Genomic DNA, 45,907 nt, shown 5'->3' with positions numbered 1-45,907 from the left:
GATGAAGGGGGATGAGGTCTTTACCTGCGCCCTGCTCTACGATCTTGGCCCACTGGTGATGCACGTAGGCCTGCCGGAAAACACAGTTCACCACATTCACGATCTGGAGTTGCACAAGGGGCGGGCCAGGCGGAAGAGCTGGTGGTTGGCTTCGAATGATGCCCCATGCTGGGGCGGCCATGGCACGCTACTGGAGTCTCCAGACCATCAGCAATGCGGTGGAGTATCACTACAACCCCATGCTGGCCAAGGAGTTCTCCGCCGAGGCCGGGTTGATCCATCTGGCGATCGTGCTGGCTGCGCAATCCGATGTGGGGGAAGAGGCGCCCCCGAGTGGCCCCACAAAGTGGCAGACGCGCTGGGGCTGAGCTGGGCCGATTGTGCCGCCCAGTTCACTGCGCTGCGCGAGCAGGGTAATGGCTATGCCGGGTTGCTGGCTGCCTGAGCCCGTTTATCCCATCTCATCAGGGGCCAGATGGCCCCTTTTTCATGGCCGATGGCTCCACAGGCTTGCCAGCCCGGGAGTGACGGGGCACTCTTTGCCCTTCACTTTCCGTTTGAGAGCCCTTGCCATGATTGCCTCCCGCCTGATCCTGCGCGAAATGATCGCCACCGACGCCCCCTTCATCCTTGAGCTGCTTAATGACGGCGACTTTTATCGTTACATCGGTGATCGGGGCATTCGCACCCTGGAGCAGGCGCAGGAGTATATCCAGCAGGGGCCGGCGGTCAGCTATGCCCGCTATGGTCACGGACTCTATCTGGTGGAGCGCAAAGAGGACGGTGTCAGCCTCGGTATCTGCGGTTTGATCAAGCGCGATACCCTGGAGCAGGTCGATATCGGTTACGCCTTCCTGCCGCAATATCGCGGTCAGGGCTACGCCATTGAAGCGGCGCAGGCCGCCCTTGCCGATGGCAAAAGCCGGTTGGGGAGCGGGCAGGTAGTTGCCATCGTCACTCCGGGCAACGAGCGATCCATCGGCCTGCTGGCCAAGTTGGGGCTGGTGCGCAGTCGGCTGGTCAAGCTGAGCGAAGATGCCGATGAGTGCCTGCTACTGGAGCAGTGATCAAGGTCAGAGAGCTGAAAAGCGAATGGCGAGGTGGCTGTCAGGCTGAGTGACAAGCAAGAGGCCGGGTCTGGCTAAAGGCGTGAGAGAGAAGCAAAGAGGCCGCCGTGAGTTGCGGCCTGTCTGCATCGGGCGCTGCCGGAGGGCAGGCAGGATCAGTTGAGGTCTTCGATGGAGAACTCGCCAGCGATACCATCACAGGAGATGGCGAAACCGCCGCTGAAGCGGGTGCTGAACTGGATCAGAAACGCATCATTGTCGTGCTCTTGCACAGGCAGGTTGATGGGCTTGCTGCGACGCAGGGGCTTGTGTGTTTGTACTGCTTTCATCATGGTATTTCTCTATATAAATTAGGTGTTTGCTCCTTGTATTGGCAAATGTCAGGTCAATGGGCGCGGTCGATTGGGTGAACGACAAGCGCGCAGGAATACCCAGCCCGGTTAAGGGGCGTCTGCACTTTCAAGGAATATGCTGATGCATAAATCAAATTGGGTGGGCAGATCGGGTCTGCACCGTGAGAGCCGGGCAACGCAGGCAGACAGCCTGACGGTTCTCAAGGCGAGTAAATCAGAAGAAGGTTATGCGGGTACTGGCAGGATTCATCGTGAGGTGAAGCATTGCAGGGTAAACATAAACAGGGCTGATTAACTAGCCGACGCGCATTCTCTCCTCGAAATGAATAAAAAGCAAACAATAATTTGCCGATGTTGAAGTCAGTACACTTTTCCTCTGTGTAATCAAGGTGCTATCAGCAGCAAATATTCGCAACTATCCGCCATAAAAAGAGGGCTCCCGACGGGAGCCCTCTCTCATTCTGCAATCAGCACAGTGGGCCGACTCAGTAGTCGCCACAGGCCTTCTTGGCAGCCGTGATCATCGGGGTGATGGTCATGCCTTGCACCACGATGGAGAACATCACCACCGAGTAGGTCATCACCAGGATGACCTGACGCAGATCGACGCCATGTTCCGGGATCATCATGACGCCGGAGGGGAGTGCCAGTGCCATCGCCATCGCCAGACCACCGCGCAGGCCACCCCAGGTGAGGATCCGTACCGAGAAGGTGTTGTAATTGCGGAATCGGCGGAAAGCCACATAGGGCAGCGACACGCTGATAAAGCGGGCACCCAGGCAGAGCGGCACCGCAATGACCAGCAGGATCCAGTCACGCCAGGCGAGATCCAGCAGTACCAGCGCCAGACCGATCAGCAGGAACAGCAGGGCGTTGAGGAACTGGTCCATCAACTCCCAGAAGTGATCCAGGTGATGGCTGCTCTGCTCGGAGAAGCCGGAGTGACGGGTCCAGTTGCCGATCATGATGCCGGTGACCACCGTCGTCATCCGCTATGACGCCCAAATCCCTGCTGCGCCATCCGCTGGCGGTGAGCAAGCTTGAAGAGCTGGCGGAAGGTACCTTCCAGAACGCCATCGGCGAGATCGATGCGCTGGATCCGAAAGCGGTCAAGCGGGTGGTCTTTCGCTCCGGCAAGGTCTACTACGACCTACTCGATGCCCGTCGCAAGGCCGAGCAGCAAGATGTGGCATTGGCTGGCCGAATTGAGCAGCTCTACCCCTTCCCGGAAGAGGAAGTGCGCGCCATTCTGGCCGATTACAGCCACGTCACCGACTTTGTCTGGTGTCAGGAAGAGCCGCAGAACCAGGGCGCCTGTACTGCACCCGTCACCACTACGATGGCGTGCTGCCAGCCGGAGCTACCCTGCGTTATGCCGGTCGCCCCGCGTCAGCCTCACCGGCCGTCGGTTACATGTCTGTCCACGCCAAGCAGCAAAAAGCCTTGGTGGAAGATGCCCTTACCCTGTAAAGCCTCTGGCATAGAAGTAAAAAGGAACTGATTGGATGACTATCGAAATCAAGGTACCGGACCTGCCGGAATCAGTGGCCGATGCCACTATCGCCACCTGGCACAAAAAACCGGGCGATCTGGTCGCCCGTGACGAAGTGCTGGTCGACATCGAGACCGACAAGGTGGTGCTGGAAGTGCCGGCACCGCAAGCCGGAGTGCTGGGGGATATTCTGCAAGGGGAAGGGGCGACTGTGTTGTCCCGTCAACTGATTGCCATCCTCATCGCCGCTCCGGTGGCGGGTGAAGAGACCAAAGAGAAACCCGCTGAAGCGGTTGCCGATGATGGTGCCGATGGCTTGAGCCCCTCGGTGCGCCGCCTGATTGGTGAGCACGATATCGACGTGACCAAGCTGACCGGTACCGGCAAGGGTGGTCGCATCACCAAGGATGATGTGGAAGCCTTCATCAAGGCCAAGAGCCAGCCTGCGGCAGCCGCACCGGTCGCAACTGCAGCCCCGGCAGCCAAGGTTGCCCCGCTGGGTGGTCGCACCGACAAGCGGGTACCGATGACCCGTCTGCGCAAGCGCATTGCCGAGCGTCTGCTGGAAGCGAAAAACACCACCGCCATGCTGACCACCTTCAACGAGGTCAACATGAAGCCCATCATGGATCTGCGCAAGCAGTACGGCGAGATCTTCGAGAAGAAGCACGGCATCAAGCTCGGCTTTATGTCCTTCTACGTGAAGGCGGTGGTGGAGTCCCTCAAGCGCTATCCGGAAGTGAACGCGGCGCTCGATGGTGATGACGTGGTTTACCACAATTACTTCGACGTCAGCATCGCCGTCTCCACCCCCCGTGGTCTGGTGACGCCGGTGCTGCGCGACTGCGACAACATGAGCCTGGCGGACATTGAGAAGGCCATCAAGGATTTCGGCGGGCAAGGGCCGTGACGGAAGCGACCCGCCAGGTCACCGACTGGCGGCAACTTCACCATCACCAACGGTGGCGTGTTCGGCTCCCTGACGTCCACCCCGATCATCAACCCGCCCCAGAGCGCCATTCTGGGCATGCACAAGATCGAGGATTGCCCGATGGCCGTTGCGAACAGCGGCAAGGTCGAGATCCTGCCGATGATGCATCCGGCGCTCTCCACGATCGCCAACTGTCTCATCGACGGACGCGAATCGGTAGGCTTCCTGGTCTCCGTCAAGGAGCTGCTGGATATGGCCTGCCGGTCTCCGAAGGTTATGCCTGTGCTACCCCACAAGAAGCGGCCGAAGCGGCCGACAAGATTGGCGGCAATACCTGGGTCGTCAAATGCCAGGTACACGCCGGTGGCCGCGGTAAAGCGGGCGGCGTGAAAGTGGCCAAGAGCAAGGATGAGATCCGTGCTTTTGCCCAAAACTGGCTTGGCAAAAATTTGGTGACCTACCAGACCGATGCCAACGGCCAGCCGGTCACCAAGATCCTGGTGGAATCTTGCACCGACATCGCCAAAGAGCTCTACCTGGGCGCCGTGGTTGACCGTGGCTCTCGCCGCGTGGTCTTCATGGCCTCGACCGAAGGTGGCGTGGATATCGAGAAGATTGCCCACGAAACCCCCCATCTGATCCACAAGGCGGCTATCGATCCGCTGGTGGGTCCGCAGGCTTATCAGGCCCGCGAACTGGCCTTCAAACTGGGTCTGGTCGGCGATCAGATCAAACAGTTCACCAAGATCTTCATGGGTCTGGGCCAAATGTTCCTGGATTGCGATTTCGCGCTGCTGGAGATCAACCCGCTGGTGATCACCGCGCAGGGCAACCTGCACTGCCTGGATGGCAAGATCAACATCGACGCCAACGCACTGTATCGTCAGCCCAAGCTGCGCGAGATGCACGACCCGTCACAAGATGACCCCCGCGAAGCGCACGCCGCACAGTGGGAGCTGAACTATGTGGCCCTCGATGGCAACATCGGCTGCATGGTCAACGGCGCGGGTCTGGCCATGGGCACCATGGACATCGTCAACCTGCACGGCGGCAAGCCGGCCAACTTCCTTGACGTCGGCGGCGGCGCCACCAAGGAGCGCGTAACCGAGGCGTTCAAGATCATCCTCTCCGACAGCAACGTCAAAGCGGTGCTGGTCAACATCTTTGGCGGCATCGTGCGCTGCGACATGATCGCGGAAGGCATTATCGGTGCGGTCAAGGAAGTGGGGGTCAAGGTGCCCGTCGTGGTCCGTCTGGAAGGCAACAACGCCGAGCTGGGTGGTATCAAGCTGGCCGAGAGCGGCCTCAACATCATTGCGGCCAAGAGTCTGACCGATGCCGCGCAGCAAGTCGTCAAAGCAGCGGAGGCCAACTGATGAGCGTACTGATCAACAAGGACACCCGAGTCATCTGCCAGGGCTTTACCGGCGGTCAGGGTACTTTCCACTCCGAGCAGGCGCTCTCCTACGGCACCCAGCTGGTGGGCGGCGTCTCCCCGGGTAAGGGCGGCACCACCCATCTGGGCCTGCCGGTGTTCAACACCGTACGTGACGCGGTCGAAGCGACCGGCGCCACCGCCTCCGTCATCTATGTGCCGGCTCCGTTCTGCAAGGACGCGATCCTGGAAGCGATCGACGCGGGCATCAAGCTCATCGTCACCATCACCGAAGGCATCCCGACGCTGGATATGCTGGACGTCAAAGTGAAGCTGCAAGAGACCGGCGTGCGGATGATCGGCCCCAACTGCCCGGGCGTGATCACCCCGGGTGAGTGCAAGATCGGCATCATGCCGGGCCACATCCACAAGCCGGGCAAGGTGGGCATCGTCTCCCGCTCCGGCACCCTGACCTACGAAGCGGTCAAGCAGACCACTGACGAGGGCTTTGGCCAGTCCACCTGTGTCGGTATCGGTGGCGACCCCATCCCGGGCTCCAACTTTATCGACATTCTGGAGATGTTCCAGAACGACCCGCAGACCGAAGCGATCGTGATGATCGGCGAGATCGGCGGCAACGCCGAGGAAGACGCAGCGGCCTATATCAAGGCCCACGTCACCAAGCCGGTGGTCTCCTATATCGCGGGTGTTACCGCCCCTCCCGGCAAGCGGATGGGCCACGCTGGCGCCATCATCTCCGGTGGCAAGGGTACTGCCGCCGAGAAGTTTGCCGCGCTGGAAGATGCTGGCGTGAAAACCGTCCGCTCCCTGGCCGATATCGGCAAGGCCCTGCGCGAAGTAACCGGCTGGTAATTCCTGTTAGCCCGTTATCTCTAATAAAAGTGCCGCCCGATGGGCGGCATTTTTTATGGGTTTTAAAGTGGTTTGATTTAATCAATCATCGCGATTCAGGCGCTAAACGAATTTTATTACAGGAGACCAGAAACAGTGTGGATACTAAAATAGTCTGCGATTTGAACTTGTCAGATTGATTTGTTCCTTTACCCATTGCATCGAGTGACCTGTTTGTGGGGAATGCTAAAAGTCATGCAAGGATGTCAGTGAGATAACGTAGTGTCAGGAGGACATAATGATTTCACGTATTTTGGGAATTGGCTGCCTTACCAGTATCTGCTTGCCAACAGCATGGGCGGCGGATTGCCCGAACAGGCAACCGGGGCAGCATCTAAAGTTTCTTGGGCGTTCGGCTGACAATTCGGTATCACTATGGCTTTCAAGTCCAGGTTCCGGGGGGAATTTTCGCCTCTCTGCTCCCGGGGTATCTGAAATCGATAGTTGGAATGCAAACCGCGCGTCGTTGCACCTGAGTGTCTCACCTGTAGTACTTGATGACCTTAACGGGACTCACAAACTGGATCTCCTCAATGCGGATGGTTCTTTCAACTGCTTCCTCGATTCGAGAAACCAGACCAATCCGGTATTTCCAAATATTCCCCCGATCGATGGGGGAGAGAGTAACGGTGGCACTGGTGGCGGAACCGGAGGTGGTGGCGGCAGCAATGGAGGAAGTGGTGGCGGAACCGGCGGTGGGGGGGGCGGCAATGGTGGAACTGGTGGCGGATCCGGCGGTGGGGATGGCAGCAATGGTGGTAGTGGTGGTGGCACCGGCGGTGGGAGTGACCCGATCCGCAATATTGTGACCAGTATCAGTGCAGATGCCTTGATGGGCTATTTGAGCGGCTCCCTCAGTATTTCAGATCGTGTCGTTGTCGGGCTTGACCAATTTGAAGATATTGCCAGTCAAAAGGGGTTGTGGCAGGTATGGACTGATGTACGCCATACCGGAGTCTCCGATGATCGTAACGAGATAGACACATCCGGACATGCCAACAGCTTTTTGATCGGTATACACAGATCCCTTGGTAAAGACGGGCTGGGCGGTATTGCATTTGCCAATAGCAAAACCTCTCTTGGCACGTTTGGCAGTTCGGTACGAAATGAGGGGGACAGCTTCTTTGTTGGGCCATATGGCGGCTATAGGCTAGATACGCACTGGCTGCTGGATGGCTGGGCTGCATGGGGACGAACTGATAACGATACCGAACTCGATGTACTTAAAGGGAGTTTCAAGACAACGACCGGGTTGATCTCAGCCAACCTGACCGGCGGCTACGATGTTGGTGAATATCTGCTGCGGCCCAAGCTTGCCCTCTTTTACAGTCACAATAAATCCGATGCGTTTGATTACACAGGCTCATTGCCTTATGCAAACCAGATTTATAACGTGACATTGCGGGTTAATGAAAACTCTTTTGAATATGCCACCAGTGAAGCATCAGGGGATATCAGTCGTATTTTCACCACAACCGATGGGGTTCAAATTATACCGGCCCTGCGTCTTGGGGTTCGTTATGATATTGAGCGTCCCAATGATGGTCAGATCCTGAATGAAAATCTGACAATGGAAAGTACGACCCCGTGGAGTGGATCTGCACGGATTGCACTGGCGGTAGCCCCTCAGCGTCATCAGCGTTTTGAAGTTATCACCGGTTATTACAGTATCGGGCGTCAGGACCTTGACCTCTGGGATATTAGATTTAACGCCGCAGTGAATTTTTAATTAGTGTTGTAACTATATATGTGCTGACCTTCTGGTCAGCACATTGTTATGGATGATTGCCGATGAAGATGTGGATAGCTCATCCACGATGAGGTCGCCTGAGAGGCCAAGCGTTAGAGCCTGGTGCAATATCAAGGTCAAGTGAAATAACTTATTTATCCGCCTTGCCCGCCGCATCGGCAAGTTTGGCCAGTTGTTTGTCATACCAGGCTACCGGGCGGTTCTCATCTTCCGCCCGCTCTTTGCGCCGGATGGCGTTGCGCACCGCCATGGCGCCCAGCCAGCGAAAGGGTTCGGGCGGAAAATAGCCGCGCGGGCCGCTGACCAGCGCACAGTCGCGCCACGGCTTGTCCTCTTCCCGCACTTCATCGCGCACCAAAGCCGCCAGGATCTGGCCACCCATCCAGCTTTGCGCCACTCCGTTGCCGGAGTAGCCGAGGCCATAGACGATATTGGGCTGCCCTCGCCAGTGGCCGAAGAAGGGGAGGCCATCTACCGAGCGGTCGGAGGCGCCGCACCAGCTGGCGGCGATGGGCACCTCTTTGAGCGCCGGAAAGAAGCGGCGCAGGGTGCGGGTGAGGGGGGCAAGATAACGGCTGGGGGCATCAAACTCGGCCAGATGGCGGTTGGCAAAGGCGAAGGTGTTGCCCCCCTTGCCCAGCATCAGCCGCCCTTGCGGGGTGGAGCGGTAGTAATGCACAAAGGTGCGGCCATCCACCACGGAGCGGCCGTGCGCAAGCTGCTGGGCGGCCAGTGCATCCGGCGCGGGGTCGGTGATCACCATATCGGAAGAGACCAGCACTATGCTGCGGCGAAACTCGCGAAAGTGCTGCACCATGGCGCTGTTGAGGGCCAGTACCACCTTGCGGGCACGCACCTCACCCTGCGGCGTTTGCACCCGTGCCGGCTGGCCCGCCTCAAGGCGCTGCATGGGGGAGTGCTCATAGACCTCGACCCCCAGCTCCCGCGCCACCCGCAGCAGGCCGCGCACCAACAGTGCCGGTTGCACCGAACCGGCGTGGGCGCTGTAGAGCCCCTCCAGATGAACGTGGGAGCCGCTCTGGCTCGCCAGTTCACCCTCCGCAATCGCCTGCCACTGGTTAAGGTCGGCTCGCTTGAGTTCCTGCAATACCGGCTCCATCAGGCCGCGCTGGGCCTCGCTGGTGGCTGTGTAGCAGGTGCCCTCGACCCTCAGCTGTGCCTCAATATTGTGCTGTTCGCAGAAGCGGGCGATCTCGTGCACCGCCTGCTCGGATCTTTGCACCAGCCAGGCAGCCTGATCTTCCCCAAAGAGACGCTTTAAGGTCAGGTACTTGGCCGACCAGGTGAGCAGGCAGCCGCCGTTGCGCCCGGAGGCGCCGCTGCCGCAGCGATCTTTTTCCAGCACTATGACGTGCAGGTGCGGTTCGGCCTGTTTAAGGGCGATGGCGCTCCACAGCCCGGTAAAGCCGCCACCGACGATGCAGACATCGGCCTCGTGGTTGCCGACCAGGGGGATGGGGGGCGCGGACTGTTCGGCGGCGAGCGCTTCGGCCAGCCAGAAGGGGAGAGTGGACATGATGACTCCTCGATAAGGTTATTGGTGGCGCCAGCGCTGGGTGCGATCCAGCAGGGCGCGGCTCAAAAAGAGCTGGAGCAGCTTGGCGGTGGCGGCGGCCAGCAGGATCAGGGTGGCCATGGCGGCGGCCGCGGCTGTATCGCCGGAATCCTCCATATTGAGTACGGCGATGGAGGCGAGCACGCTGTCGCTCGAATAGAGGAAGATCACCGCCGAGGTGGTGGTCATGGCGTTGACGAACAGATAGATAAAGATCTCCAAGATCGCTGGCAGGGAGGCGGGCAGGGTGACCCGCCAGAACGCCTTCCAGAGCGGAATGCGCAATGAGATGGCCACCAGCTCCAGCTCCTTGGGCAGTTGCTTGAGGCTGGTCAGCGCCGTCATATGGCCCACCGTGTAGTAGTGGATGACGCAGGAGAGCACCATCAGCGGCAGGGTGCCGTATAGGCCGCCAAAGAGCGGATTGCCGTTGAAAAAGAAGATGTAACCGAGCCCCAGCACCATGCCGGGCACCGCCAGCGACAGCATGGCGAGCAGATGCAGCAATTGGCGCAGCGGCGCGAAGTGGCGCCCCTTCTCCTGCGCCCAGGCCAGCACCATCACCAGCACGGTGCCGATCAGCGCGGTATAGAGGCCCAGTTGCAAGGTGTTGGTAAAGGGCTGCCAGCCATAGACGCTGTTGCTGTCAAAGGCATAGTGATCCAGCGTCAGAGCGAGGTTGTAGGGCCAGAACTGCACCAGGGATCCGTAAACCGCCATCCCCACCAGCGCCAGAAACAGCAGGGCCCAGAGCGTGCACCAACCGAGCGCCAGCAGATCCCGCAGCCGATGGGGTTTGGGCTGATAGGGCACCGCCTTGGTGCTGCTCTGCTCCTGCATCTTGCTGCGCACCCTGTGCTCCAGCGCAAAGCTCAACAGTGCCGGCAGCAGCAGGGTGACGCTGGCAACGGCGCCCAGCGAGAAGTTCTGCATTCCGATCACCTGCCGGTAGATATCGGTAGCGAGCACGCTGTACTGGCCGCCAATCACCTTGGCTACCCCAAAGTCGCAGATGGTAAGGGTGAAGACCGCGATGGCGGCGCTGAGCAGGCCATAACGGGCGGTAGGCAGGGTGACGGTGACAAAGGTGCGCCAGCCGCTGCTGCCCAGCACCCGGGAGGCTTCATAGAGGCGGGCATCGCTCTGGCCGAGCGCCGTGATAAGGATCATCAGGGCGTGGGGGAAGCACCAGAAGCCAAGGCCAATGACGATGCCGATGGGGCCGTAGATGCTCTCGCCGCCGAGCAGCCCCTTGGCGATCCCCTGATTGCCAAACCAGTAGACCAGACTGATGGCGGGCAACAGGGAGGGCATCAGGAGCGGGATCAAACCGATGAGGCGAAACAGGCTCTTGCCCGGCATACAGGTGCGGGTGAGGGCATAGGCGTAGCCAAAGGCGATGGTCACCACCAGCGCGGTGATCAGCACCCCGAGCCAGAGGGTGTTGCCGATGGTGCGCCCCAGATGAGGGGAGTCGAAGTAGGCGCTGAAGTTGGCAAGGCCCACCCAGAGGCCGTTCTCATCCTGCAGACTCTTTTGCAGCATGGTGAGCAGTGGCAGCAACAGACCGCCGGTGAGCAGGGCGATGCCGAGCACCAGCAGGATCAGTTGCAGCAGCTGATCCCGGCTCCAGCCGCGACAGAGCCGCTGCCAGCGAGAGTCTTGCCGGGCTGTCACTGGTGGCAGCAGGGAGGAGGTCGCAAGGGGGGCTGTCATGGGCGCTCTCCTTCAAACAGCTGCATCGCCCCGGCGGGCCAGTGCAGCGAGCAGCGCATGCCGCTGCGCCAGCCACCCTGTTCGTGGCGGGGCAGCTCATGGGTCGGGCGTTCCACCAGAATTTGCTGTGGGCCCAGATAGGTGTCGGCGGTACAGATAAGGCGCTGAGCGGCGCCGAGAAACTCCACCTGATCGATGGTTGCTTCAACGCCATGTTGCCCAAGATACGGCTCGCTCGGCGCACTCAGGGTGATTGCCTCGGGGCGGATCGCCACCTGCAATTTGCTGCCGGCCGCGGCCTGGTTGGCAAGTGTCAGCGGTTGTTCGTTGAGGCGCACCTGATTGGGGCTCAGCACCAGGGTCTCGAGGAAGTTCATGGTACCGACAAAGCTTGCCACGAAACGGCTGGCAGGCTGGTGGTAGATCTCCTGCGGAGTGCCCACCTGTACGATGCGGCCGCCCTCCATCACCACGATGCGATCGGCCATGGTCAGCGCCTCTTCCTGATCGTGGGTCACCATGATGGTGGTGATGCCAAGGCGCTGCTGCAGGGCGCGGATCTCGCTGCGAAGGTGGGTGCGTACCAGCGCATCCAGCGCGCTGAGCGGTTCGTCCAGCAGCAGCAGGCCGGGGGAGAGGGCGAGCGCCCGGGCCAGCGCCACCCGCTGCTGCTGGCCGCCAGAGATCTGGCTCGGGTATTTGTGGGACTGGGCAGTGAGATCCACCAGCCCCAGCCAGTGATCGACTCGCTCCTTGATGAGATCCCGCGCCAGCCCCTGATTCTCAAGGCCGAAGGCGATGTTCTGGGCCACCGTCAGGTTGGGGAAGAGAGCATAGGACTGAAACACGATGCCAAAATCGCGCTCCTGGGGCGGCAGGCGGGAGATATTGCGCCCTCCTTGCCAGATCTCGCCGTTGTCCGCTAGATCCAGCCCGGCGATGGCTCTGAGCAGGGTGGTTTTGCCGCAGCCGGAGGGGCCGAGAAAGCAGATAAACTCCCCCGGCTCAATGGTCAGAGAGATCCCCTTGAGGGCCTGAAAAGCACCGAACTGCTTGTTGAGATGTTGAATGTCCAGATAGGGCTGGGCCATGGTTCGACTCGCTACTGATTTGGTATATACCAGTTTGCATGTGAAGTGTGACGGTCAGGTGATCGGGGGATGACAGCTTGATGACAGTCAAATGAGATCGGGTCACCAGCAAGTGGTTGGGCCCTGTGTGGATGGACTAAGCATCGCTAATTGAAGGCAATACAAACTCGGGAAGTTAAAACCAAAAAGCGAAGGCCAACAGCTGTTGGCCTTCGACTGGCAGTTTATTGGCAGCGGTGTGTCTGGCGTGAACAAACCGCCGCCCTTCACGCTTACTGTTTGGCTTCGGTCTTGCCGTCGAAGCTGGCGCTCCACTGGGCCAGGATGGTGTTGCGCTCGCGGGCAGCCCAGCCAAAGTCGTTGTCGATCATCTGGCCTTTGATATTGGCGGGATAGCCGGCTCTGGGTTTGGCCACATCCGGAATGGCGACCACTGCGAACGACTTGTTGTAGAGGGTATTGGCCTGTTCGGTGGCGGCAAAGTCGAGCAGCTGTTTGGCGGCTTCCAGCTTGGGAGTGCCCTTGATGATGGCGGCGGCTTCCATATCCCAGCCCGACCCCTCTTTCGGGAACACCACCTCGATGGGGGCACCCTTGGCCTTGAGGCTGGTAGCCGGGAAGTCGAAGGAGATACCGATCACCGTTTCACCGCTGGCGGCCAGCTTGCAGGGGGCGGAGCCCGAGTGGGTGTAACGGTCGATGTTCTGGTGCAGGCCGTTCATGAATTGCCAGCCCTGCTGCTCGCCCATGGTCTGCAGCCAGCCAGCAACGCTCAGGTAACCGGTGCCGGAGGAGCTGGGGTTGGGCATGATCACCTTGCCCTTGTAGATGGGCTTGGTGAGGTCGGCCCAGCTGGTGGGGGCCGGGATCCCCTGTTTTTCCGCCTCTACCTTGTTGAAGCAGATAGCGCTGAAGAAGGCGTCCAGACCGATCCAGTGAGGCTCGGCCTTGCTGTCGCGAAAGCGGCTGTCGAGCTTGTCCAGTCCTTTCGGTGCATAGGCATTGAGCATCTGCTGCTGATCGAGCTGCATCAGGCTGGTGGCGGCCAGACCCCATACCACATCCGCTTTGGGCTGGGCTTTTTCTGCCAGCAAGCGGGCGGTGACCACGCCGGTGGAGTCACGCACCCACTTGATGTTGATGTCCGGATGCTGGCGCTCGAACGCGGTTCTCAGCTCGTTGAGCTGCTCCGGTTCGAAGGCGGTGTAGACGGTGAGATCGGTCGCGGCCAGTGCCGGGGCGGTCATGGCAGCCAGCACGGCGGCGGCCAGCAGATGGGTTCCCTGTTTCATCCTCTTCTCCAGTTAAATTGGTTTGGTATAAACCAGATTGGTCGAGAGAGAGGCTAGGGGATCTTTATGACGTGACCGTGACAGCCCCGTGACGTTTTGCCGTTCCTGATTTATCCGTGACTAATCCTGGGTATCCACTTCGATCTCCAGGCTGTCGTGGCGCCAGTACTCCAGATCGAAGTCGAGCACCCGGCCGTGCTGATCGAAGTTGAGCCGCTCGAGGCGCAGGGCGGGCAGGCCGGCGGTGGCTCCCAGCGCCTTGGCCACCTCGTCCGGCAGGGCGGTGGGGAAGAAACGCACCTGCATGCGGGCGTAGTGAAGATCGTAATGGGCCTGATAGATCTCGGTCAGGCTGCCGTTGAGATCCAGCTCCAGCAGGCCCGGGACCCGCTCTGGCAGGCAGTGGTTCTCGCAGTAGCAGATGGCGCGCCCGTTGGCATAGCGCAGTCGCTTGAGCAAAAAGAGGCTGTCGAACGGCTTGAGCTGCAGTTGCGCCATCAACGCGGGCGGCACCGCCTGGCGGCTTTTCTCCAGCAGCTCGGTGTGCGGTTCACCCCCTTGCTCCCGCACTATCTGGTGAAAGTTGGAGGTGCGTCTGGGGTTCAAGCGAAAGCGCGGCGGGGTGACGAACCAGCCGCGGCGATCCTCCCGATAGATAAGGCCGTTCGCCTCCAGCTGCACCAGCGCCTCGCGGATGGTGACCCTTGTGGTGCCATAGAGTTCACCCAGCAGCCGCTCGGAGGGGAGCTTGTCGTTGGGGGCCAGACCCCCCGCCAGGATCTGGTTAGCGAGGGCATCCTTGATCTGCAGATATTGGGGTTTGCTCATGAAAATCCCTGGTTTTGCAATAAGTTGTGCAATGAGTTGGGCAATAGGCTGGGCACAGGGCAGGTCATCTGCTCGGTCGTTACACGGCAACATCAACATGCGTTGGTAGATACCAGAATCGCCCCTGTTGTTCAGGCTTCCTAGATTATCGCGATCCCGGCGCTGAAAATGAATTTTTTGTTGCACGTAGCGCCACCCCTTTGACCTTGGCGGGGCAGTTACCCACAATGCGCTCATTCTGGTATATACCAAAAAGGAGCGAAGTCATGACCCATATTCCTGCGGCCCCTGCCGCCGTCGATTACCTGCTGCTGACCCCGGGCCCCCTCTCGACCACCGCCACTGTGCGTGCCGCCATGCTGCAAGACAGCTGTACCTGGGATGCGGACTATAACCAGGGGGTGGTGGAGCCCATCCGCCGCGAGCTGGTGCGCCTCGCCACTGGCCCGGAATATCAAAGTGACTACAGCGTCGTCTTGCTGCAGGGGAGTGGCAGCTATGTGGTGGAGAGCGTGCTGGGCTCGGCGATAGGCGTCGATGAGTGTCTGCTGATCATCAACAACGGCGCTTACGGTGCCCGCATGGGGGAGATGGCACGCTGCCTTGGCCTGCGCCACCTCGAGTTGGACTGTGGCGAGACCACCCGCCCCGAACCCGCCACCATCGAGGCGATGCTGAGGCGCCACCCCGAGATCACCCACTTGGCCATGGTGCACTGCGAGACCACCACCGGCATGCTCAACCCGCTCGACGAGGTGGCCGAGCTCTGCCAGCGCCGCGGTATTCGCCTGATCGTCGATGCCATGAGCAGCTTTGGCGGTATCCCCATCGATATGGGACGCCTTGGCATCGAGTTTCTTATCAGCTCGGCCAACAAGTGCATTCAGGGGGTGCCGGGTTTTGGCTTTGTCATCGCCCGCCGCGCCGCACTGACGGCCTGCGCCGGTCGTGCTCGCTCGGTCTCCCTCGACCTGCACGCCCAGTGGCAGACCATGGAGTTGCAGGGGGGCAAGTGGCGCTTTACCTCGCCCACCCATACCGTGCTTGCCTTTGCCCAGGCCCTGCGCGAGCTGGAAGAGGAGGGGGGCATTGCCGCCCGCCATCAGCGCTACAGCGAGAATCAGCGCACCTTGGTGGATGGCATGGCTGCCCTCGGCTTTGCGCCGCTGCTGCCCGAGCAGTGGCAGTCTCCCATCATCACCGCCTTCTACTCTCCGACCCACCCTGACTACCGCTTCGCTGACTTCTACCAGCGGCTCAAGGCGCAGGGCTTTGTCATCTACCCGGGCAAGGTCTCCCAAGCCGATTGCTTCCGTATCGGCAATATCGGCGATGTGACCCCAGGGCGGGTACGCGATCTGCTCGCCGCCATGGCCAGCGCCTGCTACTGGCAAGGGGACGCGCGATGACCAGCATGCTGGCTCAGGGTCGTGATCTGCGTGGCCGCGATTTGCATGACCATAAGCTGCACGGTAGCGGCCGCGCCGATAGCGAAGGGGATATCAACCTCGGCGAGGGGCGGGCGCGCTGGTGGGCTGACCAGAGCGAAGATGTACAGGCCGGATTGGCGGAGGATAGCCGCTATTTCCTCCATCAGGCGCTCTCCACCCCCTGTCTGGATCTGCTTGAGTGCGCGCAGGGGAGCTGGTTGACCAGTGTATCGGGCAAGCGTTACCTCGATTTTCACGGCAACAGCGTTCATCAGCTGGGTCACGGTCACCCCAGGGTGGTGGCCGCGGTGCAGCAGCAACTCGCCGATCTGCCGTTCGCGCCCCGCCGCTATACCCATCAGGTTGCCATTGACTGTGCCCGCACCCTGGCTGAACTGGCCCCGGGCGATCTCAACCGAGTGCTGTTTGCCCCCGGCGGCAGCGAGGTGGTGGGGATTGCCCTGAAGCTCGCCCGTTTCATCACCGGCAACAGCAAGGTGGTGTCCCTCTGGGATGCCTTTCATGGCGCCTCCCTCGATGCCATCTCGGTCGGCGGCGAGGCCTGTTTTCGCGCCGGCATGGGCCCCTTGATAGCCGGCGTGGAGCGCATCCCGCCGCCCACCCGATATCGCGGCGTCTGGTATCGCGGGGAGGGGGATGATGTGCACTACGCCGATTATCTGGAGTACGTCATCGAGAAGGAGGGAGGAATAGGCGCCTTTATCGCCGAACCTATCCGCAACACCGATGTGCAGGTGCCCTCGAAGGCCTACTGGCAGCGGGTGCGGGAGATCTGCGATCGCCACAAGGTGTTGTTGATCGTCGACGAGATCCCCAATGCCCTGGGGCGCACCGGCCACTGGTTCAGCTTTGAAGAGTTCGGCATCGAGCCCGACATCATCTGTCTGGGCAAGGGGCTGGGGGGCGGGGTGGTGCCGTTTGCAGCGCTCATCACCCGCGACCGGTTCAATCAGGCCGCAGCTATTTCACTCGGTCACTACACCCACGAGAAGAGCCCTATCGGCTGCGCGGCGGCGCTCGCGACCATCGCGACCATCCGCGAAGAGGGGTTGCTGGCAAAAGCGCAGGAGGATGGCCGTTTTATGGCGGCCGAGCTCGGCAAGTTGGCCGAACGTCACCCGCTGATCGGGCAGGTGCGCGGTATCGGTATGCTTTGGGCGCTCGATCTGGTGGTCGATCATCAGAGTCGCGCCCGCAATAGCCAAGCCGCCGAGCGGCTGCTCTACCGCTGTCTGGAGCTGGGGCTCAGCTTCAAGGTCTCCCAAGGGAACGTTATCCAGCTCTCGCCACCGCTCAATATCACCCGCGCCGATCTGGTGCGCGCCATCACCATTCTCGATCGCGCATTGGGCGAGATCGCACTTTCACCGAAACAGGAACACCACCATGACTGACTTGCAGATTGCCATTCACCCGACCACCGACGTGGAGGCGCTGATCCTCGACTGGGCCGGTACCGTCGTCGATTTCGGCTCCTTCGCCCCCACCTCCATCTTTGTCGAGGCCTTCGCCCGCGCCTATGACTTTGCTGTGACCCTGGACGAAGCACGCCAGCCCATGGGCCTTGGCAAGTGGGATCATATCGCCGCGCTGGGCCGTCTGCCCTCGGTGGATGCGCGCTGGCAGGCTCGCTTTGGCCACCCCATGAGCCACGCCGAGGTGGACCACCTTTATCACACCTTTATGCCGCTGCAGATTGCCGCCGTGACCCGCTTTGCCGCTCCCATCCCCGGCGTGTTGCCGGTGCTGGATGCTCTGCGGGTGCAGGGGATGAAAATCGGCTCCTGCTCCGGTTACCCCCGTCCGGTGATGGAGGCGCTGGTGCCAGCCGCGGCCGATCACGGCTATCGCCCGGATCACTGGGTCGCCACCGATGACCTCAAGGCTGGTGGTCGCCCCGGTCCCTGGATGGCGCTGGCCAACGTAATTGAGCTGGGAGTGAGCGCGGTGCATCGCTGCATCAAGGTGGATGACGCCGTACCGGGTATCAGCGAAGGGCTTAGCGCGGGCATGTGGACGGTGGGATTGTCGGTTTCCGGCAACGAATTTGGTGCCACTTGGGAAGAGTTTGCCGCCATGAGCGAGGCGGAGATCGCCGCCCGGCGCGCACCGGCCGAGGCCAAACTGCGGGCGGCGGGGGCTCACTATGTCATCGACACTCTGGCGGATATAGCCCCGGTTATCGCCGATATCAACCGCCGTCTGGCCGCTGGCGAGCGGCCGTAGGCCATCTGCTTGGGCTAACAAAAGCGCTTGGCTGGCTTTAGATGCAACACGCCCCCATCCGGGGGCGTGTTGCATTTACAGGGGGAAGTTGTGCGCAGTCAGCAGATATCAACCCGCATCAGGGGAGAGGGGGCGTTGTCGACAAAGTGGTGCCAGATATGGTCGTAGAGCGCCTTCTGGCCGGGGAAACTCACCAGCGCCTTGGCCTCGGCCAGGGAACACCAGCGATATTCGGTGTGCTCGTCGTTGAGGGTCACCGCCTGATTGGGCGGGCAATAGACCACAAAGACCGGCACCACCTCCACCGTATTCAAGCTCGCCTCGTAAAACTGCTCCAGATACTGGCCGTTGTAGAGCTCGGTGACCTTGATCCCCGTCTCTTCGCCAAACTCCCGAATAATGGTCTGCCAGCCGGTTTCACCCGCCTCCACCGTGCCCGCCACATGGCACCAGAAGCCTCCCTTGACCCGTTTCATCACCAGCAATCTGGTTTCGCCATCGACAGTGGTAAGGGCAACGCCGGATACGGCCTTGCAGCGAATGGGGATCATGATCTTCTCTCCGGATTTGGGCTCTGTGATAGCCACGAACAGTATGAAGGCGTGTTAATTGAAATACGCTTCGGCGGGTAGACCCATGACCTCTATTTCATTCAGTCCATTTTTGGCCAGATAGTTGGTCACCAGATTGAACCCCACCCAGTAACCGGCATATTTGGGAAATGGCCGGTTATCACGGCAGTAAAAAAAGTCTAAATAGTTGAACTGCTTGCTGGATAGATGGGGCGTCATCTCTGCCAGGAGCGATTGCCAGTCATGGTGATGAGACTCCTTGAACAGCGAGGGGAGGGTGCCACCATTGAACCTCTGCTCAAAGTAGCAGGCCAGTCCTTCAAAAATCAGGTTTTCGGCCAGTGTTTCTGCTTCCACCTTGTTCTTCTTTTGCACGATATGGTGGACTTCGTGGGCCAGCACGGCAGGCAATTCTGTGATGATCACCTCTTTGATATCAGGCCGTTCCAGATCAAGCTGGAGTTCTATTCGATACATGTTGATGGCCCAGCCACCGATACCCGAATCGGGAGCATCCCCCTCGGCAAAAGGGCTGAAGGTGACATCCAGTTGGGAGAGATCGAACAAGGCATTCAATTTGTGCGCCGTCTCGGCAAAAACGTGCCTAATGGTGTCATCGAGCCCATCGAATTTACCCGAGTCGTTTAACAGGGTGAGTTGCATCCAGACATCCTTGTCTATTGAAAGAGAGTGCTGAGCCACTTGCGTGGTCGCGGCGCCATATCACCACGATTACCCTCCTTTAATCAAGGGGTTACCCGCCCATTATGCTTGCCGTCTGGATCGCCTCAATCAGCGCGGCCCGATTGATGCGAGGGCGCTCGCCATCGAGCAGTTGCTGCCACAGGGCAATGGCCTGGCTGTAGCGGCCATGCAGGAAGTGATCGGAGGCGAGCAGCATCAGGGCGCTCACTTCCCCCGCGTCCTGCTTGAGGGCGCTCTCCAGCAGGCGGGTTGCCTCGGGAGTCAGCTGCTGGCCCGCCTGATAGTAGAGCACAGTGGCTTGGGCGGCTTGAGTCGCCGCGCTGGCGCCCCCCTCCAGCAGAGCGAGACGTTGGTAGGCGAGCAGGGCGTTGTCATATTCACCCCGATAGAGATAGAGCTGGCCGAGCGCCGCCCAGCTGTCGAGGTCGGCGGGGCTGCGCTGAAGCTTCTGATGCAGACTCCCCAGCTCCTTGTCCTGCAGAGCCCGCGGGCTCAACCCCGCCAGCGGATCGGGACGGGATGCATAATCCTGCCATGCCTGATAGCGGCCGCTGCTGAAATACACAGCGGCAACGGCCGCGATGGCCAGGAGGCCAAGCAGCAACAAGGCCCGCCCGTGCTGGTTATTGCGGCCGCGATTGTCACGCTGGCTGGCCAGTTGCGCTCGCAGGGCCAGCTCAGCCGCCGGGATGGCGTTGGCCAGGCGGGCGGCGCTCAGCTCCCCGTATAGCGGTTGGTCGGGGGAGAGGCCTGCCTGCTCCCCGTGCATGATCAGCAAATTCAATTCGCTGCGCGGATCGGCGGCGGGCTGAGGGGGGGCCTCAACGATGGCCTTAACGGCAGGGATGGGTTGCACCTTTGTGCGCGTCAGGCGGCGAGACAGGATCAACAGCGCCAGCCCCAACAGCAGCAGGGGACCGCCCCACAGTAGCGCCGTGCTGGCCTTGAAGGGGGGATCGTAGCGGACGAAATCGCCGAAGCGCTCCGTCATGCGGGCGATAACCTGCTCGTCGCTCTGTCCCTCGTCCACCCAGCGGTAGACCTCTAGCCGCAGATCCCGCGCGATGGGGGAGTTGGACTCCACCAGATTCTGGTTCTGGCACTGAGGGCAGCGCAGGGCGCGGGCCACTTCCTGAGCGCGGGTCTGCTGCTCGGGGTGGCGAAACTGATAGGTATCGACCCCGCTGGCAAATGCCGTTGCACTCAGCAGCATGCCGAGGGCCAGCAGGGTGCAGGCAAGAGAACGGCGCATCATGGCTGTGTCTCCAGAGCTGATATTGCAATAGACGGCGCAATAGATGGCGTAATTGCGGGTGCCGTTGTGGCGGCCTTCATTTGCGCGTCAGTTCGCGCCTTGTCGAACAGGGGGGCAAACTGGCGTTGCCAGATCCCTTTGGTAAGCTCGCCGGTATGGCGGGCTAGCAGGGTGCCATCGGCATCAAACAGATAGGTCTCCGGCGTGCCGTAGACGCCGAGCTCAAGGGCCAGTTTGCCGTCAGGGTCGGCCAGCACGGCACGATAGGGGTTGCCCGCCTGGATAAGCCAGGCGCGGGCCGCATCCCCCTTGTCCCTGTAGTTGAGACCATAGAGGGGCACTGTGCCCGCGAGCTCGCTGAGCAACGGATGCTCGGCGCGGCAGTTGACGCACCAGCTGGCCCAGACGTTAAGCACAAAGGGCTCCCCCTTGAGGCTGGCGGTCTGGAGCGGACTCCCGTCCAGCAGATTGTCGCTCTGCCACGCAGGCAGGGTACGTCCGAGCGTCGCGTCATCCTGGCTGTAGGGATTGTTGCCAAGGCCGAGCCAGAGCAGGATGCCGAGGCTCAGGGTCAGCAGCAGTGGAACAAAGAGGCGCAGGCGGGATCTCATAACGCCTCCTGTTCGAGCCGGGGATGGGTGGTGCCAACCGCAACGGAACGGGAGGCTAGCAAAGGGCGACGGGCGAGCAGACGCAGGGCGCCGCCTGCCATCATCAACAGGCCGCCGAGCCAGATCCAGCGCACCAGCGGCTTGTAGTGCAGCCGCATGGCATAGGCATCTGGCCCCATCTTCTCACCCAGCACCACGTAGAGATCGCCGAACATTCCCCACGCGATGCCGGGTTCGTTCATGTTCATGGTGCGCACGCTGTAGTGGCGCCGCTCAGGCGTCAGCCGCGCCACCTCTTTACCGCTCTTGTGCACGCTAAGCGTGATGCGCTCGGCGGTATAGTTGGGGCCGATCACCGGCTCGCTCCCCTCATAGCGAAATTCGAACGCGCCGAGTTGGTAGGGTTGGTTGGCACTTAGCACTGTGCCTCCTTCCTGACTGTGGTGGCTCACCTGATTGATCCCGAGGGCGCACACCGCCACCCCGAGGTGGGCCAGCAAACTGCCGAACCGATTGAGGGTGAACTCGCGCAGCGACGTCGGTTCCAAGAGCGGGAGCAACAGGCTGACCATCAGCCAGAGGCTCACCATATTGGCGAGGATGCCGCTCCAGCTACCGGAAAACGATCCCTGTTCCAGATAGGCAAGGCTAATGAGCCCGCCGCCAAGCAGGCCAAACAGCGGTGGCAACAGAGCGTTGAGTCGGGAATGTGGCGCAAGCTGCTGCCAGCGCAGGCGCGGCAGCTGGGTCATCAGTGCCATCAGGCAGAGGGCCAGCGGCACGAAGATGGTATTGAAATAGGGGGCGCCCACCGACAGCGAGCCCAGATGGAGCGACTGGAACACCATGGGGTAGAAGGTGCCGAGCAGCACGCTGGCGCAGGCCACGCAGAGCAGCAGGATGGCGGCGCCGAGCAGCCCCTCTTTTGACAGCAAGCCAAAGCGGGCATAGGGGGCGCGAATGTCTGCGCGCAGGGCAAACAGGGTGAGGGCGCAGGTCAATAGCAAGCCGAGCAGTAACAAGAGGGTGAGGCCGCGGCTGGGGTCGACTGCAAAGGCGTGCACCGAGGTGAGCACTCCGGAGCGCACCACGAAGGTGCCGAGCAGGCTCAAGGCGAAGGTGAAGATGGAGAGCAACAGCACTGCGTGACCATAGGCACCGCGCTTCTCGCAGACGACAAGAGCGTGCAGCAATGCAGTGCCGAGCAGCCAGGGCAGCAGGGAGGCGTTTTCTACCGGATCCCAGAACCACCAGCCGCCCCAGCCCAGTTCGTAATAGGCCCACCAAGAGCCCAGCACGATACCGGCGGTGAGAAACACCCAAGAGCCGAGCGCCCAGGGGCGGCTCCAGTGGGCAACGGCGCCATCCAGTCTGCCCGAATGGAGCGCCGCCATGGCGAAGGCGAAGTTGACCGCAAAGCCGACGTAACCGAGGTAGAGCAGGGGCGGGTGGATGATGAGGCCGATATCCTGCAGCATGGGGTTGAGATCGCGCCCCTCCAGCGGCCCCGGGAATTGGCGGTCAAACGGGCTTGAGAAGATCAGGGTATAGAGGCCGAACAGCCCGACGATCAGACCCATGATGGCCAATACCCGGGCTGTGATCAGCGGATCGACCCGCTTGGAACAAAGGGCCACCAGGGCGCCCCACAGCCCCAGCGCAAACACGAAGAACAGCATGGAGCCCTCGTGGCCCCCCCACACGGCCGCCAGTTTGAAGCCAAGGGGCAGGGCGCTGTTGGCGTGCTGGGCAACATAGCTGACGGTGAAATCATCTTGGCCAAAGCAGCTGGCGAGCAGCAGCAGGGCGGCCAATAGCAGGACGGCATTGATCAGCGCCAGCGGCGTGGCGCTGCGCAGCAGGGTCGGGGAGGCGAGCCGTAATCCCAGCCAGGGCAGGGTGCCCTGCAGCAAGGAGAGTGCCGCCGCCAGCAACAGTGAGAGATAGCCGAGCTCCGCCAGCACATAACCTCCGGTTCAATCTTTGATGTCATTCATGTCATGACACACACGCCGCGTTGTCTCCCTTTGGCGGGGAACATTGCCAAGCAGCGTGTCTGGCATCACCAGAAATTCATTGGGCCAGCAACAAACCAGCGCCAGTCACCCGAAGGGCGGCTGGTGCTGGTGATCATATCTTTAAACTACCGTCATCTGGCCGGCATAAAGCACGAAGTAGCGCAGCAGCAGGATCCCCACCAGTGTCAGGCTGCAGACCAGCACCAGATGGCCGTTTCGCTCCCGCAGGGGCGCCGGGGTCAGCAGAGCCAGCAGCTGGGGCAGCAGCATGCCGATGCCCACCACCCCGAGCCAGAACACCTGAGCCCAGAAGCCACTGCCGATGGCCGCCCACATCGCCACCTCTTTCTGGCCGCCACCGAAGTAGAGGCCGGTAAAGAAGCAGACCAGCAGCAACACCTCCACCGCCAGCACAGGTCGCTCGAAGCGATGGACAAAGCTCACCCCCTGGCTGTGATGGTTCTCCTTGAAGATCGTCACCGCCAGCAAGATGGTGGAGGCGATACCTGAGCTGATGCCCGAGACCAGAAACAACACCGGCAGCACCGGGTTGTTCAAGAGCGGATAGGTCTTGAGTGCCGAGAGCAGAAAGCCAGTGTAGGCCCCTAGCAGCACGGCAAGCAGCAGCAAGAGCGGCGCCAGCAGCCGCTCGATGCGGGCGAGCCAGCCAATCAGCCCATCCACAAAAGCGAACTTCTCTTGCAGCAACCTGCCGCGCAATGTCTCGATCTCGGCGCGAAACACCACCGCCAGCCAGGCGAACAGTACCGCCATATAGAGCTGAAACAGCATGACCCCCATCGACATCACGGAGTCGAACTGATAGTGGAACATCAGCTTCCAGAAGGTCCAAGGGCGGGCCAGATGGAAGATAAGGATGAGCAGCCCCAATATCACGCTCGCTGGCGCCAGAATGGCGGTTGCCTTGATGATGCCGCTCTCGCTGCCGGCCCCCTTGCTGCGCAGCAGCACCGAGAGGGTGGTGGCCCCGGCGGAGATGCCGAGCAGAAAGAGATAGATAGCGATGGGCCAGTCCCAGACAAGGGAAGGGAAGTGAAATGCGTCTTGTATGGTCATGACGTTATCTCCCCTTTGGGCACGCGGTACATCTTGGGCGAGGTGCCGAGTGCCTGCTTGTAGCGATAGGTGGTCTCTTTCACCAGCCGTTGGGCAATGGGGCTGTCCGGATCATCCAGATTACCGAACACCAGCGCCTTGGTGGGGCAGGATTCCACGCAGGCCGGCTCCTTGCCCGCCGCCAGGTTGGTCTTGCGGCAAAAGTCGCACTTGTCTGCCACTCGGGTCACAGGGTTGATGAAGCGCACCTGATAGGGGCAGGCGGCGAGGCAATACATGCAGCCGACGCAGAGATCCGCGTCGACGTCGACGATGCCATCCTTCTTGCGGATATGGGAGGCGCCGGTGGGGCAGACATGCACGCAGGGGGCGTTGTCGCAGTGCTGGCAGGACTTGCGAAAGAAGCGGTACTCGGCGTCGGGAAATTCACCGACCGGGCCTGATCGGATGATCTCGAGGCGCGAGACCCCTTGTGGCACCTGATTCACCTCCCGGCAGGCATCCATGCAGGCGGTGCAGCCGATGCAGGCCGTCTCATCGTGGATCATGCCATAGCGTATCCCGTCGATGGTCTGGCTGTGGGCAAGGGGGGTAGCAAGGGAGCGAGTCGGCCCCGTCATCATGATAAGGGCCCCCGCGCCCATGCCCGCCATAAAGTCACGGCGAGAGCAGCTCATGATGCCTCCTTGCCGGTAGCCGGTTTGGACTGCTCCTGCCGGGCCTTGCTGGCCTCATGCTGCTTGCTGTGGCAGTCGACGCAGAGCTTGATGCGGGACTTCTCCGGTAGCCCCACCATGGGCTCCTTGGCCGGATGCAACTGGTGGCAGCTGGTGCAGGTGAGCTTGGTGGCGTGCACGTCGTGGGCCCAGAGCGCCTCGCGCAGTGGTTTGGGCTCGTGGCAGCTCATGCAGACTCCATTCTGCTCGCTGATGGGATAAAGCTTGATGCTCTCTTTATCCTTCAGGCTGTGGCTGAAGCGCATCACATCCTTGACCCCTTCCCGGTGCTGGGGGGAGGGCTGGCCGTGGCAGTTGGTGCAGGTCACCGGCTTGAGGTTGTTGGGATTGGTCGCCTGACCATGCTTGCCGTGCATTCCCTCGCTCTGCTCCTTGTGACAGTCGGTGCAGGCCTTGTCGGGATTGCGTAAAAATTCCACCTCATGTGTAGCTGGTACAGGGGCTGCTGCCGGCTCGGCCGCCTGACCCTGCAGGCTGGTGAGCAGCATGGCTGCCATCAGCATCAGTCGTAAGAAATCCATTGTTAAATCACCCATAGGAAGCCTCCATCCGTGGCGGGCACCGCAGTGCCCGCCCGCTCCATTACTGCGCCAGTCGTCCGGCCGCTTTGGCCTCGGCTTCCCAGGCGGGCACTGTGGTCTTGAGGAACTGGGCCTTGTCCGCGTTCATCTGCTTCATGTCCATGCCAAGAGCGGCCTGGGCCTTCTCCTTGCTGGAGATGTCAGGAATGGCGATCTCGTGGCTGATCCCCTTGGCGGCCAGCAGGCGTGCCAGCTTGGTGCGGGCGTCGGCGGCTTTGTCCAGGGCGGTTCCCAGCATGCGCAGCGCCACTTCCGGGGCGTGCATCTGCACCCCGTGGGAGGCGATGGAGAAGTCCCAGCGCCATTGGGCGTGACGGATGTCCTGCAGAATGTCCTTCATCTCGGCCTCGGTGGCGCCGGCATCCCAGGCGGCCTTGGCTTCAAAGTGGGCGTGCACCAGCTGCTTCTCGACTTTGAGCTTGATCTCGGTGACGGCGTCCTTGCGCTGCTTGACCACCCCTTGCAGCATCTCCTTGCTCTGGGTGTGGCAGTTGCGGCAGGTCTGGTCGAAGCGATCGAAGGGGTTGCCTACCTTGTGGTCGGTGTAGACCTTGCCTTGCTCGTTCTGCACCTTGGGCATGTGGCAGTCGACGCAGGCGACGTTGTTCTGGCCGTGAATGCCGGCGCGCCAGGTCTCGTACTCGGGGTGCTGGGCTTTGAGCATGGGGGTCTTGGAGAGGGCATGGGTCCAGTCGGCAAAGCCTATTTCATCGTAATACTGCTCCATCTGCTCCACTGTGGTGCCCTTGTCCCAGGGGAATTTCACCGCCTTGGTGGGGCCGCTGAAGTAGTACTCCACGTGGCACTGGCCGCACACCTGAGACTGCTGATCGAAGCGCCCCTGCTCCTTGAATGGCTTGCCGATGGCGGTCATGGCCCGGTCGGCATAGGGACGGGAGAGGTGCAGGGCGGGTTTCCCCTCCTTGAACTCTTTCGAGGCGGTGTCGTGGCAGTCGGCGCAGCCGATGGTGTTGACGATTTCCGGTCCGCCTTTTGCCCACATCCCCTTGAAGTAGCCATCCTCACCCTTCTCGTCGATGACGCGGGCCACGTCCGGGCCTTTGCAGCTCCAGCAGGCCATGGGCAGCGGACCGTCTTCGGCAGTCTTGGGGGCGCCGGTGCGCAGGGTTTCCCGCACGTCGGTCAGCGCATAGAAGTGGCCGCGCGGCTTGTTGTAATCCTTGGAGAAGGGGTAGCCGGCCCAGAGCACCACCATCTGGGGATCTTCCGCCAAGGCGTCGGTGCGCTCGCGGCTCTCGCTGGTACCTTTCCAGCTGGTGAACTGATCGGCGTGATCCTTGGCGAACAGCTCGCTGCGCGCCTCTATCTTGCCCTTGGTGGTTGCGTCATCAGCCTGTGCCCAGCCGCTGGCGCCAAGCCAGCTGGTCAGCAGCAGGGCGGCGAGGCCCAGATTGATATGCCTGTGTTGTGAACCCACGTTTATCACTCCCAGATAAATGTTTTGGTCTCGTCTGACCCGTTCCATCTTGGTGTGGATCTTCTCCCCGTCGGGCGGGGTGGGCAGACATTCGCTTGCGGGTGAATAAAACCGCGCAATATATGATTGCTCGAGGGTTACCCTAACAAATAGGTAAATTTAATGATGATTTATCGGAGGGAGAGTTGTGCCAGATCAATTGGTGCACAGGATTGATCGCTGAAATGAGATCTGGATTAAATTTTATGGAAACTCAACTTCTTGTTAACTGCAGAGCATTAGATGGCAGGCGTTTGATCGATACAGTTACGTACTGGCAATTTTGCCAGCTGAGCTGGATTGCTGTCCTATTGTTCACAGATTCTGGCAATGACTTATGCTGATAATTGACTGAATATGCAAATTCTCGGTGTCGTGCTGTGAGCTTTCGACCTTCGGATTATGATCCATTTATTGAAGCTGCAGTGGATTTATCGTCAAACGACAGAAATGGTCACATGGAGTCTGATAGACCTGTTAATAAAGGTGATGCAATTGGGGTCATCCAAATCTCATTTCATTTAAAAAGGCCTGTTAGATGCACAATCTTGTAAGTTATGGCCATTTTATGGCAATCATTGTCGAAAATAGCGAAAAGACCCACTTAGTCTGGTGCGGTATGATTATTGAACAGACAAGTACCCTGTAGGTACTGATGTTGGTGGTTAAGGTTTTGCTGGAGGTTGTATGGCAGAGTTGCAAATTGAAAAGTCCACGGTGATCACCCAACTCGAGGGCTCCGTGTTTGTCATCAGTGCAGATGGATCTGTCATGCGAGCAAAGGTGGGGATGGCGCTGCAGCCGGGGGATCGCCTGCAATCCGTTCAAGGGAGCAATTTTCAGCTAGCCGAGCCGGGCAGTGATCCTGCTGGCGTGCAAGAAACGGCCGCCAAACCTGAGCCCGTCACGCCTGCTGCTGATGGGCAACCGGCCGATCCGGAACTGGCCTCATTGCAAGAGGCGATCCGTCAGGGTATTGACCCGACCGAATTGTTCCAGGAGACCGCCGCCGGTAACGCAGCCGCTGCGGGCAATATCGGTGGTGTAGCCGGTTCCAGCTCGGGTGGATTTGTGGTGGTCGATCGTACCAATGACGCCACCCTGGCCGAGGCCGGTTTTGATACCGACCATACGGTGCAACCTGTGGGCGATGAGCTGCTGTTTTCCGAAGAGCGCGATTTCTTTGCCGCCATCATCATCACCGAGCCCCAAACCAGCGACAACATTATCAACGCCGATGAAGCGGCTGGCGTCATCATTCGTGGTGTGGTGGATGATGTGGAGGTAGGCCAGCCAGTCACTGTGACCCTTATCGATCAGACGGGAAATTCACTGACGGTGACGACAGTGGTGCTGCCCGGCCTGGTGTGGGAAGCCAATTTTGGCGATGTGACCGGCAAGCTGGTGGATGGCCCGTTGCAGATTGTGGCCAATACCCAGGATCAGGCGGGCAACAACGCCAGCGATACCGGACAGACTCTGCTCGATACCATCACCACCATTACCCTCGATCTCGCCGATGAGAGCGACACCGGCGCCAGTCAGACCGATGATCTGACCCGCGACAATACCCCGCTGCTGCAAGGGAAGGGGGAGCCCGGCGCCACCGTGACCCTGAGCCTTGGCGGTAGCGTGCTCACCGTCCTGACGGTGGATGCCGCCGGTAACTGGCAATATCAGCTGCCGCAGACCCTGGCCGATGGCCAGTACCAGTTTCAGGTCAATTCCGTGGATATTGCCGGCAACCGCGCCAGCGATACCCTCGTTATCAATGTCGATACTCAGGCATCTATCGACATCGATGATCTCGATACCACTGCCCTGTTTGGCAACAGCAGCACCACCCTGAGCGGTTCCACCAGCAATGTGGAAGCGGGTCAGAGTGTCACCATCACACTTGTTGACAGCAATGGCCAGCCGCTGTTGACCACCTCGGCACAGGTGGGGGCCGATGGCCGCTGGCAGGTATCAGGTCTTGATCTCTCCGGTATCAATCAATCCTTTGAAGTGCGTGCCAGTGTCACCGATCTGGCGGGCAACAGCGCCAGCGATGGGGCACCGCTGATTGGTCAGAGCGAAACCCTGACGCTCTCCGAAGCCGGATTGGCCGATGGCCCGATCACCGCGATCGGCAGTCTAAATACCGGTGCTGGCCAGGATGGCAATCTGCAAGTCCAGTTCGCCGCTGATCAGAGTGCCTTGGAAGGGCTGGGGCTCGTCAGCCATGGCGCGCCCCTTGGCTACACCATCAACGGTCAGACCCTGACCGCCAGTGCTGGTGGGGCGACTGTCTTCACCCTGACCCTCAACAATGACGGAAGTTACCGCATCGTCTGGAGTCAAAGCCTGGATCACGGTCAGGACGTGTTGCGCCTGCCGTTCAACCTCGAATATCGCGACAGCGACGGCGATCTGGTGAAGGCGCCGCTGGTGATCAATCTGGTGGACAGCAATCCGCCCAACTTTGACGTTGATCTCCCGCCCATTACCCTGACCGAAGATGCCTTTATTAACGGTGCTGCCGTAGTGGGTGAGAGCCGTTTTGTAGTCAAACACGGTGTCGATCCTTTGTTGGTGGATTCGCTGGTGTTCAGTAATCAGAACAGTACCCTGACTACCCTCAACGGCTCGGGTCTTGCCAGCGATGGTCATCCGCTGACCTTTGAATTTGCCGATGATCGCACCTTGGTGGGTTACTACCTAGATGGCAGTGGCCAACGGGTGGAGGTGCTGCGCGCCGAATTGAATGCGCAGCAGCAGGGCAGCGATCTGGCTGGGCGGGTGGTGGTCACCCTTACCGGCCCGCTCGATCATCAGGGTAGCGACAGCCTCTCGCTGGGGTTGCAGGTGAGTGCCAAAGAGATCGATGGCGACACCACCAGCGCCGACCTGACTCTGACCATCAACGACGGCAGTGATCCTTCGCTTGGTCTCGACAAAGGCGTTTCGCTGCAGGAAGGGGGCAACCAGCGCATCGATGGTCAACTGCCGGTGACGGTGGGCAGCGATCGTCTGGTCTCCCTCAACTTTGAGGCGAGCCAACCAGCGCTCGCTGGGCTCACCAGCCAGGGGCATCCCACCAGTTATGAGGTGCAGGGTAACCAGCTGACCCTCAAGGATTGGCAGGGCAAGGCGATCCTCACCGTCACCATCGGGCTGGATGGCAAGTACAGCGTCTCCCTGACCGGCGTGTTTGACGAGCCGGAAGCGACCAACAGCCTCAACCTTGGCCTGAAGGTACAGGGCACCGATTTTGACGGCGACAAGAGCAACCTCGGCACCCTCAATATCACCATTACCGATGGTGCCTTGCCGCAGGTCGATCCTGTCTCCCTGACGCTCACGGAAGATAGCAACTGGCAGCAGGAGCAGACCCTTAACGGTGATTTGACCATCACCGCGGGCAGCGATCCGCTGGCCAGCATCACCTTCGATGCCAACCAGCCAGGACTGCAAGGGTTCACCTCGGGCAAGCAGGCTGTGACGATCGCGGTGGCCGATCATCGTATCGAGGGACGTACCCCAGATGGCAAATTGGTGTTTGAGCTGACCTTTGGCAACGATGGCAAATACAGCTTTACCCTCCATCAACCGCTGGATCAGGGCAGTGCCGACAGCCTGCTCAAGGCGGGCTTTACCCTGCTCGACAGCGATGGCGACAAGGTCTCCTCCACTATCACCGTGGCGGTAGGTGATGGCGCCAACCCGACCATCTCCGCCGTCAGCGGCACCGCCATCACCGAGATGGCGCAAGGGGAGGCGGCTGCGGTCAGCAACATGAGTTTCACGGTGACCCACGGCAGCGATGCCCTTGATCCTGCATCTCTCGGTTTTGATATCGCCACCATCCAGAGCACCCTGACTGGGCTCACCAGCCATGGCAGCCCGATCAGTTTCTCCCTCGACGCCAACGGCCAGCTGGTTGGCACCACGACAGATGGTCGCGAGATCCTGCGCGCCGAGCTGAGCTTGGTCGATAACAATGGCAACTGGAGTGTGAACGCCAAGGTGACCCTCACGGGTGAGCTGGATCACAAGGGGAGCGAATCCCTCAACCTGCCGTTGGCGGTCACCCTGGCCGACAAGGATGGCGATCGCATCGGTACCACGCTGCCGCTCACCATCGCGGATGGCAAGGCGCCGAGCTTTATCCCGGGCAAAGGCGTGTCTCTGGATGAAGGGGACCTCACCGGCAGCAACAGTCTGAGTCAAACCGGTCACTTCGACGTGCAGGCAGGGTCGGATCGGGTGGTGGAGGTGGCGTTTGCCGATGGCAGCCAGCAACCGGCGCTCACAGCCCTCGGCCAAACCGTCAAATACGAGCTGCTTGATGGGGATCCCGCCATCCCGGGTAGTCAGCTGCTCAAGGGCTATGTGGTGGTCGATGGCCAGCGCGTCGAGGTGTTTGAGGTGCGGCTGGTTGGCACGCTGGATCAGGCGGGCAAGAACGGTTTTGACTATCAGGTGACCCTCTATCAGGGGACCCATCAGGGCGCCAACGCCGTGACCGAGCTGCCCATCAAGGTGATCGTCAACGACTACGACAAGGCGGGCGGCAACAACGATAGCACCAGCGGCACCCTCAATATCCAGATTGGGGAAGGGGATAAACCGACCCTCACTCTGACAGGTGTAACCCTCAGCGAAGGGCGTTTCGATGGTGCCAACTCGGCGGTGGATGACCAGCAGGCGAGCGGCAAGATCACCATCAAAGCTGACTCGGATCCGGTGACCGATGTGCGACTGACCCTCTCCGGTCAGGTTATGGATGCCAGCGGCAAGCCCATCACCCATAACGGCGAAACCCTGACCTGGAAAGCGGTTGGCACCGATGGTCACACCTTCCAGGCGGTGACCAGTGGTGGTCTGGTAGTGATGACGGTCTCCATCCCCACCGTCCCTGTCACCATCGCTTCTCACACCAGCGCAGAGATCGGTTATCAGGTGACGGTGCATACCAACCTGGATCACGGGGCAGACAACAAGCTGGAACTGAATCTGCCGGTCGAAGTCACCGACAGCGACGGCAGCAAAAATCAGGGCACCGCTACCATCACGGTGAGTGATAGTGCAGATCCTGTGCTCGGTCTCGATAAAGGCGTCGCCCTGCAAGAGGGGGGCAACCAGAGCATCAATGGTCAGCTGCCGGTGACGGTGGGGAGCGATCGTCTGGTTTCTCTCGACTTTGAGGCGAGCCAACCGGCGCTGGCGGGGCTCACCAGCCAGGGCAAGGCGACGACTTACGAGGTTCAGGACAACCAGCTGATCGTCAAGGATTGGCAGGGCAAGACAATCCTCACTGTTACCATCGGGCTGGATGGCAAATACAGCGTCTCCCTGACCGGGGTGTTTGACGAGCCGGAAGCGACCAACAGCCTCAACCTTGGCCTGAAGGTACAGGGCTCAGATTTTGACGGCGACAAGAGCAATCTCGGTACCCTCAATATCACCATTACCGATGGCGCCTTGCCGCAGGTTAATCCTGTCTCCCTCACGCTCACCGAAGATAGCAACTGGCAGCAAGGCCAGACCCTTGACGGTGATCTGACTATCACGGCGGGCAGCGATCCGCTGGCCAGCATCACTTTCGATGCCAATCAGCCGGGGCTGCAAGGGTTCACCTCGGGCAAGCAGGCCGTGACCATCGCGGTGGCCGATCATCGTATCGAGGGACGTACCCCAGATGGCAAGCTGGTGTTTGAGCTGACCCTCGGTAACGATGGCAAATACAGCTTTACCCTCCATCAACCGCTGGATCAGGGCAGTGCCGACAGCCTGCTCAAGGCGGGCTTTACCCTGCTCGACAGCGATGGTGACAAGGTCTTCTCCACCATTACGGTTGAGGTGGGGGATGGTGCCAATCCGACCATTTCCGCCGTGACCGGCACCACCATCACCGAGATGGCGCAAGGGGAGACGGCTGCCGTCAGCACCATGAGTTTCTCGGTCGCGCACGGCAGCGATGCCCTTGATCTGGCATCCCTCGGTTTTGATATCGCCGCTATCCAGAGCACCTTGACCGGATTGACCAGTCATGGCAACCCGATCACCTTTTCCCTTGATGCCAATGGCCAGCTGGTCGGAACCGCCGGTGGCCAGGTGGTGCTGCGCGCCGAGCTGAGCCTGGTCGATAACAATGGCAACTGGAGCGTCACCGCCAAGGTCACCCTGAGCTGCGAGCTGGATCACAAGGGGAGTGAATCCCTCAATCTGCCGCTTGCTGTCACCCTGGCCGACCAGGATGGCGATCGCATCGGTACCACGCTGCCGCTCACCATCGTGGATGGCAAGGCACCGAGCTTTATTCCGGGCAAAGGCGTGTCCCTGGATGAGGGGGACCTCACCGGCAGCAACAGCCTGAGCCAAACCGGTCACTTCGATGTGCAAGCCGGGTCGGATCGGGTGGTCGAGGTGGCGTTTGCCGATGCCAACGAACAACCTGCGCTGACCGCATTGGGTAAACCGGTGCAGTACGAGCTGGTTGATGACAATAGCTCTATCCCAGGTAGCCAGCTGCTCAAGGGTTATGTGATGGTGGATGGCCAGCGGTTCGAGGTGTTCGAGGTCAAGCTGGTTGGCAGCCTCGATCAGGCGGGCAAAAACGGATTTGACTATAAGGTGACCCTCTATCAGGGGCTTCATCAGGGCGGAAACGCCGTGACCGAGCTGCCCATCAAGGTGATCGTCAACGACTACGACAAGGCGGGCGGCAACAACGACAGCACCAGCGGCACCCTCAATATCCAGATTGGGGAAGGGGAGAAACCAACCCTCACCCTGACCGATGTAACCCTCAATGAAGGGCGCTTCGATGGCGCCAACTCGGCCGTGGATGACCAGCAGACGAGCGGCAAGATCACCATCAAGGCTGACTCGGATCCGGTGACTGATGTGCGACTGACCCTCTCCGGTCAGGTCATGGATGCCAGTGGCAAGGCCATCACCCATAACGGCGAAACCCTGACCTGGAAAGCGGTTGGCTCGGATGGTCACACCTTCCAGGCGGTGACCAGTGGTGGTCTGGTAGTGATGACGGTCTCCATCCCCACCGTCCCTGCCACCATCGCCGCTCACACCAGCGCAGAGATCGGTTATCAGGTAACGGTGCATACCAACCTGGATCACGGGGCAGACAACAAGCTTGAGCTGAATCTGCCGGTCGAAGTCACCGACAGCGATGGCAGCAAAAATCAGGGCACCGCCACTGTCACGGTGACTGATGGCATCAACCCGATCATATCCGCCATTGAGCCGGTTCGGGTCGAGGAGTCTGATCTCGATGCTGTGAACGGTCAGCATCCGGGGACCACGCCTGCAGGGCGTGGAGAAACCGATAGTGGCAAGGTGACCATCACAGCCGGTTCGGATCGGGTTGCCTCCCTTGAGCTGGATGTGGCTGCATTCAATCAGGCCAATCACCTCACGTCGGGTGGCAAAGCGGTTACGCTGGCTGCACACAGCACCGGCTGGTATCTGGCTACTGCCGAGGGGGGCAAGCCCGTTTTCTGGGTCCACCTCGATGTTAACGGCAGTTACAGCGTCCATCTGGTAGGCCAGCTTGATCACGGTGCACAGGGCAAGGATGAGTTGACCATCGAAGTGCCGCTGTTTGTCACCGATCATGATGGCGATCGCAGTCCGAACGTCAGCGTGACCGTGACGGTACAAGATGACATGCCTATCGGCACTGTGCTGGCTCATACCCTGAGCGAGGGGAGCAGTACCGTGACCGGCGATCTGCTGCCTACCGCCAATGAAGGTGCGGATGGTGCCCGTGTCGAGTCGATTACCATCAATGGCCAGACGTACGCCATCAATGGCTCTTTGATACAAGATGTGATGAGCCCCGATGGCAAGCAGGTGATGGGAACCCTGACCATTTCTGCCGATGGCTCCTACTCCTTCAATCCTGCGGCCGGTTTCAATCACGACGCAAGTCAGCTCAGTCAGGTGGTGACAGCCCATCTGGTCGATGGCGATGGCGATCGTGCAGACAGCACACTGACCCTCAATCTGCAGGATGAAGCGGTGCGCTTTATCGTTAGCGCAGCCATTGGTAACGAAGATCAGGGGGCGCAAGACCCGAGGCTGGGTATCCCTATCAACATGCAGCTCTATATTGGCGATTTCGATCGCGGTGAGCATGTGGACCAGCTCCTGATTCAGGCGCCCACCAATGCCCATGGCACCTTCTATTACAACGGCGTTGCCCTCACCACCACGGCTGATGGCAAGTGGTTTATCGTGCCGCCAGCGGCCATGGTGACCAGTGATAATGTTCACTACACCACTCAGGGGGTGACCTTTGTGCCTTCAAGCAACTGGTCGAGCTGGAGCAATGGCGGTCAGCCGCTGCACTTCCAGGTGCAACTGCAGGTCGGTGTCACCGAAGGGGCAGCTCCTGCGGCTGTAACGGGCGATCTGGCTGTGACAGTGCGCGGCGTGGCCGACAAGCCGATGTGGGACACAGCCAACACCACTCGCCACTATGACACCAATGAAGACAGCACGGGTATCAAGCTGGACGTCAAGGCGAGCCTGACTGACACCGACAGCTCCGAGACGTTGACCTATCAGATCAAGCTGGAAGCGGGCAAGGGAACCCTGATGCTCAACGGTGTCGAGCTCAAGCCAAATAGCAATGGCATCTACACCGTTTCGGCAGGCAACATCAACAAGGTGACTGTTGTTCCGGGCAAGGATTTCAGTGGTGACATCAAGCTGTCGGTGACGCCGATCAGCACCGAGAAGAACCCGATCGCTCAGGGTCAGGGTACGGCGCAGGGAGACAAAATTGATCTGGTGATCAACGTCAATCCGGTGGCCGATGACGCCAAGCTCACCGTGCGTGACATTCAGGGCAAGGAAGACACCCTGCTCGATCTGGGCAGCAAGATTGCCCTTGCTCATCTGGGTGACAAACTCGATGGCTCCGAGCAGATGTTTGTCCGCATCAGTGGCCTGCCTGACGGTGCAACCTTGTTGCTGGGTGGTTCCGCCGTTGCACAGAACATAGCCGGTTACTATGAGGTTCCTTTTGATCGGATTGGCGAACTCAAGCTGCAACCGCCGAAAAACAGCAACGTCGATTTCGACCTGACCATCAAGGGGGTGGTGAAAGACACGGCGACCTTGACCGATGCCAACGGCCAGACCCATACCGTGGTGAACGAGAAGGAGACCGGCTCCCAGACCCTTCATGTGGATCTGGTGGGGGTGGTGGATCAGCCCCATTTCGAGCTTGGTAATACCGGCTGGGAGGCCGAAGGGACAGGTTATGCCACCACAGTGGGTGAGGATGGACGGGCACCGCTCAACTTTACCCTCACCTCGGGCGAGTGGGTCGATACCCCGCACGACACCTCCGAGAGCCTCAACGTGGTGCTGCAAGGGCTGCCGGAAGGTGCTAGGGTCTTTGATGCCAGCGGCAAGGAGCTGACCCTTACCTTTGCCGGGCTCGATGCCAGCGGCAAACCGACCTATCAGGTCAATGTATCGGATCTTGGCAACCTGCTTATACAGCCGCCCCACAACAGCACGGCGGATTTGAACCTGATCGCCAAGGTGGTGGTGACCGAGAACGATGGTGATCACAAGAGCTTCGATGTGCCGCTGCATATCAAGGTTGAACCCGAGATTGACGCCACCGATTACAGCAAGACCAGCCATGGCCTGGAAGATCAGTTCACCGTGCTGGACTGGCATCCGACCCTTACTGACGGCGCCGAGAAAGTCACGGCGCTGAGTCTCTCCGGGGTGGAGGATGGCTACCAGATCTGGCTGCGAGTCGGCAGTGTCGAGAGCCAGCTGACCGTGGTCAGTGGCAAGGTTACCCTGACCGCCACCCAGCTCGACAGCCTGCTCAACGGGGGGCAACTGCTGGTGAAGGCGCCGGAGGATAGCGATCGGGATACCACTATCCAGAGCCACGTCACCGTGACCCAGCATGATGTGGATTCGGGCGCGGTGGCCGAGAAGGTGATCGATGGCAATCTGCATGTCGATATCCAGGCCGTGGTGGAGCCCGATGGCGTGCTGACCCAGAGCGGTGGATCTCTCGTGGGGCAGAGCGGTGCTGATATAGACCTGACTGGACGCTTCGTCTTTACCGACCTCGATCCCTCGAGCGTGGAGGAGATCGACTATCTAGTGATCAATCTGCCGGTGTTGAACGGTGGTGCAGGCGATCAGTTCGTGGTGGTTGGCGGTATCAACAACGGTAACGGCAGCTGGATCGTGCCGGCGGGCAACCTCGGCAGCTTCAAGCTGCATGCGCCGGACGGGTTTGTCGGCAAGGTCGAACCGATCCGCATCGATGCCATGGTGATCGACAGGGGCGATGATGGCGATGCCAGTGCCCATGTCAAAGTGAGCCTGGAAACCAGTGCCGAATTTGAAAACAAGCCAGTGACGCCCAAGACGCCGGCGGCGACTGTCGATATCGACGACAACGCCGTGCTGGTGGGCAAGGAGGATATCCGGGTTGATTTTGGTCAGCAGCTCAAAGGCGTGATCCATATCGGCGCCGCCGACCAGGGGAGCGACGAGGTGACCATTGTCCTCAAGGGGCTGCCGGCGGGCGTCACCATCAGCGGCGCCGAGTACAACATCTCGACCGGTGAGTACGTCATCAAGGTGCCGCCGTCACTGGCGGGCCTGGAAGGGTTGACCCTCGGCTTGCCGCAAGACTTTGCCGGCTCGCTCAATATCGAGGTGAAGGTGGTCAACACGGATACTGCCAGTGGCGATATCAAGGTCGACAGCACGACGGTACAGGTCGATGTGGCCCCCGTGGTCGATGTGAATGGTGGCCGTGGCGAGCACCCGGAACTGACTTTGACCGTGCTGGATACCAACCAGGACGGACAGCCGGACAATCTGGAAGATAGCGAGATCCACCTCGATCTCTCGGTGAAACTGGCCGATATTAGCCCCTCCATCGCCAATGGTGGCCTCGAAACCGTGGAGCGGGTCACCATCACGGTGGATGCCAAATATGGCTACTTCCTCGATGGCAGCAGCAAGCCGGTCAACACCCTGGTGGTCAACGACGTGGTTGCCCTCAAGGACTTGGTGTTTGTGCCCAAAGAGCACTTCAGCGGTCAGGTACCGCTCGACATCAAGGTCGATATCGTCGATACCGCGCTGGTCGGTGGCCAGCAGGTGACCGACAGCGGCAGTTGGATCGGGCAGGTCGGCTTTGAGGTGAGACCGGTCAACGATCCGGCCCAGCTCTCGATGCACAGTGTCACGGGGAGCGAAGATGGCACGGTCAACCTTGCCGGATTTGGCGCAACCCTTATCGACAATGATGGCTCGGAGCAGATCGTCGCGCTGCAGATAAAGGGGGTACCGGATGGCTTCACCCTGTCGGCTCCGGCGGTCAACAATGGTGGCGGCGTCTGGCAGATCCCGGTGGGGACTGATTTCTCCACGCTGACCCTGATCCCGCCAGCTGATTTTAGCGGCACCGTGGAGCTGTCGCTGAGCGCCTTTACCTTGGACAAGGGGCTCACCATTCCGCTCGAAACCAGTGGCAGCTTTACCGTAACCGTCAATCCGGTGGGGGATGCCCTTATCGCCGACATTCAGGGCCAGGCGAGCGGTACCGAAGGGGATGTGATCACGCTGGATCTGGGGCTGGAGACCCGGGATAACCAACCAACCGGCGGCAATGCGGGTAATGTGCATGAGAATAAACCGGAGCAGGTGCGGGTCACCATCGAAGGGGTGCCTGACGGTGCCGAGATCCGATTGCCAAATGGCGTGGCGGGGACGGTTGTTGATCTGGGTGGCGGTCGCTGGCAGGTCACCACCGAGGGCGGCAAGCTGGGTGCAGTCGAGCTGGTGACCAATGATGCCAACGGTGCACTGGATCTCAAGATCACCGCCCAGAGCCTCGACAACGGCGCCCTTGGCCCCGAGGTCAATGGCACCATCCATGTGGATGTAAGCCCGGTCAACGATGCGCCAATCAACGTATTGCCAACGACCCCTCAGGTCGCGCAGGAAGATCAGCCTTTTGTCATCCACGGTTTGCAGGTGAAAGATGTGGATGCGGGCAACAGCCCCATCAAGATCACCCTGTCGGTGGAACATGGCACCCTGACGCTGCCTGCTGGCAGCGGCGTGACGGTAGTCGGCAACGGCACCGGTTCGCTGGTGCTGACCGGCACGCTGGCCGATCTCAATGCCTTGCTCTCTGGTGGGGTCACCTATCAGGGCAACAGTGATTTCTACGGCAATGACGCCCTGACCATGGTCACCAACGATCAGGGGAACACGGGTAGTGGCGGGGCACTCAGCGATACCGATGTGCTGCCCATCGAGGTGCAGCCGGTCAACGATGCGCCGGTCAATCAGCTGCCTGGCAGCATGACGGTCAAAGAGGATGGCTCTCTGTCGCTCTCTGGCGTCAGCGTGAAGGATGTGGATGCAGGCAGTGCGCCTGTCTCCATGGTGCTGCGGGTCGAGCATGGTGTGCTGACCTTGCTGGGTGCAACCGGTGCCGTGATGGTGCAGGGGGCGGGTACCAGCGAGATCACCCTGGTGGGGTCGCTGGCTGATCTCAACCAGTTGCTGGCAAGCAACCTGCACTATGAACCGGCCAAAGATTTCTGGGGAGAGGATACCCTTACCGTCACTACCTCCGATCAGGGCAACACTGGTGCGGGTGGCCCGCTGAGCGACACCGATCAGGTGACCATCACTGTCACGCCCGAGCCGGATATGCCGGGTCTGACGGTGGATCAGCATGCGTTCCATGCCTTGCAGGGGGCCGTTATCCCCCTTGGCATCAATGCCAGCGTGGTCAATCCGGCCACCGGTGAACTCTCCATCCGCATCAGCGGCCTGGATGGGGCACAAGTGCAGGATGAGCATGGTCAGAGTGTCGGTCATGCCGATAGCAATGGCGACTGGTTGATCCCGGCCGATCACTCGGTTCCGCTCTACTTCAGCGGTTTTGGTGACGGTGACCATGTGCTGGGGATCAGTGCCGAGTCGAGTGTCGGCGGCTCAACCGTCAGCACGCCCCTTGAGACCATCACGGTGCACGGCCAGAGTGGTCATGAGCTGGTCGGTTCCGATCAGGGGGATTGGCTGTTTGGCTCCTCAGGCGATGACCGTCTGCTGGGGGGCCATGGCAACGACATTCTCACCGGCGGGGCTGGCAGCGATCTCTTCGTCTGGCAGCACGGGGATGAGGGGAGTCAGGGGCAGCCCGCCATCGATACCATCACCGACTTCCATCCGGAACAGGGGGACAAGATCGATCTGGCTGATATGCTGCAAGGGGTCACTGGCAATGGTGTCGATGATCTGCTCAAGCATCTCTCTGCCTCGGTGACCACGGGGAGCAATGGCCTAAGCGATGTGAATCTCTCGGTGGCGCCAGCCGGGGATGGTCATGTGACCCAGCAGATCACCCTGAAGGATGTGGATTTGAGTAGCTGGAATCTCACCAGCACCTCGTCCCACGATATCCTGCAGAGCATGCTGGAAGATCAACATAGCCTGATCATCCAGCACCCCTGATAGCGTGTGTGAAGCGTAAAAAAGAAGAGCCGGCAATTGCCGGCTCTTTGTTTATCTCTGCGTGGATTGTTTTTATGCGGCCGCAAGGGCCGGAGTAGTCAGGCCAACGCCTGTGCCAACAGGTGGATCGGATGTTCACAGCGGAAGCTGGTGCTCATCTCGATCTGCCATTTGCAGGTTTCGCAGTCGGTGATCACCAGATCGGGGGAGAGGCGGTTGATTTGATCAAACAGCCCCTCGCCGATGGTCTGGCTGGTCTGGTAGTTTTCGGACTTGAAGCCGTAGGTGCCGGCGATGCCGCAGCACTGGGACTCCAGCACCGTCACCTTGACTCCGGGAATGGCGCGCAGCAATTCGAGGGTGTAGATGACGCCCCCCATTTTTTCCATGTGGCAGGGGGTGTGGTAGGCGATGTGCAGATTGAGCGGCTTCATCGCCGGTTTGTTGCCCTTGTAGAACTCGTTCCACAGGAAGCGGGTCACCAGCGAGATGCGATCCCGCACCTTGTGGTTGTCCTGCTCCAGCAGGTGGGGGTATTCATCGCGCAGGGTGAAGCCGCAGGTGGAGGAGGTGGCCAGCAGCGGCATCTCGTTGCCCAGCAGGGAGTTCTCCATCTGCTTGATGTTGAAGGCCGCCTGTTGCTTGGCCTTGTCCATGAAGCCGTTGGCAATCAGCGGCACGCCGCAGCACTTCTCCCGCTCCAGCAACTGCACGCCGATGTTCATGGCGTTGAGCACCTGTACCAGCTCCTTGCCAAGCTGCGGGTGGTTGTAGTTGACGTAGCAGCCGTGGAAGTAGGCGATCTGCCGCGCAAAGCGGGCCTGAGATTCTTTTTGCTTCTTGTACCAGCCGCGGAAGGTGCCCTGGGAGTATTTGGGCAGGTCGCGGTGGGATGAGACCCCCAGCGCCTTGTCCAGCACCAGCTTCATCGGCTTGAGGCCGGTGGTGAAGTTGACCACCGGGGCCATCAGGGTAGACATGCTGCCCATCAGATCGGTGTGAGAGAGCACGAACTCGCGGATCCCCGGTTTGAAGCCGCTGTACTGGTGTTTGGCCTTGGCGATGATGTCGCCGATGCGCACCCCGCTCGGGCAGGCTACTTCGCAGCGCTTGCAGTTGGTGCAGTGCTTGAGGGCGCTGTCAAAGAGCTCGGGGCTCTTGATCCGCAGCCGCTCGCCATCCGGGCCCGCCTGTTTCGGGCCGGGGTAGGCAGGGTTGGCCTTGGCCACCGGACAGTAGGCGGTACAGACGGTGCATTTGATGCACTGATCGAAAGTTTGGTTGGCGTGATCCAGTAGCATGTCAGTTCTCCTCCCGGCGATGATGAAGACACGGGATATGGGACGTAGTAATCATTGGGCCGCGCCCAGAATATGGCCGGCAGCCTGCCAGCCGGTGGCAACGGCAACGCCGGAGCCGGAACCTTCACGAATTGGGTCGTAATGGGCCAAGACACTGCCTGCGCCATAGAGGTTGGCGAGCGGCTTGCCGCCACGCAGCACTCTGAGCTTGTCGTCGGTCTTGACCCCGAAACCCATGAAGGGGTGGTGATCGAACAGGCGGCGACCGGCCCAGGCGTCACGCTCCTCCAGACTCAGCACATCGGCATCGAAGATGGGCTCGCGAATGCCACGCAGACGGGACTCCAGCCCACGGCTGAAGAAGCTGCCGGAGGCAAGCACGAAGTTGTCCGCCTCGAACAGTTGATCATCGCCATTCTGGGTATGTACGCCGACCACCCGGTCACCTTCGTAACGGGCGCCCAGCACCCGCTCGCTGGTGAGGAAGGTGCCACCAAGGGCCATCACGCGGCGCTTGAGTGCCTCCTGCATCCGCATCCCGATCAGTGATGGCGGCATGGTGGCCACCTCCTTGATGGTGCAGCCGGTACGCTGCTCCAGCTCCGCCAGACGCGGGCCAACCAGCCCCAGAGACAGGCAGGCGGGCAGCACGATATGGCGGCAGCCGGGTACACCGCTCTCCTGCACCATGCGGCTGATCTCGCGGGCCAGATCGGCCACCAGATGATGCTTGTCACAGAGGCGCGCGATGTCGGCGGAGCGAAACTCGTGGGGATTGCGGCTGAATTCCGCCAGCTGGGGCAGGCGGATTTCGCCGGTCAGAATGCGGCAGTGGGCAAAGCGCGGATGGGTCGCCAGATTGGCGGCCGCCAGTGCCGGATGAAAGTCACGAAAGCCCTCGAGGGTGGCCAGCAGCAGCACGTCCGGGATCGGCGCATCGGTGACGCAGGCACAGGTATCGGGGGAGAGCCAGGTGCGTTTGAGGGTACCGATAGGAGTCAGGCGCTGGTGATTGGTGTCGTGGCGAACCAGCGGCAATCCCTGCTCGGCGCAGTGGCGCTGCAGATCGGCCAGACTCGCTTCGATATTTTGCATTCCTACTTTGCTGTAGGGGTGATCCGGATGGGCAGCCATAAAGGCGGGCAGGGCGGCGCGGGGATCTCCCTCGCTTTCGAGCAGATCGACCGAGCCGGAGGAGAAGTGCAGGGCACTCTGGCCGGAGGCCATCAGTAGGGTCTTCTGGCCTGCTTCCACCAGCCGCAGGGCAGCCGAGAGTCCCGCCATGCCACCGCCGATAACGATATTGTCAAACTTCATGACGGCTCTCCTTGTGAGTGGTCTCGCTGGTTGGGCCGCGTGGGGTATCGGCAACCAGCTGCGGCGCCGTCCATTCTCCCAAGCCAAACAGCCCTTCGTAGATCCAGTAGGTGAACTCGGCCTCGCGCAGGGCATCGCCCCACAGGACGGGGCGGGTTCCCTTGTAACGCTCCTCCAGGAACTGGCGCAGCATGACGCAGGCCTGACGACCGTCAGCCTTGCCATACTCCTGCATCAGACCGGCGGCGCGGTAGGCGCACAGCTCCCCCTGACAGGGCCCCATCCCCAGACGGGTGCGGCGGCGCAGGTCGATGAGGTTGTCCACATCCAGCTCGCGCAGGGCGTATTCGATTTCGCCCGCGGTGACCATTTCGCACTCGCAGATGAGGGCGTTGGCTTTCGGATTGTCACGGAAGAAGGCGATGACCCGCTCGCCGTGGCGGTACTGGGCGGAGCCTTCGACCGGCACCGAGAGCCCTGGGGCGGAGACCTTTTCCGGATCCCGCGAGCCGGGCAGGCTCAGTTCGGCGGTCTGGCAGGGCTTGCTGTTACCGAGTTTCTTGGCCAGCAGATCGGTGGCCCACTCCGCCATCAGGCGGTAGGTCATCAGCTTGCCGCCGGTGATGGTGTTGAACCCCTTGAGACCATCCCGCTCGGCGTGATCGAGCAGCACGATGCCGCGGCTGATATTGCGGCCGGTGTCGTCACCGTCCACCGCCACCAGCGGGCGCACCCCGGCGTAGGCGCGCAGCAGACGGGTGCGGGCCATGATGGGGGCGAGCTTGATACCTTCGCGCAGCAACACTTCGACCTCTTCGGGTTCGACGGTGAGCTGGTCAATCTTGTTGTAATCGATGCGACTCGAGGTGGTACCGATGAGGGAGATGGTATCGCCCGGCACCAGAATGTCCGCATCCGCCGGTTTGCGGGCGCGGTTGAGCACCAGCTGGTTGATGCGGTAATCCATGATGAGCAGGGAGCCCTTGGCCGGGAACATGCGGATGCCGAGATCGGCATATTCGCAAATTTGCTGGCCCCAGATGCCGGCGGCGTTGATCACCTCCTGACACTCCACCTCGAACGCTTCGCCGGTGCGGGTATTGATAGCCTTGACCCCGTGTACCCGATCTTGCGTGCGCAGTAGCCCCAGCACCTTGCAGTGGGTGAAAATGCGGGCGCCATGCTCTTTCGCATCCAGCACGTTGGCGGCGGCGAGGCGGAACGGGTCGACCGTGCCATCCGGCACATGGATGGCGCCGATCATCGCCGGGTTGGCGTTGGGCTCCATGCGCAGGGCTTCACCGGGATCGAGCTGGCGGGTTTCGATACCGGCCAGGGCGCAGGCATCCATAAAGGTGGTTTGGAAATTGATGTCATCTTCCGGCAGGGTGAGGAAGAGGCCGCCGTGTCTTCGACACAGTGGCTGGCGATCCGCTTGAGGATGCGGTTTTCCTGGATGCATTCGCGGGCGGACTCCTGATCCGTCACCGCGTAGCGGGCACCGGAGTGAAGCAGGCCGTGGTTGCGGCCGGTGGTGCCGGCGGCGATATCATCGCGCTCGAGCAGGATGCAGTCGATGCCGCGCAGTGCGCAATCGCGCATGATGCCGGCCCCTGTGGCACCGCCGCCTATGATGACGACTTGTGTAGTTATTCTTTTCATTGTTGCCCGTCTCATCTCTTCCAGATGAGCCAGTGTGGCCTACTTCTGAGTGGAAATGTTTGATATGGGCCAAATTTGCGCTCGCAAACGCTCATTTTCTCGCGCGTTAATGAGCATTATGTGACATTTGTCACGCTTGTTATCGCATCGGTTTGTGGGCTGCTGGCGAATAACAGGCACAAAAGGGGGCATCGGATGCCCCTTGTCACTGTTTGACGAGTCTGGTGGGTGTGCTATGGGTCAGCCGCAGCACTTCTTGTGCTTTTTGCCGCTGCCACAGGGGCAGGGATCGTTGCGTCCTGCCTTGAGGGGGGCCGGATCCTGCTCTCCCTCGGTGTAGACCCAGCGCCCCTGATAACGCACGAAGCGGGAACGCTCATGGAGGCAGTGACGCTCATCCCCCTCCAGAAACCAGGCTTTGAACTCCACCATCCCGGTTTCATCCTCCGGGCCGCCTTGGCTGGCGATGATCTCGAGACCGTCCCAGCGGGTGTCGATGTGAGAGAGCTCTTCGGCGGTGAGGCCGCCAAGGTGGACTGGGTGCCAGCTATGGACCAGATACTCCCCCAGACCGAGCACAAAAGCGCTGTAGCGCGAGCGCATCAGCTGCTCCGGGGTGTCAGCCACAGCGCCACTGTGACGTGAGCCACAGCACAATTCGAGAGAAAGGGTTGAGCCGCAAGGACAAAGATTCATGATTTTCACGTTCTGGCCGATTTGTTTAAGGGAATTGTAACGAAAGCTGGGCTCGCCCTGCCAGCACCTATACTGATGAGTAAGCAAGGAATTCCAATAAAAACAGCTGCAAGGATGTGAAAGATGACGCTAAAGCAGAAAATCCTGTTACTGGGTGCAGTCCCCGTACTGTTGATGGCCCTGGTGGTCAATCTCAGTAACTACATGGTCTCCAAGAGTGATCTGGAGTCTGATCTGGTGGTGGCGAGGGAAAATGCCATCAAGGAGCGTAAAGCGCTGCTCAGCAGTTACATCATGATGGC

Annotated in this window: 26 protein-coding genes and 6 pseudogenes; 12 read left to right on the top strand and 20 right to left on the bottom strand. The window is 60.5% G+C overall.

Going from position 1 to position 45,907, the window contains the following annotated elements; translation table 11 throughout:
- Together ACTG2T_RS21940 and ACTG2T_RS21935 are read left to right on the top strand one after the other, a co-directional pair.
- Positions 1 to 445 (top strand): annotated as a pseudogene (locus ACTG2T_RS21940) (HDOD domain-containing protein); the annotation flags it as partial.
- A gap of 127 nt (positions 446 to 572) precedes the next feature.
- Positions 573 to 1,067: a GNAT family N-acetyltransferase gene (locus ACTG2T_RS21935; protein WP_439973827.1), complete on the top strand. Its 495-nt coding sequence runs from the start codon at positions 573 to 575 to the stop codon at positions 1,065 to 1,067.
- 155 nt (positions 1,068 to 1,222) lie between these two features.
- Here ACTG2T_RS21935 and ACTG2T_RS21930 read toward each other — a convergent pair whose 3' ends face one another.
- Together ACTG2T_RS21930 and ACTG2T_RS21925 are read right to left on the bottom strand one after the other, a co-directional pair.
- A complete protein-coding gene (locus tag ACTG2T_RS21930) occupies positions 1,223 to 1,399 on the bottom strand; it encodes a hypothetical protein (RefSeq protein ID WP_005340085.1) in 177 nt (58 codons plus the stop codon).
- 506 nt (positions 1,400 to 1,905) lie between these two features.
- Positions 1,906 to 2,409 (bottom strand): annotated as a pseudogene (locus tag ACTG2T_RS21925) (cation:proton antiporter domain-containing protein); the annotation flags it as partial.
- A 5-nt stretch (positions 2,410 to 2,414) separates the two neighbouring features.
- Here ACTG2T_RS21925 and ACTG2T_RS21920 point away from each other — a divergent pair.
- The 5 genes and pseudogenes from ACTG2T_RS21920 to ACTG2T_RS21900 all read left to right on the top strand — a co-directional run.
- Positions 2,415 to 2,890: pseudogene (locus ACTG2T_RS21920) on the top strand (2-oxoglutarate dehydrogenase E1 component); the annotation flags it as partial.
- Between the two features lie 35 nt (positions 2,891 to 2,925).
- Positions 2,926 to 4,035, top strand: a pseudogene (gene odhB, locus ACTG2T_RS21915) (2-oxoglutarate dehydrogenase complex dihydrolipoyllysine-residue succinyltransferase); the annotation flags it as partial.
- 20 nt (positions 4,036 to 4,055) lie between these two features.
- Positions 4,056 to 5,219 carry an ADP-forming succinate--CoA ligase subunit beta gene (sucC, locus tag ACTG2T_RS21910; protein ID WP_439973828.1) on the top strand — a complete coding sequence of 388 codons (1,164 nt, stop codon included), beginning with the start codon at positions 4,056 to 4,058 and terminating at the stop codon, positions 5,217 to 5,219.
- Complete coding sequence (gene sucD / locus ACTG2T_RS21905; RefSeq protein WP_005333542.1) at positions 5,219 to 6,091, top strand: succinate--CoA ligase subunit alpha; 873 nt, start codon at positions 5,219 to 5,221, stop codon at positions 6,089 to 6,091. The genes sucC and sucD overlap by 1 nt, the downstream gene beginning before the upstream one ends.
- Positions 6,092 to 6,368: 277 nt before the next feature.
- Positions 6,369 to 7,859 carry an autotransporter outer membrane beta-barrel domain-containing protein gene (locus ACTG2T_RS21900; protein ID WP_330124393.1) on the top strand — a complete coding sequence of 497 codons (1,491 nt, stop codon included), beginning with the start codon at positions 6,369 to 6,371 and terminating at the stop codon, positions 7,857 to 7,859.
- A gap of 151 nt (positions 7,860 to 8,010) precedes the next feature.
- On the opposite strand, the gene ACTG2T_RS21895 is transcribed toward ACTG2T_RS21900, so the two are convergent.
- The 5 genes from ACTG2T_RS21895 to phnR form a co-directional block, all read right to left on the bottom strand.
- Entirely contained in the window at positions 8,011 to 9,417 is a 1,407-nt protein-coding gene (locus ACTG2T_RS21895) for an FAD-dependent oxidoreductase (RefSeq protein ID WP_330124392.1), read from the bottom strand.
- A gap of 18 nt (positions 9,418 to 9,435) precedes the next feature.
- Positions 9,436 to 11,172 (bottom strand): putative 2-aminoethylphosphonate ABC transporter permease subunit, encoded by a 1,737-nt coding sequence (locus ACTG2T_RS21890; protein ID WP_330124391.1) that lies wholly within the window; start codon positions 11,170 to 11,172, stop codon positions 9,436 to 9,438.
- Positions 11,169 to 12,263 (bottom strand): putative 2-aminoethylphosphonate ABC transporter ATP-binding protein, encoded by a 1,095-nt coding sequence (locus ACTG2T_RS21885; protein ID WP_110303836.1) that lies wholly within the window; start codon positions 12,261 to 12,263, stop codon positions 11,169 to 11,171. Before ACTG2T_RS21885 ends, ACTG2T_RS21890 begins: the two co-directional genes overlap by 4 nt.
- A gap of 272 nt (positions 12,264 to 12,535) precedes the next feature.
- On the bottom strand, positions 12,536 to 13,555 hold the full coding sequence (locus ACTG2T_RS21880; protein ID WP_110303835.1) for a putative 2-aminoethylphosphonate ABC transporter substrate-binding protein: 1,020 nt from the start codon (positions 13,553 to 13,555) through the stop codon (positions 12,536 to 12,538).
- Positions 13,556 to 13,675: 120 nt separating this feature from the next.
- A complete protein-coding gene (gene phnR / locus ACTG2T_RS21875; RefSeq protein WP_047438836.1) occupies positions 13,676 to 14,383 on the bottom strand; it encodes a phosphonate utilization transcriptional regulator PhnR in 708 nt (235 codons plus the stop codon).
- Positions 14,384 to 14,649: 266 nt separating this feature from the next.
- Here phnR and phnW point away from each other — a divergent pair, with 266 nt between their 5' ends.
- Genes phnW through phnX form a run of 3 tightly spaced genes read left to right on the top strand, consistent with a single transcriptional unit; the run spans position 14,650 to position 18,060 of the window.
- Positions 14,650 to 15,792 (top strand): 2-aminoethylphosphonate--pyruvate transaminase, encoded by a 1,143-nt coding sequence (gene phnW / locus ACTG2T_RS21870; protein WP_201956292.1) that lies wholly within the window; start codon positions 14,650 to 14,652, stop codon positions 15,790 to 15,792.
- Positions 15,789 to 17,228 carry an aspartate aminotransferase family protein gene (locus tag ACTG2T_RS21865; protein WP_236268192.1) on the top strand — a complete coding sequence of 480 codons (1,440 nt, stop codon included), beginning with the start codon at positions 15,789 to 15,791 and terminating at the stop codon, positions 17,226 to 17,228. Before phnW ends, ACTG2T_RS21865 begins: the two co-directional genes overlap by 4 nt.
- Entirely contained in the window at positions 17,221 to 18,060 is an 840-nt protein-coding gene (gene phnX, locus ACTG2T_RS21860; RefSeq protein WP_330124390.1) for a phosphonoacetaldehyde hydrolase, read from the top strand. The genes ACTG2T_RS21865 and phnX overlap by 8 nt, the downstream gene beginning before the upstream one ends.
- Positions 18,061 to 18,158: 98 nt before the next feature.
- Here phnX and ACTG2T_RS21855 read toward each other — a convergent pair whose 3' ends face one another.
- The 9 genes from ACTG2T_RS21855 to nrfA form a co-directional block, all read right to left on the bottom strand.
- Positions 18,159 to 18,611 (bottom strand): NUDIX hydrolase, encoded by a 453-nt coding sequence (locus ACTG2T_RS21855; protein ID WP_330124389.1) that lies wholly within the window; start codon positions 18,609 to 18,611, stop codon positions 18,159 to 18,161.
- 54 nt (positions 18,612 to 18,665) lie between these two features.
- On the bottom strand, positions 18,666 to 19,295 hold the full coding sequence (locus tag ACTG2T_RS21850) for a DUF2268 domain-containing putative Zn-dependent protease (protein WP_139746700.1): 630 nt from the start codon (positions 19,293 to 19,295) through the stop codon (positions 18,666 to 18,668).
- Positions 19,296 to 19,386: 91 nt separating this feature from the next.
- A complete protein-coding gene (nrfF, locus tag ACTG2T_RS21845; RefSeq protein ID WP_330124388.1) occupies positions 19,387 to 20,592 on the bottom strand; it encodes a heme lyase NrfEFG subunit NrfF in 1,206 nt (401 codons plus the stop codon).
- On the bottom strand, positions 20,589 to 21,203 hold the full coding sequence (locus ACTG2T_RS21840; RefSeq protein ID WP_330124387.1) for a DsbE family thiol:disulfide interchange protein: 615 nt from the start codon (positions 21,201 to 21,203) through the stop codon (positions 20,589 to 20,591). Before ACTG2T_RS21840 ends, nrfF begins: the two co-directional genes overlap by 4 nt.
- A complete protein-coding gene (gene nrfE / locus ACTG2T_RS21835; protein ID WP_330124386.1) occupies positions 21,200 to 23,167 on the bottom strand; it encodes a heme lyase NrfEFG subunit NrfE in 1,968 nt (655 codons plus the stop codon). Before nrfE ends, ACTG2T_RS21840 begins: the two co-directional genes overlap by 4 nt.
- Positions 23,168 to 23,341: 174 nt before the next feature.
- Complete coding sequence (gene nrfD, locus ACTG2T_RS21830) at positions 23,342 to 24,298, bottom strand: cytochrome c nitrite reductase subunit NrfD (RefSeq protein ID WP_330124385.1); 957 nt, start codon at positions 24,296 to 24,298, stop codon at positions 23,342 to 23,344.
- On the bottom strand, positions 24,295 to 24,975 hold the full coding sequence (gene nrfC / locus ACTG2T_RS21825) for a cytochrome c nitrite reductase Fe-S protein (protein ID WP_330124384.1): 681 nt from the start codon (positions 24,973 to 24,975) through the stop codon (positions 24,295 to 24,297). Before nrfC ends, nrfD begins: the two co-directional genes overlap by 4 nt.
- Positions 24,972 to 25,571, bottom strand: coding sequence for a cytochrome c nitrite reductase pentaheme subunit (gene nrfB, locus ACTG2T_RS21820; RefSeq protein ID WP_330124383.1), 600 nt, complete (start codon positions 25,569 to 25,571; stop codon positions 24,972 to 24,974). The genes nrfC and nrfB overlap by 4 nt, the downstream gene beginning before the upstream one ends.
- 46 nt (positions 25,572 to 25,617) lie before the next feature.
- Entirely contained in the window at positions 25,618 to 27,054 is a 1,437-nt protein-coding gene (gene nrfA / locus ACTG2T_RS21815; protein ID WP_330124382.1) for an ammonia-forming nitrite reductase cytochrome c552 subunit, read from the bottom strand.
- A 726-nt stretch (positions 27,055 to 27,780) separates the two neighbouring features.
- On the opposite strand from nrfA, the gene ACTG2T_RS21810 reads away from it, so the two are divergent.
- Positions 27,781 to 40,629 (top strand): retention module-containing protein, encoded by a 12,849-nt coding sequence (locus ACTG2T_RS21810; RefSeq protein ID WP_330124381.1) that lies wholly within the window; start codon positions 27,781 to 27,783, stop codon positions 40,627 to 40,629.
- A 98-nt stretch (positions 40,630 to 40,727) separates the two neighbouring features.
- Here the strand turns inward: ACTG2T_RS21810 and glpC are convergent, their stop codons facing one another.
- The 4 genes and pseudogenes from glpC to ACTG2T_RS21790 all read right to left on the bottom strand — a co-directional run bounded on the left by glpC (position 40,728) and on the right by ACTG2T_RS21790 (position 45,605).
- Complete coding sequence (glpC, locus tag ACTG2T_RS21805; RefSeq protein ID WP_075115084.1) at positions 40,728 to 41,930, bottom strand: anaerobic glycerol-3-phosphate dehydrogenase subunit GlpC; 1,203 nt, start codon at positions 41,928 to 41,930, stop codon at positions 40,728 to 40,730.
- A gap of 51 nt (positions 41,931 to 41,981) precedes the next feature.
- A complete protein-coding gene (glpB, locus tag ACTG2T_RS21800) occupies positions 41,982 to 43,247 on the bottom strand; it encodes a glycerol-3-phosphate dehydrogenase subunit GlpB (RefSeq protein ID WP_330124380.1) in 1,266 nt (421 codons plus the stop codon).
- A pseudogene (gene glpA, locus ACTG2T_RS21795) lies at positions 43,237 to 44,909 on the bottom strand (anaerobic glycerol-3-phosphate dehydrogenase subunit A). The gene glpB and the pseudogene glpA overlap by 11 nt, the downstream one beginning before the upstream one ends.
- A 240-nt stretch (positions 44,910 to 45,149) precedes the next feature.
- Positions 45,150 to 45,605, bottom strand: a complete 456-nt coding sequence (locus tag ACTG2T_RS21790) for a YchJ family protein (protein ID WP_330124379.1) — start codon at positions 45,603 to 45,605, stop codon at positions 45,150 to 45,152.
- 123 nt (positions 45,606 to 45,728) lie between these two features.
- On the opposite strand from ACTG2T_RS21790, the pseudogene ACTG2T_RS21785 reads away from it, so the two are divergent.
- Positions 45,729 to 45,907 (top strand): annotated as a pseudogene (locus ACTG2T_RS21785) (methyl-accepting chemotaxis protein); the annotation flags it as partial.

Origin of the sequence: Aeromonas sp. 75A (assembly GCF_051919425.1) — a bacterium.
GTDB classification, from domain to species: Bacteria; Pseudomonadota; Gammaproteobacteria; order Enterobacterales; family Aeromonadaceae; genus Aeromonas; species Aeromonas veronii.
Note: the sequence above shows the minus strand (reverse complement) of the source record. Positions and strands in the feature narration are given on the sequence as shown.

Coding starts and splice junctions, on each gene's coding strand:
- nrfD (WP_330124385.1), bottom strand. CDS start 24,298: ATGACCATACAAGACGCATTTCACTTCCCTTCCCTTGTCTGGGACTGG.
- ACTG2T_RS21900 (WP_330124393.1), top strand. CDS start 6,369: ATGATTTCACGTATTTTGGGAATTGGCTGCCTTACCAGTATCTGCTTG.
- ACTG2T_RS21880 (WP_110303835.1), bottom strand. CDS start 13,555: ATGAAACAGGGAACCCATCTGCTGGCCGCCGCCGTGCTGGCTGCCATG.
- ACTG2T_RS21840 (WP_330124387.1), bottom strand. CDS start 21,203: ATGAGATCCCGCCTGCGCCTCTTTGTTCCACTGCTGCTGACCCTGAGC.
- glpB (WP_330124380.1), bottom strand. CDS start 43,247: ATGAAGTTTGACAATATCGTTATCGGCGGTGGCATGGCGGGACTCTCG.
- ACTG2T_RS21930 (WP_005340085.1), bottom strand. CDS start 1,399: ATGATGAAAGCAGTACAAACACACAAGCCCCTGCGTCGCAGCAAGCCC.
- sucD (WP_005333542.1), top strand. CDS start 5,219: ATGAGCGTACTGATCAACAAGGACACCCGAGTCATCTGCCAGGGCTTT.
- ACTG2T_RS21890 (WP_330124391.1), bottom strand. CDS start 11,172: ATGACAGCCCCCCTTGCGACCTCCTCCCTGCTGCCACCAGTGACAGCC.
- ACTG2T_RS21935 (WP_439973827.1), top strand. CDS start 573: ATGATTGCCTCCCGCCTGATCCTGCGCGAAATGATCGCCACCGACGCC.
- nrfF (WP_330124388.1), bottom strand. CDS start 20,592: ATGATGCGCCGTTCTCTTGCCTGCACCCTGCTGGCCCTCGGCATGCTG.
- phnR (WP_047438836.1), bottom strand. CDS start 14,383: ATGAGCAAACCCCAATATCTGCAGATCAAGGATGCCCTCGCTAACCAG.
- ACTG2T_RS21895 (WP_330124392.1), bottom strand. CDS start 9,417: ATGTCCACTCTCCCCTTCTGGCTGGCCGAAGCGCTCGCCGCCGAACAG.
- ACTG2T_RS21790 (WP_330124379.1), bottom strand. CDS start 45,605: ATGAATCTTTGTCCTTGCGGCTCAACCCTTTCTCTCGAATTGTGCTGT.
- ACTG2T_RS21855 (WP_330124389.1), bottom strand. CDS start 18,611: ATGATCCCCATTCGCTGCAAGGCCGTATCCGGCGTTGCCCTTACCACT.
- ACTG2T_RS21885 (WP_110303836.1), bottom strand. CDS start 12,263: ATGGCCCAGCCCTATCTGGACATTCAACATCTCAACAAGCAGTTCGGT.
- ACTG2T_RS21850 (WP_139746700.1), bottom strand. CDS start 19,295: ATGCAACTCACCCTGTTAAACGACTCGGGTAAATTCGATGGGCTCGAT.
- phnW (WP_201956292.1), top strand. CDS start 14,650: ATGACCCATATTCCTGCGGCCCCTGCCGCCGTCGATTACCTGCTGCTG.
- glpC (WP_075115084.1), bottom strand. CDS start 41,930: ATGCTACTGGATCACGCCAACCAAACTTTCGATCAGTGCATCAAATGC.
- ACTG2T_RS21810 (WP_330124381.1), top strand. CDS start 27,781: ATGGCAGAGTTGCAAATTGAAAAGTCCACGGTGATCACCCAACTCGAG.
- ACTG2T_RS21865 (WP_236268192.1), top strand. CDS start 15,789: ATGACCAGCATGCTGGCTCAGGGTCGTGATCTGCGTGGCCGCGATTTG.
- nrfB (WP_330124383.1), bottom strand. CDS start 25,571: ATGGGTGATTTAACAATGGATTTCTTACGACTGATGCTGATGGCAGCC.
- nrfC (WP_330124384.1), bottom strand. CDS start 24,975: ATGAGCTGCTCTCGCCGTGACTTTATGGCGGGCATGGGCGCGGGGGCC.
- phnX (WP_330124390.1), top strand. CDS start 17,221: ATGACTGACTTGCAGATTGCCATTCACCCGACCACCGACGTGGAGGCG.